Source organism: Chryseobacterium elymi (assembly GCF_003385495.1).
Lineage (GTDB): Bacteria > Bacteroidota > Bacteroidia > Flavobacteriales > Weeksellaceae > Chryseobacterium > Chryseobacterium elymi.
In genome coordinates this window covers 173,015-228,447 of the sequence record NZ_QNUH01000007.1, presented here as the reverse complement: position 1 = coordinate 228,447, position 55,433 = coordinate 173,015, and the positions used below count along the sequence as shown (strand labels likewise).

At 36.7% G+C, this 55,433-nt stretch carries 70 protein-coding genes (2 of these 70 running past the window's edge); 49 read left to right on the top strand and 21 right to left on the bottom strand.

The features are described 5' to 3' along the window. A protein-coding gene (locus DRF60_RS10750; protein WP_116012057.1) for a hypothetical protein crosses the window boundary here: on the bottom strand, positions 1-418 show its 5' end (the start). It extends 764 nt beyond the left edge of the window; only the first 418 of its 1,182 coding nucleotides appear in the window; it begins with the start codon at positions 416-418; its stop codon lies off the left edge, out of view. A 180-nt stretch (positions 419-598) separates the two neighbouring features. Between DRF60_RS10750 and DRF60_RS10745 the strand changes: the two genes are divergently transcribed. Continuing rightward, a complete protein-coding gene (locus DRF60_RS10745; protein WP_116012056.1) occupies positions 599-928 on the top strand; it encodes a hypothetical protein in 330 nt (109 codons plus the stop codon). A gap of 139 nt (positions 929-1,067) precedes the next feature. Here the strand turns inward: DRF60_RS10745 and DRF60_RS10740 are convergent, their stop codons facing one another. The 10 genes from DRF60_RS10740 to DRF60_RS10695 all read right to left on the bottom strand — a co-directional run bounded on the left by DRF60_RS10740 (position 1,068) and on the right by DRF60_RS10695 (position 9,143). Beyond that, positions 1,068-1,835, bottom strand: a complete 768-nt coding sequence (locus DRF60_RS10740; RefSeq protein WP_116012055.1) for a TrmH family RNA methyltransferase — start codon at positions 1,833-1,835, stop codon at positions 1,068-1,070. 26 nt (positions 1,836-1,861) lie between these two features. Further along, on the bottom strand, positions 1,862-2,647 hold the full coding sequence (locus DRF60_RS10735) for a CPBP family intramembrane glutamic endopeptidase (protein ID WP_116012054.1): 786 nt from the start codon (positions 2,645-2,647) through the stop codon (positions 1,862-1,864). Positions 2,648-2,737: 90 nt separating this feature from the next. Then, positions 2,738-3,586, bottom strand: coding sequence for a LytTR family DNA-binding domain-containing protein (locus tag DRF60_RS10730; protein ID WP_116012053.1), 849 nt, complete (start codon positions 3,584-3,586; stop codon positions 2,738-2,740). 17 nt (positions 3,587-3,603) lie between these two features. Continuing rightward, positions 3,604-4,029, bottom strand: a complete 426-nt coding sequence (locus tag DRF60_RS10725; RefSeq protein WP_116012052.1) for a hypothetical protein — start codon at positions 4,027-4,029, stop codon at positions 3,604-3,606. A gap of 4 nt (positions 4,030-4,033) precedes the next feature. Next, a complete protein-coding gene (gene rmuC, locus DRF60_RS10720; protein WP_394337452.1) occupies positions 4,034-5,536 on the bottom strand; it encodes a DNA recombination protein RmuC in 1,503 nt (500 codons plus the stop codon). Between the two features lie 73 nt (positions 5,537-5,609). Then, complete coding sequence (locus tag DRF60_RS10715) at positions 5,610-6,365, bottom strand: DUF5995 family protein (protein ID WP_116012051.1); 756 nt, start codon at positions 6,363-6,365, stop codon at positions 5,610-5,612. 133 nt (positions 6,366-6,498) lie between these two features. Further along, positions 6,499-6,735: a bacteriocin-like protein gene (locus DRF60_RS21000; protein ID WP_123902669.1), complete on the bottom strand. Its 237-nt coding sequence runs from the start codon at positions 6,733-6,735 to the stop codon at positions 6,499-6,501. Positions 6,736-6,862: 127 nt separating this feature from the next. After that, positions 6,863-7,333 carry a YciI family protein gene (locus tag DRF60_RS10705; protein WP_116012049.1) on the bottom strand — a complete coding sequence of 157 codons (471 nt, stop codon included), beginning with the start codon at positions 7,331-7,333 and terminating at the stop codon, positions 6,863-6,865. A 65-nt stretch (positions 7,334-7,398) separates the two neighbouring features. After that, positions 7,399-8,577, bottom strand: coding sequence for a nicotinate phosphoribosyltransferase (gene pncB / locus DRF60_RS10700; protein WP_116012048.1), 1,179 nt, complete (start codon positions 8,575-8,577; stop codon positions 7,399-7,401). Between the two features lie 89 nt (positions 8,578-8,666). Continuing rightward, complete coding sequence (locus DRF60_RS10695) at positions 8,667-9,143, bottom strand: Dps family protein (protein WP_116012047.1); 477 nt, start codon at positions 9,141-9,143, stop codon at positions 8,667-8,669. Between the two features lie 142 nt (positions 9,144-9,285). On the opposite strand from DRF60_RS10695, the gene DRF60_RS10690 reads away from it, so the two are divergent. The 9 genes from DRF60_RS10690 to DRF60_RS10650 all read left to right on the top strand — a co-directional run bounded on the left by DRF60_RS10690 (position 9,286) and on the right by DRF60_RS10650 (position 19,968). After that, positions 9,286-10,839 (top strand): hypothetical protein, encoded by a 1,554-nt coding sequence (locus DRF60_RS10690; protein WP_123902668.1) that lies wholly within the window; start codon positions 9,286-9,288, stop codon positions 10,837-10,839. A gap of 109 nt (positions 10,840-10,948) precedes the next feature. Then, positions 10,949-11,362: a 30S ribosomal protein S12 gene (gene rpsL, locus DRF60_RS10685; protein WP_002983146.1), complete on the top strand. Its 414-nt coding sequence runs from the start codon at positions 10,949-10,951 to the stop codon at positions 11,360-11,362. Between the two features lie 23 nt (positions 11,363-11,385). Continuing rightward, on the top strand, positions 11,386-11,862 hold the full coding sequence (rpsG, locus tag DRF60_RS10680) for a 30S ribosomal protein S7 (protein ID WP_007839548.1): 477 nt from the start codon (positions 11,386-11,388) through the stop codon (positions 11,860-11,862). Between the two features lie 6 nt (positions 11,863-11,868). Beyond that, positions 11,869-13,986: an elongation factor G gene (gene fusA / locus DRF60_RS10675; protein WP_116012045.1), complete on the top strand. Its 2,118-nt coding sequence runs from the start codon at positions 11,869-11,871 to the stop codon at positions 13,984-13,986. A gap of 17 nt (positions 13,987-14,003) precedes the next feature. Then, complete coding sequence (gene rpsJ, locus DRF60_RS10670) at positions 14,004-14,309, top strand: 30S ribosomal protein S10 (protein WP_002661363.1); 306 nt, start codon at positions 14,004-14,006, stop codon at positions 14,307-14,309. 450 nt (positions 14,310-14,759) lie between these two features. After that, positions 14,760-16,388, top strand: a complete 1,629-nt coding sequence (locus DRF60_RS10665; RefSeq protein ID WP_116012044.1) for an AraC family transcriptional regulator — start codon at positions 14,760-14,762, stop codon at positions 16,386-16,388. A 662-nt stretch (positions 16,389-17,050) separates the two neighbouring features. After that, positions 17,051-18,637, top strand: coding sequence for a tail fiber domain-containing protein (locus DRF60_RS10660; protein WP_123902667.1), 1,587 nt, complete (start codon positions 17,051-17,053; stop codon positions 18,635-18,637). 194 nt (positions 18,638-18,831) lie between these two features. Further along, positions 18,832-19,167 carry a helix-turn-helix domain-containing protein gene (locus DRF60_RS10655; RefSeq protein ID WP_116012042.1) on the top strand — a complete coding sequence of 112 codons (336 nt, stop codon included), beginning with the start codon at positions 18,832-18,834 and terminating at the stop codon, positions 19,165-19,167. Between the two features lie 300 nt (positions 19,168-19,467). Beyond that, the gene (locus DRF60_RS10650; protein ID WP_116012041.1) at positions 19,468-19,968 is read left to right on the top strand and encodes a low affinity iron permease family protein; all 501 of its coding nucleotides are present in this window, start codon (positions 19,468-19,470) and stop codon (positions 19,966-19,968) included. 30 nt (positions 19,969-19,998) lie between these two features. Here the strand turns inward: DRF60_RS10650 and DRF60_RS10645 are convergent, their stop codons facing one another. The 7 genes from DRF60_RS10645 to DRF60_RS10615 all read right to left on the bottom strand — a co-directional run bounded on the left by DRF60_RS10645 (position 19,999) and on the right by DRF60_RS10615 (position 29,181). Further along, positions 19,999-22,725 (bottom strand): hypothetical protein, encoded by a 2,727-nt coding sequence (locus DRF60_RS10645; protein ID WP_116012040.1) that lies wholly within the window; start codon positions 22,723-22,725, stop codon positions 19,999-20,001. 84 nt (positions 22,726-22,809) lie between these two features. Beyond that, the gene (locus DRF60_RS10640; protein WP_116012039.1) at positions 22,810-23,781 is read right to left on the bottom strand and encodes a hypothetical protein; all 972 of its coding nucleotides are present in this window, start codon (positions 23,779-23,781) and stop codon (positions 22,810-22,812) included. After that, entirely contained in the window at positions 23,778-24,197 is a 420-nt protein-coding gene (locus DRF60_RS10635) for a hypothetical protein (RefSeq protein WP_116012038.1), read from the bottom strand. Before DRF60_RS10635 ends, DRF60_RS10640 begins: the two co-directional genes overlap by 4 nt. Positions 24,198-24,507: 310 nt before the next feature. Continuing rightward, positions 24,508-25,308, bottom strand: a complete 801-nt coding sequence (locus tag DRF60_RS10630) for a hypothetical protein (RefSeq protein ID WP_116012037.1) — start codon at positions 25,306-25,308, stop codon at positions 24,508-24,510. 10 nt (positions 25,309-25,318) lie between these two features. Continuing rightward, on the bottom strand, positions 25,319-26,050 hold the full coding sequence (locus DRF60_RS10625) for an MIP/aquaporin family protein (protein ID WP_116012036.1): 732 nt from the start codon (positions 26,048-26,050) through the stop codon (positions 25,319-25,321). Between the two features lie 24 nt (positions 26,051-26,074). Beyond that, positions 26,075-27,571, bottom strand: a complete 1,497-nt coding sequence (gene glpK / locus DRF60_RS10620; RefSeq protein WP_116012035.1) for a glycerol kinase GlpK — start codon at positions 27,569-27,571, stop codon at positions 26,075-26,077. An 11-nt stretch (positions 27,572-27,582) separates the two neighbouring features. Then, on the bottom strand, positions 27,583-29,181 hold the full coding sequence (locus DRF60_RS10615; protein ID WP_116012034.1) for a glycerol-3-phosphate dehydrogenase/oxidase: 1,599 nt from the start codon (positions 29,179-29,181) through the stop codon (positions 27,583-27,585). A 117-nt stretch (positions 29,182-29,298) separates the two neighbouring features. Between DRF60_RS10615 and DRF60_RS10610 the strand changes: the two genes are divergently transcribed. From DRF60_RS10610 to rplQ, 29 genes are all read left to right on the top strand, one after another. Then, positions 29,299-30,063, top strand: a complete 765-nt coding sequence (locus tag DRF60_RS10610; RefSeq protein WP_116012033.1) for a DeoR/GlpR family DNA-binding transcription regulator — start codon at positions 29,299-29,301, stop codon at positions 30,061-30,063. A 246-nt stretch (positions 30,064-30,309) separates the two neighbouring features. Next, on the top strand, positions 30,310-30,936 hold the full coding sequence (gene rplC, locus DRF60_RS10605; protein ID WP_034678007.1) for a 50S ribosomal protein L3: 627 nt from the start codon (positions 30,310-30,312) through the stop codon (positions 30,934-30,936). After that, positions 30,927-31,556 (top strand): 50S ribosomal protein L4, encoded by a 630-nt coding sequence (gene rplD, locus DRF60_RS10600; protein ID WP_111957081.1) that lies wholly within the window; start codon positions 30,927-30,929, stop codon positions 31,554-31,556. The genes rplC and rplD overlap by 10 nt, the downstream gene beginning before the upstream one ends. Positions 31,557-31,559: 3 nt before the next feature. Further along, the gene (gene rplW / locus DRF60_RS10595) at positions 31,560-31,850 is read left to right on the top strand and encodes a 50S ribosomal protein L23 (RefSeq protein WP_034702844.1); all 291 of its coding nucleotides are present in this window, start codon (positions 31,560-31,562) and stop codon (positions 31,848-31,850) included. Between the two features lie 22 nt (positions 31,851-31,872). After that, positions 31,873-32,694 (top strand): 50S ribosomal protein L2, encoded by an 822-nt coding sequence (rplB, locus tag DRF60_RS10590; RefSeq protein WP_111957083.1) that lies wholly within the window; start codon positions 31,873-31,875, stop codon positions 32,692-32,694. Between the two features lie 2 nt (positions 32,695-32,696). Next, complete coding sequence (gene rpsS / locus DRF60_RS10585; protein WP_034702850.1) at positions 32,697-32,975, top strand: 30S ribosomal protein S19; 279 nt, start codon at positions 32,697-32,699, stop codon at positions 32,973-32,975. 2 nt (positions 32,976-32,977) lie between these two features. Then, complete coding sequence (gene rplV, locus DRF60_RS10580; protein ID WP_111957085.1) at positions 32,978-33,376, top strand: 50S ribosomal protein L22; 399 nt, start codon at positions 32,978-32,980, stop codon at positions 33,374-33,376. A gap of 7 nt (positions 33,377-33,383) precedes the next feature. Beyond that, positions 33,384-34,130, top strand: a complete 747-nt coding sequence (gene rpsC / locus DRF60_RS10575; protein ID WP_116012032.1) for a 30S ribosomal protein S3 — start codon at positions 33,384-33,386, stop codon at positions 34,128-34,130. Positions 34,131-34,228: 98 nt separating this feature from the next. After that, entirely contained in the window at positions 34,229-34,654 is a 426-nt protein-coding gene (rplP, locus tag DRF60_RS10570) for a 50S ribosomal protein L16 (RefSeq protein ID WP_034738777.1), read from the top strand. An 11-nt stretch (positions 34,655-34,665) separates the two neighbouring features. Continuing rightward, positions 34,666-34,854 carry a 50S ribosomal protein L29 gene (rpmC, locus tag DRF60_RS10565; RefSeq protein ID WP_034725985.1) on the top strand — a complete coding sequence of 63 codons (189 nt, stop codon included), beginning with the start codon at positions 34,666-34,668 and terminating at the stop codon, positions 34,852-34,854. 11 nt (positions 34,855-34,865) lie between these two features. Continuing rightward, positions 34,866-35,123, top strand: coding sequence for a 30S ribosomal protein S17 (gene rpsQ, locus DRF60_RS10560; protein WP_053073319.1), 258 nt, complete (start codon positions 34,866-34,868; stop codon positions 35,121-35,123). Between the two features lie 2 nt (positions 35,124-35,125). Further along, a complete protein-coding gene (rplN, locus tag DRF60_RS10555; RefSeq protein ID WP_007839504.1) occupies positions 35,126-35,494 on the top strand; it encodes a 50S ribosomal protein L14 in 369 nt (122 codons plus the stop codon). 22 nt (positions 35,495-35,516) lie between these two features. Beyond that, positions 35,517-35,843, top strand: coding sequence for a 50S ribosomal protein L24 (gene rplX, locus DRF60_RS10550; RefSeq protein ID WP_111957089.1), 327 nt, complete (start codon positions 35,517-35,519; stop codon positions 35,841-35,843). 13 nt (positions 35,844-35,856) lie between these two features. Beyond that, entirely contained in the window at positions 35,857-36,408 is a 552-nt protein-coding gene (rplE, locus tag DRF60_RS10545; protein WP_111957091.1) for a 50S ribosomal protein L5, read from the top strand. 3 nt (positions 36,409-36,411) lie between these two features. Then, positions 36,412-36,681 carry a 30S ribosomal protein S14 gene (gene rpsN / locus DRF60_RS10540; protein WP_047376574.1) on the top strand — a complete coding sequence of 90 codons (270 nt, stop codon included), beginning with the start codon at positions 36,412-36,414 and terminating at the stop codon, positions 36,679-36,681. Positions 36,682-36,825: 144 nt separating this feature from the next. Then, positions 36,826-37,224: a 30S ribosomal protein S8 gene (gene rpsH / locus DRF60_RS10535; protein WP_111957093.1), complete on the top strand. Its 399-nt coding sequence runs from the start codon at positions 36,826-36,828 to the stop codon at positions 37,222-37,224. Between the two features lie 17 nt (positions 37,225-37,241). Continuing rightward, the gene (gene rplF, locus DRF60_RS10530; protein ID WP_111957095.1) at positions 37,242-37,787 is read left to right on the top strand and encodes a 50S ribosomal protein L6; all 546 of its coding nucleotides are present in this window, start codon (positions 37,242-37,244) and stop codon (positions 37,785-37,787) included. Positions 37,788-37,802: 15 nt separating this feature from the next. Beyond that, positions 37,803-38,156 (top strand): 50S ribosomal protein L18, encoded by a 354-nt coding sequence (gene rplR, locus DRF60_RS10525; RefSeq protein WP_048504759.1) that lies wholly within the window; start codon positions 37,803-37,805, stop codon positions 38,154-38,156. 20 nt (positions 38,157-38,176) lie between these two features. Continuing rightward, positions 38,177-38,698 carry a 30S ribosomal protein S5 gene (gene rpsE / locus DRF60_RS10520; protein ID WP_034703137.1) on the top strand — a complete coding sequence of 174 codons (522 nt, stop codon included), beginning with the start codon at positions 38,177-38,179 and terminating at the stop codon, positions 38,696-38,698. 10 nt (positions 38,699-38,708) lie between these two features. Beyond that, positions 38,709-38,885: a 50S ribosomal protein L30 gene (gene rpmD, locus DRF60_RS10515; RefSeq protein ID WP_007839493.1), complete on the top strand. Its 177-nt coding sequence runs from the start codon at positions 38,709-38,711 to the stop codon at positions 38,883-38,885. Between the two features lie 21 nt (positions 38,886-38,906). Further along, positions 38,907-39,356 carry a 50S ribosomal protein L15 gene (rplO, locus tag DRF60_RS10510; RefSeq protein WP_111957099.1) on the top strand — a complete coding sequence of 150 codons (450 nt, stop codon included), beginning with the start codon at positions 38,907-38,909 and terminating at the stop codon, positions 39,354-39,356. 9 nt (positions 39,357-39,365) lie between these two features. Continuing rightward, a complete protein-coding gene (secY, locus tag DRF60_RS10505; RefSeq protein WP_116012031.1) occupies positions 39,366-40,745 on the top strand; it encodes a preprotein translocase subunit SecY in 1,380 nt (459 codons plus the stop codon). 3 nt (positions 40,746-40,748) lie between these two features. Continuing rightward, entirely contained in the window at positions 40,749-40,964 is a 216-nt protein-coding gene (gene infA, locus DRF60_RS10500; RefSeq protein ID WP_027381317.1) for a translation initiation factor IF-1, read from the top strand. Between the two features lie 109 nt (positions 40,965-41,073). Continuing rightward, the gene (rpmJ, locus tag DRF60_RS10495) at positions 41,074-41,190 is read left to right on the top strand and encodes a 50S ribosomal protein L36 (RefSeq protein ID WP_007839480.1); all 117 of its coding nucleotides are present in this window, start codon (positions 41,074-41,076) and stop codon (positions 41,188-41,190) included. 9 nt (positions 41,191-41,199) lie between these two features. Further along, entirely contained in the window at positions 41,200-41,577 is a 378-nt protein-coding gene (gene rpsM, locus DRF60_RS10490; protein WP_047491452.1) for a 30S ribosomal protein S13, read from the top strand. Between the two features lie 12 nt (positions 41,578-41,589). Continuing rightward, positions 41,590-41,979: a 30S ribosomal protein S11 gene (gene rpsK, locus DRF60_RS10485; protein WP_027387198.1), complete on the top strand. Its 390-nt coding sequence runs from the start codon at positions 41,590-41,592 to the stop codon at positions 41,977-41,979. A gap of 19 nt (positions 41,980-41,998) precedes the next feature. Beyond that, positions 41,999-42,607 carry a 30S ribosomal protein S4 gene (gene rpsD / locus DRF60_RS10480; RefSeq protein WP_111957101.1) on the top strand — a complete coding sequence of 203 codons (609 nt, stop codon included), beginning with the start codon at positions 41,999-42,001 and terminating at the stop codon, positions 42,605-42,607. Between the two features lie 33 nt (positions 42,608-42,640). Then, entirely contained in the window at positions 42,641-43,636 is a 996-nt protein-coding gene (locus DRF60_RS10475; RefSeq protein WP_034725969.1) for a DNA-directed RNA polymerase subunit alpha, read from the top strand. A gap of 6 nt (positions 43,637-43,642) precedes the next feature. Next, positions 43,643-44,155, top strand: a complete 513-nt coding sequence (rplQ, locus tag DRF60_RS10470; protein ID WP_116012030.1) for a 50S ribosomal protein L17 — start codon at positions 43,643-43,645, stop codon at positions 44,153-44,155. Between the two features lie 97 nt (positions 44,156-44,252). On the opposite strand, the gene DRF60_RS10465 is transcribed toward rplQ, so the two are convergent. Further along, positions 44,253-44,687 (bottom strand): hypothetical protein, encoded by a 435-nt coding sequence (locus DRF60_RS10465; RefSeq protein ID WP_116012029.1) that lies wholly within the window; start codon positions 44,685-44,687, stop codon positions 44,253-44,255. Positions 44,688-44,865: 178 nt separating this feature from the next. On the opposite strand from DRF60_RS10465, the gene DRF60_RS10460 reads away from it, so the two are divergent. The 8 genes from DRF60_RS10460 (at position 44,866) to DRF60_RS10425 (ending at position 52,442) form a co-directional block, all read left to right on the top strand. Further along, complete coding sequence (locus DRF60_RS10460) at positions 44,866-45,498, top strand: response regulator (RefSeq protein WP_116012028.1); 633 nt, start codon at positions 44,866-44,868, stop codon at positions 45,496-45,498. A 13-nt stretch (positions 45,499-45,511) separates the two neighbouring features. Then, a complete protein-coding gene (locus DRF60_RS10455) occupies positions 45,512-46,345 on the top strand; it encodes a hypothetical protein (protein WP_116012027.1) in 834 nt (277 codons plus the stop codon). A gap of 125 nt (positions 46,346-46,470) precedes the next feature. Further along, positions 46,471-46,968: a hypothetical protein gene (locus DRF60_RS10450; RefSeq protein ID WP_123902666.1), complete on the top strand. Its 498-nt coding sequence runs from the start codon at positions 46,471-46,473 to the stop codon at positions 46,966-46,968. After that, entirely contained in the window at positions 46,965-47,753 is a 789-nt protein-coding gene (locus DRF60_RS10445; RefSeq protein WP_116012025.1) for a sensor histidine kinase, read from the top strand. Before DRF60_RS10450 ends, DRF60_RS10445 begins: the two co-directional genes overlap by 4 nt. Before the next feature lie 125 nt (positions 47,754-47,878). Further along, complete coding sequence (locus tag DRF60_RS10440) at positions 47,879-48,361, top strand: hypothetical protein (protein ID WP_116012024.1); 483 nt, start codon at positions 47,879-47,881, stop codon at positions 48,359-48,361. 9 nt (positions 48,362-48,370) lie between these two features. Continuing rightward, positions 48,371-49,588 carry a hypothetical protein gene (locus DRF60_RS10435; RefSeq protein ID WP_123902665.1) on the top strand — a complete coding sequence of 406 codons (1,218 nt, stop codon included), beginning with the start codon at positions 48,371-48,373 and terminating at the stop codon, positions 49,586-49,588. 190 nt (positions 49,589-49,778) lie between these two features. Beyond that, positions 49,779-51,071 (top strand): phosphopyruvate hydratase, encoded by a 1,293-nt coding sequence (eno, locus tag DRF60_RS10430; RefSeq protein ID WP_116012084.1) that lies wholly within the window; start codon positions 49,779-49,781, stop codon positions 51,069-51,071. 84 nt (positions 51,072-51,155) lie between these two features. Next, a complete protein-coding gene (locus DRF60_RS10425; RefSeq protein ID WP_116012022.1) occupies positions 51,156-52,442 on the top strand; it encodes a citrate synthase in 1,287 nt (428 codons plus the stop codon). Between the two features lie 169 nt (positions 52,443-52,611). On the opposite strand, the gene DRF60_RS21120 is transcribed toward DRF60_RS10425, so the two are convergent. Beyond that, positions 52,612-52,773, bottom strand: coding sequence for a hypothetical protein (locus tag DRF60_RS21120; protein WP_157967949.1), 162 nt, complete (start codon positions 52,771-52,773; stop codon positions 52,612-52,614). 237 nt (positions 52,774-53,010) lie between these two features. Beyond that, positions 53,011-53,502, bottom strand: a complete 492-nt coding sequence (locus tag DRF60_RS10420) for a hypothetical protein (RefSeq protein ID WP_116012021.1) — start codon at positions 53,500-53,502, stop codon at positions 53,011-53,013. 292 nt (positions 53,503-53,794) lie between these two features. Here DRF60_RS10420 and DRF60_RS10415 point away from each other — a divergent pair, with 292 nt between their 5' ends. Both DRF60_RS10415 and ctlX read left to right on the top strand, forming a co-directional pair. Then, on the top strand, positions 53,795-54,709 hold the full coding sequence (locus DRF60_RS10415; RefSeq protein ID WP_116012020.1) for a dimethylarginine dimethylaminohydrolase family protein: 915 nt from the start codon (positions 53,795-53,797) through the stop codon (positions 54,707-54,709). 68 nt (positions 54,710-54,777) lie between these two features. Next, a protein-coding gene (gene ctlX, locus DRF60_RS10410) for a citrulline utilization hydrolase CtlX (RefSeq protein ID WP_116012083.1) crosses the window boundary here: on the top strand, positions 54,778-55,433 show its 5' portion. Its footprint extends 268 nt past the window's final position; the window shows 656 of its 924 coding nt (coding positions 1-656); its start codon is at positions 54,778-54,780; its stop codon lies off the right edge, out of view.

Below are 55,433 nucleotides of genomic sequence, written 5' to 3'. Positions count from 1 at the left end.
GATATTCTGTTTTTTGAGGTTGAACCTCAGTTTTAGGTAATTCAGGAGCAGAAGAGACCGTTTTTTCTAATTCTATAATTTCTTCTTGTTCAAGATCTTCATTTTCCTGAAGTAATTCTCCTGCAAAAAGATGCTGTTTCTTGAAGTCATACCATGAGTCGTATCCTGCATAAATACTCAATAAATTGAGCATGTCAATCCTAGGTAATTTGGTGACCGGCGAAGTTTTGAAATAGGTATAAAATGACTTTTCACTGATATTGCCTTTAGCTTTTTTGCGAAGGTCTTCCTGGAAATATATAATATCTATCCCTTTCCATTTTGAAATATCATCATGGGAAGAGTTGGATTCTTTTAAAAATTCAGTCTGAACATCTTTTTTTAGCTGTTCAAAATGTAATAGATCTAAATCTGTCAATTTTATTAAATAATTAAATTGTTGATTATCAGTATTGTTTTTTTGTAAAACTATTTTACAAAGGTATTACAATTATTTTTCATAAACAACTTTTGTATCTGCTCTACCTTTGTCTTGTTCAAATAACAGAACAGAAGAAATTTATAAAAACAATATTAACAAAATTAAATTTAATTAATTATGAAAAAGTCGTTATTCGTAGCTGCTATCGCTGCAATCTCTCTAGTTGCTTGTAAAAAAACTGATGCTACTTCTACTGAAGGTGCAACTGATTCTGCTGCTGCTAACGTAGCTGATTCTGCTGCTATAGTTACTGATTCTGCTGCTAAAGTAATTGATTCAGCTGCTAACGTTGCTGTTGACGCTACTAAAGATGCTGCTGCTGCTACAACTGCTGCTGGTGCTGATGCTGCTAAAGCTACAACTGAAGCTGCTGCTGACGCTGCTAAAGGTGCTGCTGATGCTGCTAAAGGTGCTGCTAAAGACGTTAAAGACGCTGTTAAGAAGTAATTCTAGCATAAGCTTAACAATAAAAGAACCGTTTCACCTAGTGAGACGGTTTTTTTATACCTTAAATCTTATACCTTAACCACGTTCACAGTAAGCCAAAGCAAAGCAATATCATTGGCTAAATAACAACGTCAGGATTTTATCCCTTCTTTTGTCTCAAAGATTCATAGCAGGTAATGGCTACTGCATTGCTCAGATTCAAAGAGTCAATACTTCCCGACATAGGAATCAGCGTATTTTTTCCTTTTCCAATCCAAAAATCACTTAATCCGGAATGTTCCGTTCCGAATAAAACGGCAGAACGCTGCCTGAAATCTCTTCTATAAAGATCTTCAGCGGTCTCATCCATAAAAGTCGTATAAATATTGAAACTGTTTTTTTGTAAGAATTCAAGCGTTTCTTCATTTTCAGCATCATAAATTTCCATACCAAAAAGGCAGCCGACGCTTGACCGGATTACATTTGGGTTATAAAAGTCAGCTTTTCCGTCCGCTACAATCAGAGCATCAATTCCGAAAGCTTCGCAGCTTCTCAGGATAGCACCAAGATTACCGGGCTTTTCTACTCCTTCCACAATGATGATGGTCGAATTTTCTTTGGGAATAAATGATGAAAGGATGTTATCTTTAGTTTTATAAATTCCAATAATTCCTTCGGAGCTTCCTCTGTAGGCTATTTTATCATATACTTTTTCACTTGTAAAGTGGATTTTACCTTCCGGGAGTTTTCCCTTAAAGATATTTTCACAGATAAAAAATTCGGCAGGCTCAAAATTATACTGTAAAGCCCTTTCATTTTCCTGTTGTCCTTCAACCACAAAAACTTTTGATTTTTTACGGAACCTGTTGTCAGCCAGAAGTTTGGTGACATTTTTTATTTTATCGTTTTGAAAACTTTCTATCAGCATGCTGCAAAATTATGTAAAATTTGTGATTACGTCTGCCTGGTTTTAATGAAAAGGTTTTTTCCAGTAATTTGAAATGGTATTTTATTCCTGCGTTTATTGTAGATAACCAGAGCTATGATGAGCAAAATGGATAAAACTTTAAATAAATTTCCATACATATTGCCTGAAACACTGTCTGAAACATTAAATATTTCCCAGTAGAGATTCATAAAAAGATGAAGAAAAATTGCTGTCCAAAGATTAAAATCAGTTTCAAAATAAACCCATGAAAAGAAGACTGAACCTAAAAAGGTAATGAGAAATATTTCAGTAAGCTCTGTGAAGCTGCTGCCCTGATATAAATGCACCTGGGCAAACAATAATGATCCGAATAAAGCAGAAGTAATAAATCCCAGCCTGGTAAATCTGTATAGAATCCCTATAAGAAATGCCCTGAAAATAAGTTCTTCAAAAAAGGGGGATGAAATGCTGTTAATGAATAGGGATTGAAAACTAATACTTTGTACCAGCTTAAAATAGATAAAATAGCCGGCTAGCATGGGAAGTGTGCCCATAAAAGCTATGGAAAAACCTTTTAGAATGGGTTTGTTGATTGAAAAAAGGGTGGTAATATTCTTCTCCGGGAATATGATTTTTAAAGTAATGATAAGTGGGAGCATTGTGATACAGTATGCTGCAACATGAGCGACAGCTTTACTTCCGGATAATCCTTTAATGAAAATTTGAATACTTTTAAAATAAAAAAGATCAACGAAATAGTAGACAGAAAACCCCAGAATAAAAAAAAAGAAGAAGGAAATAGTTTTGTTCATTGCTTATAATTTTGAACAAAAATGAAGATTACAGTAATGCTGGTCAAATGAAAGTGATGAATGACAAAAAAATGTGACGATCAGCAAATATCAGACTTTTAATGATCTTATTTTTGGAATAATCAACGAAATAAAGCTTCTTGAAACGGGGATTGCAAAGTCAATATCAGAAAGAAAAAGTCTGTAGCCCTGTGCATTTCCTTTAAGACTTTTGACCTGGCTTAAATTAACAATATAAGAACGGTGACATTTTTTTATAGAATCTGTCTGAACCTGATTCAAAAGGTTTGAGAGGCTTATTCTGACCACAAGTTTTCTCACCTGCCCATTTTCCGAAAAATAAATTGAACAGTAGTTTTCCATAGACTGTGCACAGATAAAGTTTTCTTCAGGAATCTGCAAATCTGTATTATTTGCAGAAATATCTAATGTTTTACTGAGTGTGGCAACAATTAGGCTATGATGATCTGCAAGCTGTTGGGAAACCTCTTCTGCGGTTTTTTCGTGGGTTCTTTTTAAATAGATATATCTCGACAATATATAAATAGTTGAAATTGGGATTCCCAGAGCCAGACAATACAGAAACATATAGAGATAGTTGCTAAAGCTCAGTGTAACATGACTTATGAACAAAGTATTGTAGAAATAGGATAGGATAGAGGCTGAAAAAAGAATACCTGCCACCTTCAGCAATTCGGAGCAGATGTTCCAGTCTCTGAAACGAATAATACTAAGTTCTGCAGCAAAAAAAACTGATCCAAAGATAACAGAATAGGGAAAAAGCAATAGGTATTTATATTGATGCCGGAAACTTTCTGTCCCAAAAGGTTGAAAAACAATCAGAAATATATAGATTAAAAGGCCGGCAGTAATCGATGAAAGCAGAATCTCTTTATATGAATCAGATTTGGGATATGGATAGGCTACAAAGGAAAACATACAATAATTTTTAGAGTTTAATTTTTCAAACCCGTCTGAGAATCCGGTCTGGAACGCAGGAGAAGCAAACTTCCGACAAACATGGTGGCACAGCTCGCCAGCCACAGGTAATATCCAGGTCCGTAGGAAGTAATAGCAGATTTATGTCCTGCTTCATTGACGGTTATTTCGGTTTCCGTAAAATAATAAAGTGCTGTACCTACAGAAAGCAAACCTAAAAAAGCTGCAATTTTAGGCTGTTTGACCAAAAGGAAAATCCACGAGAACAAAAGAATAGGATTCGCTAGCCATGAAGTTCCGTCTCCGGAAAGATCAGCCCACCCAAGCAGAAAAAGAGCCAAACCATACATTTCATTATCCTTTCCTGTAAACACCGCGGGCAAAGCCAAAGAAATTACGAATAGGAGAATACTGATTACTAAAATGATGTGACTTTTTTTCATGAGATTAATTTTCTGTTTCTAAAAAATTACCATTATCAATAAGACTTTGCGGTAAATCTTTTTTGTTTTTAATACCCAGAGATTTCAGTTTCTGAGTCTGGATAACAAGATTGTCATTTCCGGTATAAAGTTGTTTGTAAGCATCGTTGTATACGTTTTTAGCCTGGTCGAGATTTTTCCCGACTTTCTCAAGGTTTTCCACAAACCCAACGAATTTATCATACAGCTTTGCTCCGCGATCGGCAATTTCCATAGAGTTCCTGTTCTGGTACTCACGTTTCCATAGATCTGCAATAAGCTTTAAGGAAGTAATCAGGTTGCTCGGGTTCAGCAGAAGGATTCTTCTTTCATAAGCAAAGTTCCAAAGGTTCTGGTCCGCCTGCATGGCGGCAATATAAGCCGGTTCACTTGGAATAAACATCATAACGAAATCCAAAGATTTTCCATAATCATCATAAGCTTTCTGACTCAGCTGAAGAATATGATTTTTGATGGATCCCAAATGTTGGTTAAGCTTCATCGCATAAACATCCTGATCATTCTCATCTACCAATTCCGTAAAAGCAGTAAGAGATACTTTAGAATCAATAATCACATTTCTCTCATCCGGATATTTTACAACCGCATCAGGGCGCATTTTTTTGCCGGAGAATTCGGAGAACAATGCTTTATTATCTTCATCGCGAAGTTCATGCTCGAGGAAATATTCCCTTCCTTTTACAAGTCCGGATTTTTCAAGAATGCTTTCAAGGATCATTTCTCCCCAGTTTCCCTGGGTTTTGCTTTCTCCTTTTAAAGCTCTTGTCAGCTTTTTCGCGTCTTCTGATATCTGCTGATTCAGTTCAGCAAGCTCTTTTACTTTTTCTGCCAGAGAGAAACGCTCCTTATTTTCCTTTTCATAAGCTTCGTTTACCCTATTTTTAAGGTCAGTGATCTTTTCCTGAAAAGGTTCAAGAATGTTTTTTAAATTATTCTGATTTAAGGTGGTAAACTTTTCTGTTTTCTCCTCTAAAATTCTATTGGCAAGGTTTTCAAACTGCAGCTTTGATTCTTCCTGAATTTTAATGATCTCTTCCTTTTGATTATCAAGAGACTGCTGCAGGCTGTCGTTTTTAGCGGTAAGTTCTGAATTTTTAGCAAAAATATGCTGCTTCTCAGAGATAAGATTCTCTATTTGGGAAATTTGTTTTGAATTAAGCTGTTTCTGTTCTAAAAATTGGGAATTTAAAGAAGCATGTTCTGCCGAAATTTTTGCATATTCATTTTTCAGATCGTTTAAGAGATCGGCCTGCTGTTGGTTTAGTTCCTTTTCACTGTTTATATTTTGGCTCAGTTCCTGGACTTTCAGATTAAGATTTTCCAGGTCTGAATTGTTTTTGATATGCAGATTATTCAGCTCATCATAAGAACTTCTTGAAACCGTAGACGATTTTAAGGCAAAATACAAAATAACAGCTCCCAGAACTCCACCGGCAATACATCCGATAATTAAATAGGTCATCTCCATGTTTCAAAATTACAAAAAGAAAAATTGATTCTTTTTACGGAAACCCATCAAAATTTCATCATATGATTCTATATTAAATATTTTTCGTTCCGGATAATATTTCAATATTCTTCACCACATCAGTGCTCTCACATTTTTTCAATTCTTTAGTCAGAGCCGGAGTCAGTATTTTAGGATTTAGGATCTGAGAGGCCACTTTTGCTGCGGCATAATCTACAATATGGATGACAGGTTCTCTTAAGAAGTTGGGCGTGTTGGATGCAATAATTGCTGTGGCCCAGGAGGTTTCTCTTGCTTTGGAAATGGCGAAATCCAGAATGGCGTTATCTTTTCCGTTGGAAATTTTATCAATGAGATTGACAGGGTAACATATGGTATTCAAAGAGTCCTGGACCTGTTGATTGATCGACGCTATGACCGTATTGATGTTTTCAAAATCTTTTTTAAGCGGATTTATTTTGCGGTAGGGCATCACCGTAGCTGCAGAAATCCCTAGGTCCAGATTAATATGGGCATTCATTCCCAGGAAAATATGCTGTAAAATCAAAAGATTTTTATTTTTTGCGGCTTCGAAAGCTATGTACCATGATTGGGTGCATTTTTCCCCTTTGCTGTAATTTTTCCAGGCTTCCAAATATCTTTGCGCAAAAGCGATGTCGAGCAGGATCATTCTCGGATTGTCTTCAAATTTCTTCTGTTGAATTCCTTTTAACACCTGCGCGGTCATAATACGGTATGTGCATGCGAAATATCCGGCCGGGCTTTGGTTTTCTTTGCTCCAGATGATGATTTCATCCAGTTTTTTCAGTACTTCTTCAATGGTTTTCATGGCGCGGGTTTTGTTTATTTAAAGATAATAAAAAACCTCTAATCAGTGGTGTATTGCTTTGAAAACGAGTAGGGTGATCTTTTTAATGACGAAAAAGTGAGCCGGAAAGCTCACTTTATTTTTGTTGATCAGATTATGGAGTGATGGTGATCGGATCTGGAAAAGGCTCAAGAACCAATGGTTTGCATATTGCGGCTACTTCGCATCTTCCACCCATGCATATAAAATTCGTCATAGTGGTTGAACCGTCAGGACATCTGATCATGGCTTCACCAGGGCATCCTCCCGGGCATTGTGCCGGATATAAATACCCTCCGAATATTTCTTTCAGTTCTGTTCTCGATAGTTTGGATAGGTTCGTTTTTTTCATGGAATTAATTTTTTGATGGTTTTAATTTGTATATTTCTGAAAATGAAGCTCTAAGGTACTAAAAAAATAAATCACTATGAAGTTATATAATGATTTATTTTAAGTTGATATTTTTAAGGAAGATGTTTTATGGATTTTCCTTAGATATTTCCCCATGGTATTTTAAATACAAAGGCAGTGCAGCAGATCCATACCAAGGTAAGATTTCATAGCCGAAGATCCCGGCCTGTACGGCAGGGTCAGTTTTTACCCATTGTTCAGCTTCCTCTTTGGATTTTGTGTTGAAAATAAACATACCGCGATAGTTTTCTTTGTTTTGTTCCATAAAAGGTCCGGCCACCACAATTTTTCCTTCATCAGCCAGCTTTCCGATGTTTGTCATATGTCCCTTCATCAGTTCCCCCATCTTGGCTTTGTCATCAACTTTTGTAGTGCCGGTAGTGAGCATTACGATTGTGTAGGGTTTCATTCCGTATTTATCAGCACCGAGAGATGTTGCCAATTCCTGGTTGAATGTTGGTTTTTCTGTTTTCTTTTCCTGGGCAAAAGATAAAACTGCCACTAAAAGAGTGAGGGATAAATAAATTTTTAATTTCATAGCAATGGTTTATGATGAGTCTGTTATCTGAAATCTGACGTCTGATATCTAGAATTTAATCTAATCTAATCTTTTATTCTTAAAAATTCCTTAGCCAATTCAATCATTTTCGGATCACCGGTGTATTTTCCGTGTTCGTCGGAAAGTTTTACCGTTGGAATCCATTCCTTATTCGGTGCCTGTACTCCGATCAGTTTCATGACGATATTCATTGGTTTTAACCCGACGTCATTGGTAAGGTTGGTCCCGATCCCGAAAGAGACCCCGATCTTTCCTCTGCAGTAATTGGTGATTTCCTCTACCTTTTCAAGATTCAGAGCATCAGAGAAGATAATGTATTTAAATAAAGGATTGATTCCGTTATTAATGTAGTGGGCTATTGTTTTATCTGCAAATTCCAATGGATCACCGCTGTCATGACGAACGCCGTCAAACAGCTTGGCAAATTTCTTGTCAAACTGCTGGAAGAAAACGTCTGTGGTATACGTGTCTGAAAGGGCAACTCCAAGGTCGCCTCTGTAAACATCCACCCAATGCTCAAGGGCCATTTCATTGGCCATTTTGAATCCATATTCAGCGGCATGGAACATAAACCATTCATGCGCGTGGGTGCCAATCGGTTTCACTCCGTATTTCATGGCAAAATGAACATTAGAACTTCCGATAAAAGTTGATTCTTTACTATGTGTTAAAGCTTCCATTACCAGATTCTGTACCTTATAAGAATGTCTTCTTCTGGTTCCGAATTCTGCGAAATTTACCCCTAATCTCGCCAGTGAATCTGCTTTTTCCAGTGTTCTGTTCATAACGATCTCATTGGAATCTCTTTCCATATGATTCATTTCGTAATGAAGCTCGCTGATTAAAGCAAGAAGGGGAACTTCCCAAAGAATGGTTCTGTACCAAAGTCCTTCAACGGTTACGGAAAGCTCACTGCCTTCCTGGCGTATTTTTACTTCAGACGGATCATAATGATAACCTTCCAAGAAATCCAGATAGGGGAGGTCTATATATGGACAGGTTCTTGCCATGAATTTTTTTTCCTCCTTGGTCAGCTTTAATTCTGCCATTTTATTGACCGCTTCTTTTAAGGCAACATCAAAACCTTCCGGAAACTGATGCTTTCCCCTGTTGATGAATTCATATTTTACAATGGAGCTTGGAAATAATTTTACCACTGCATTTTGCATCGTTATTTTATAGAAATCGTTATCCAGAATAGAGTTTAATCGAACGTCGTGCATAATATGTGTAATTTTAACGCAAATATAGTTATTTAAAATAAAAATCGCCTAAATGTAAGACGATTTTTTTAATCAGTTGATTTTTTAGGTTACTTCCCTAAATAGGAATTGTACATCCATACTTCTTTTTCCTGTTCAGTAATGTAGTCGCTCATTTGGGAATTGGTTCCTTCATCTCCTGCAGCATCTGTAATGTCCAGAAGTTCTCTCTGCAGATCGATTACTACTTTGAAAGAATTCAGAATAAGCTCAACACTTTTGTTAGCATCTGTTACTTCCTTGCTTTCTTTAATGGTAGCTACTTTTAAATAGTCTGAGTAGTTGTGGGCTGGCGTGGCACCTAGTGTAAGGATTCGTTCTGCGATTTCGTCGATCTTCAATACAAGGCTGTTGTACAGTTCCTCAAACTTAGGATGGAGGGTGAAAAACTGATCTCCTTTGATATTCCAGTGTGAACCTCTTGTGTTTTGATAAAATATTGAATAATTGGCTAAAAGAATATTTAATTTTTCTGAAATATTCTTGCAGTCAGCTTCTTTCAGGCCGATAATGCTTGCATTTTTCATAGGTTTATTTTTTATACTAACAAATTTAGAAAATATTATGCCGAAAACACAGGTTTACGATTGATGATACTTATCTTTGATATTTTTATAATTGATCTTAAAAATGCAGTCATTCCGAAATATAGGACTAAGAAGTTTTTTTATGTCATTTGCTGTCTTTTTTACGGTGTGTTTATCATACTATATAAACTCGGTTTCAAAAACAGGAGGTCATTATGTTTATCTTTTGGATGATGCCTATATTCATTTAGCAGTGGCGAAAAATTTTGCGCTCCACAATGTCTGGGGAATTACAGAATATAAGTTTTCTTCCGCCTCTTCTTCGCCATTATTTACATTTATCATCAGTGTTTTAATTAAAGTGATTGGGAATAATGATCAGATTCCGCTGTATTTTAATGCTGTTTTCAGTGTCGGGATTATTTATTTTCTTACCCAATATTATGAAGACATTTTTAATGATGTAAAAAAAACATTTTTTTCGGTAACCTTCACGTTATTTTTTGCAGTTCTTCATTTACAACTGCTTGCCGGGATGGAACATATCTTTCAGGTGTTTCTTTTTGTGGTTAATATCTTTTGTTTTTTCCGGTGGAATAAAAATAAATGGGCACTTGTTGGTTTTTATAGTACCATTCTATTGATGGGACTTACGCGCTTTGAAAGTATGTTTTATTTTACAGTAATGGCTTTTGTTCTGATCTTACTTAAAAAATGGAAGGACGCAGTTGGAGTGCTGCTGGCTGGCTTTATCCCGATTCTTATTTTTTGTTATTTTAATAATCAGCAGTCTGGTTACTTTTTCCCCAATTCTGTGGTGGTAAAAGGAACAAAACTGAGTTTCGATTCACATTTTCTGATTCAGCTTAAAACCATTGTATTCGATAACTTTTTATTGAATATCAGCTTTTATAAAATAGGTCTGTTTCCTCTTTTATTGTGTACCATCTTTATAGGTAGAGATTTAAAAAGCAAAACGTTCCGGGAGGCTGTTGAGAATAATTTTTTTCTTATTATATTTTCTTTAACGACGATCTGTCATTCCATGTTTGCGGATTTTAAAGGCCTTTTTCGCTATGAGGCTTATCTTCTTGTAGGATTTTCAATGGCGCTTATACCAAAAGTTAAAGATCTTTTTTCGGATTTTAAAAAGTATGGCAGAACAGAAATTCTTATCAGTGTACTGATTGCCCTGAATGTTCTCCTTTTGATTTATAGAGGCTGGATCGCTCATAAAGTAATTGATAACGGAGGAAAAAATATTTATGAACAGCAGATACAGTCTGCGAGGTTTTTACATACTTATTATAACAACTCCAAAGTAGTGGCTAATGATATTGGAGCGATTAGCTATTATACCGATATTCAATTGTTGGATATTGTTGGATTAGGCTCTGAGGAAACCATTATCTTTAATGAGAATAGAAAAACTTTTGATGATAAGTTTGAAGATTTTCTTACCCGTTACTGTCTGAAAAACAAATACGATATAGCAGTAGTATATGATGGGTGGTTTCATGGGCATGTCCCGGGAAATTGGAAAAAAGCAGCCGTACTAAAGATTAAAAATAAGGTAACTGTTGCCAGGCTGGAGGTATCTATATATTCTATTAATAGAGATAATTTTCAGCTGCTACAACAAAATATCAGGAATTTTAACTGGGATAAAAATGTAACCGTCATATTGATGGATTAAACGTAACTAGCTGTTAATTAATTTTTAGTAAGAAATGTTATTTACACCTAAGTGTTTGTTAATTAAAAAAATATTCCTATTTTTGCACCCTAAAATAAAAAGCAATTAAATGCCTACTATTCAACAATTAGTAAGAAAAGGAAGAGCCACGCTTGCCAAGAAGAGCAAATCGGCTGCCCTTGATTCTTGTCCACAAAGACGAGGTGTATGTACGAGAGTATATACTACCACTCCTAAGAAACCTAACTCTGCACTTAGAAAAGTTGCAAGGGTAAGACTTTCTAACGGGAAAGAAGTCAACGCCTACATCCCGGGCGAAGGACATAATCTTCAAGAGCACTCGATAGTATTGGTAAGAGGCGGAAGGGTGAAAGACCTACCGGGAGTACGTTACCACATCGTAAGAGGTGCATTAGACACTGCAGGTGTAAATGGAAGAACACAGAGAAGATCGAAGTATGGAGCTAAGAGACCTAAGCCAGGTCAGGCAGCTGCTGCACCAGCAAAAGGAAAGAAAAAATAATCATTAAATAAGGTACAGAAGCAATGAGAAAGACAAAAGCGAAAAAAAGACCGTTGTTACCAGATCCGAAGTTTAATGATCAATTGGTAACTAGATTCGTAAACAACCTGATGCTTGACGGTAAAAAGTCAATCGCATTCAAAATTTTCTATGATGCATTAGATATCGTAGAAACTAAAAAAGGAGATAACGAAAAAACTGCACTTGAAATCTGGAAAGATGCACTTACTAATGTAATGCCTCACGTAGAAGTACGTTCTAGAAGAGTAGGTGGAGCTAACTTCCAAATCCCTATGCCAATCAGAGCTGATAGAAAAATTTCTATGGCAATGAAATGGTTAATCAAATATTCAAAAGCTAGAAATGATAAGTCTATGGCTTTGAAATTAGCTAATGAAGTAGTAGCTGCTTCCAGAGAAGAAGGTGCTGCTTACAAAAAGAAATCTGATACTCACAAAATGGCGGAAGCTAACAAGGCTTTCTCACACTTTAAATTCTAATTAGAAATGAGTAGAGATCTTAAATTTACAAGAAATATTGGTATTGCCGCACACATTGATGCTGGTAAAACTACCACTACAGAAAGGATTTTATTCTATACAGGAGTAAACCACAAAATTGGTGAAGTTCACGATGGTGCTTCTACAATGGACTGGATGGAGCAGGAAGCAGAAAGAGGTATTACTATTACTTCTGCTGCAACTACTTGTTCTTGGAACTTTCCAACTGATCAAGGGAAGCCTGTAGCTGAAACTAAACCTTACCACTTCAACATCATCGATACACCGGGACACGTTGACTTCACTGTAGAAGTAAACAGATCTTTGAGAGTATTGGATGGATTGGTATTCTTATTCTCTGCAGTAGATGGAGTAGAGCCTCAGTCTGAAACAAACTGGAGACTTGCTGACAACTACAAAGTAGCGAGAATGGGATTCGTAAACAAAATGGACAGACAGGGTGCTGACTTCTTGAACGTTGTAAAACAAGTAAAAGAAATGTTAGGATCTAATGCAGTTCCAATCGTTTTACCAATCGGTGCTGAAGAAGATTTCAAAGGTGTTGTAGACTTAATTAAAAACAGAGCGATCATCTGGGATGAAGCTGGACAAGGTGCTACTTTCGAGGTAGTTCCAATTCCTGACGACATGAAAGATGAAGTTCTTGAATACAGAGAGAAATTAGTAGAAGCTGTTGCTGACTACGATGAGACTTTGATGGAGAAATTCTTCGAAGATCCGGATTCAATCTCTGAAGACGAAATCAACGAAGCTCTAAGAAAAGCTACTATTGATTTATCTATTATCCCAATGACTTGTGGTTCTTCATTCAAAAATAAAGGAGTACAGTTTATGCTGGATGCAGTATGTAAATATTTGCCTTCACCATTGGATAAAGATGATATCAAAGGTACTGACCCTAGAACTGACGCTGAAATTACAAGAAAACCAGACGTAAACGAGCCTTTCTCGGCTCTAGCATTTAAGATTGCTACTGACCCGTTCGTGGGAAGATTAGCATTCTTCAGAGCATACTCTGGAAGACTAGATGCAGGTTCTTATATCTTGAACACCCGTTCAGGTGATAAAGAAAGAATCTCAAGAATCTATCAGATGCACGCTAACAAGCAAAATCCTGTAGAATATATTGAGGCAGGAGATATTGGTGCAGCGGTAGGTTTCAAATCTATCAAAACAGGTGATACAATGTGTGACGAGAAAAACCCAATCGTTCTAGAATCGATGGTTTTCCCTGATCCGGTAATTGGTATCGCTGTTGAGCCTAAAACTAAAGCTGACCAGGATAAAATGGGTAACGCTCTAGCTAAATTAGCTGAAGAAGATCCAACATTTACGGTTAGAACAGACGAGGCTTCAGGACAAACGATTATCTCTGGTATGGGTGAGCTTCACTTGGATATCATTGTAGATCGTATGAGAAGAGAGTTCAAAGTAGAAGTAAACCAAGGTCAGCCGCAGGTAGAATACAAAGAAAATCTTACAAAAGTTGCTCAGCACAGAGAAGTTTACAAAAAACAATCTGGTGGTAAAGGTAAATTTGCGGATATCGTATTCGAACTTGGACCAGCTGACGAAGGTAAAATAGGTTTAGAATTTATTAACGAGATCAAAGGTGGTAACGTTCCTAGAGAATTTGTTCCTGCTATTGAAAAAGGCTTTAAAGCTGCAATGAAAAACGGTCCTTTGGCTGGTTTCGAAGTTGAAGGTATTAAAGTAGTTCTTAAAGACGGATCTTTCCACGCAGTGGATTCTGATGCACTTTCTTTTGAAATGGCTGCTAAATTAGGATTTAAAGAAGCGGGACGTGCTGCTAAGCCAGTAATCATGGAGCCTATTATGAAACTGGAGGTTGTAACTCCGGAAGAATATATGGGTAATATCATTGGTGACCTTAACAAGAGAAGAGGTACCATCAGTGGTCAGGAAGAGAAAAACGGAGCTGTTGTAATCAAAGGTTCTGTTCCACTTTCTGAAATGTTTGGATATGTAACCACTCTAAGAACACTTTCATCAGGAAGAGCTACTTCTTCTATGGAATTAGAGAAATACCAGGCTACTCCACAAAACGTTGCTGAAGAAATCATTGCTAAAGCAAAAGGTTAATTTTTTAAACTAAAGAAATGTCACAAAGAATCAGAATAAAACTAAAATCTTACGATTACAACTTGGTAGACAAGTCTGCTGAGAAAATCGTAAAAACGGTAAAGGCTACTGGTGCTGTTGTAAACGGACCAATTCCATTGCCAACAAATAAGAGAATCTTCACGGTGTTGAGATCTCCACACGTAAACAAGAAAGCTAGAGAGCAGTTCCAATTATCAGCTCACAAGAGACTGATGGATATCTACTCTTCTTCTTCTAAAACTGTTGATGCTCTAATGAAATTAGAGTTACCAAGCGGGGTAGACGTTGAAATTAAAGTGTGATAATTAATTTGTCATGATTATATAATCCCTTTTCGAAAGAAAAGGGATTTTTTTAATTGATTAGCCAACTATACCCTCATCTTACAGGCTACATTATTCGGTATACTATTCTGAATGTATGAATAACCCCAATCCTTATCGGTTATCTCTTCATCTTGTAGATGACGAACCTTTCTTTTTTAAGTCCTTTTTTTACGCCAAACACCTTATTTTTTACGTCTACGACCTTATCTTTAGAGTTTAAAACCTTATTTTTAGGTCTATAGCCCCAATCTTTTAGGTTCAGAACCTAAACGTTGCACTTTCAACCTAAACGGAGGGTGTAGCAGATTAATTTTTTTTATTTTTAACACGAATTTTGCATTTTCGGATTGATAAAATATTAATTTCATAAAGACACTTGAATTTCCTTACACATTTATCATTACATTTGCATAAAACATAACAACAATGATGAAAAACAAGTACATGCATCGTACTTATAAAAGCAAGATTTTTCTTCTCTCTTTTCTGATGTTCTGTACAGTAATTATTTCAGGACAAAGTAGTTCTAAAATTTCTGAACAAAAAAAATTAAATGATTTATTTCACAAAGCGGAATTAATATCTAATAACCAACCAGATGAAGCTTTAAAAATTTGTTTCCAAATACAAAAGGAGGTTGGAGAACAATCTTCTAAAACTTCGGCTCATACTTTTAGCTTAATAGGACAAATTTATTCACAGAAAGGAGATCATGAGAAAGCAATTCAATATGGTAAGAAAGCGAAAGAAGAATTTCATGAGTTGAAAATGGGTGAATATGAAGCTGATGCACTAAGATTAATTGCCAGTGAATACAACTTTTTAGGATTAACAGACGAAGCCAATAAAAAAATTGATGAAGCTATAAATATTGCCAAAGAAAACCCAAAAGCGGAATTTTATAATGGATCTTTGGGTAATTTATATTCTGTAAAAGCATCTTTTTATAGTAAACAGGATTCAATGTTGAAGTATGATAAGCTATCACTGCTTCATTTCCAAAAGACAGAATTGAATGCAGAAAATTCTCGTTATTTAGTACAGGCTTATGTAAATTTAGCTACAGATTATTTGGTTTATGTAGAAAATCCGGATTTGAATAAACCAGATTCGGCAATTGTTCTTCTTACCAAAGCTTTGGAGGTAAATCAGAAACATGGAAATGAGAAAAGAATAGAAACGTACATTATCTTTAATAGAGCAAAGGCCTACTACTACAAAAAAGAATATGAGAAAGCTGAAAAGGACTATCTCCTGACTCTATCTTCTGCAAAAAAATTAGGAGAAAGCTATTTGATAAAAGACACTTATCTTAGATTGAAAGAAATGTATCAGGCAAAAGGCGACGAAGCCAACCAGCTTATTTTTCAGGAAAAGTATAATAGAATTAATGATAGTTTGGTTTCAATAGAGAAAAAATCTTTAAACAAAGAAGTAAAAGATATACAGGAAACTCAGCAAAAATCATTCTTTAAAACCAAAAGAAATTTAGTTATCATTATATCAGCAATCGTTCTTTTGCTCTTTATTTCAATTTTTATTACAGTCAAAAACCACAGAAAATCAAAAAAAGAATACGCCAATTACCAAAAAATCATCGAAAAATTACAAAACCAAGAATCGCCGATTTCTGTACCTGTTGTTTCTAATTCTGTCACTGAAAAAACAACATTTTCTGTTCCATCAGATAAAGAAGTCGAGATTTTGAAAAAACTTGATAAATTTGAAAAATCGGAAGGTTTCAAAAATAAAAACCTTTCTCTTTCTTCTATGGCAGAATTGCTCGGCACCAATACGGCCTACCTTTCTACGGTCATCAATGCCAGCAAAAATAAAAACTTCAACCAGTACATCAATGAGCTAAGGATTGATTATATCATTTACAAACTCAGAAACGATCCACAGTACCTGAAATACAAAATCAGTCATCTGGCAGAAGAATGCGGTTTCTCTTCCCACAATACTTTCACGATTGCTTTCTCCAATTTTGCAGGGGTTTCGCCTTCCAATTTTATAAAATTCCTCTCCCAAGAAAAGGTGACTTTTCCGAATTGATCTTTAAAATTCAAAAATATTATATGCCACCAATGCATTAATATTTTTTTCAAAATAACACGGCAGTAATCACTCGTACATTGATTTCCCGGTTCGCTTTGCTCGTGTTGTGGCAACACAAACATTATTTAGAGGTCACAAGATAATTACATGATTAAAATTTGTTTGTAGAACGAATATTCAGCCTTTTTGTCATTCCGTAGAAATCTAAACAATTTTATAGACCGTTTTGGAGAGATTCCTACGGAATGACAAACCGTTCTGCAAAACCTTACGTTTATGCTGCTTTTTAGATTGCTTCTCTTTTGCGGTAAAAATAAAATAATGCCACGAAATTGAAGATTAGAGAAGATCAATGCACTAATATTTTTGCAGGATACAAGTCAACAATTATTCTTTTGTATAGTTTTTCTTTTTTGATAATAATGCTTTTGTGGCTGAAAATCATAACCCTTTAAGGTTTTCCTTACGAAATATATTCTCTGCCAAAATTATCAATTTACAATTTAGAACCTATGATTATCAATAATATAGGTGTGCTAGTGGTATGTCGGAGTTATTAATTTCGGGAACACCTTTCTTTTTTTTGCCCCTCCTTTTTTTGACTTTTGTGCTTTGAAAAAAATTAGAAAATAGACAAACAAATGAAAAATGTGAATGTAATGAAAAAAGGATTTTATTTAGGGGCAGTTTTTGCCGCCAATTTTATTTTCGGGCAGATGGGAATTAATAACTCGGACCCCAAAGCAACTTTGGATGTAACCGCAAAAACAACAGACGGCACAAAACCTGAGGGGATCATCGCTCCAAGATTAACGGGAGAGGAAATCAAAGGAAAAGACGCAAAGTATCTCGCAGAACAAAAAGGAACCATCATCTATGCAACCAGCGCAAGTTCGGATGCAGGAATGGCTGGTAAAAAAACCATCAATATTGCAGCAGAAGGTTACTATTATTTTGACGGATTAATCTGGCAAAAATTCAATAGTGGAACAGCCGCTGCTGCCGGAACAGAACCTTGGTATGACGTAGCTACTAACACCGGAGCAACTGCCAATACTCAGAACATCTACCAGAGAGGCAGCGTAGGTATCGGGGATACAACTCCAGCTGGTGCACTTAGTGTAGGTAGTGATGATGGATCTTTTTCAGGGCAAGTTATTATTAACCCACAAAGTACAGCTGATGAAGGAGGTGAACTAATTTTAGCTGCTTCTCCAACTTCAACAAGAAGATGGGTGTTGGATCAGCACAAAGGAGCGGGTGGAGAAGTTTTGAGACTCTGGTCTCAGCATAAAACTACATTTAATGCAGATGGGACAGATTTTGTATTTAGAGATATGGGCACTACTACTCATCCCCAATTGGGTATCAATGTAGCAAATCCCGCTGATATGCTACACCTTCGTGCGCACATGCCAACTTCAGGAACACCCACTGTTGGTGGTATTCTCATAGATAATACCGTGACATCATCCTATACCAAAATGCAACAAGGCTATATAAATTTAAACAGGTACGAACCAACACTTGCCTCACAAGTTGGCGGATATATAGATTTTAGCGGAACAGATGGCCCCAACAATCGGGGTACGGTATTCCGTATTGCTAAAACCCATGTCGGAGGCGTTTTTAGAGCTTTAACAATGAATATAGAAGATTCGAACACTCCAATATACAATCTTCCTTTCTATCTCCACTATGACGGCCTAATTTCCATAGGAGGCGATACACGTAGACCGGATTTTGCTCTTACAGTAAACGGAGGAGGAATCGCAGCTATAGGATTTGGTGTAAGAAACGGCGGGGTTACCGGAGGCTGGACCGGAAACAAATTTAACATAGGCTGGAACGGAACACAATCAGGGCTGAATATTGATAATACCTTTCTTGGTTATTTTACACTTACGAGTGACTATCGTTTGAAAAGGAATGTAAACACCATCACTACCAATGCAATCGACCGCGTGATGCAGTTGCGTCCTGTAACCTACGAGTACAAAGATATTGCAAACGATATATTCAAAGCTGACAATAAGGTACACGAAGGTTTCATCGCTCACGAGTTACAAGCGGTAATACCTGCTGCCGTGAATGGTGATAAAGACGCACTTACCAGCGAAGGTAAAATACAGCCCCAAACATTGAACGCCATACCTGTTATTTCAGTTTTGACCAAAGCTATACAGGAACAGCAGACACAAATAGCAGAATTGAAACAGCGTATTGAGCAGCTGGAAAGACGCTAATTGGCGATTATCAATTATAATTTTCAGTTCTGGTGGTAATTAACCCGCACAAATTAATTGTAATAGAACCGCAAGAACAGAAAAGGTTTTACAATTAATTAAAATACCAAATATCACATGGATAATCTACATTATTTGGCATGCTCTATTTCTTCCTTAGAAAAATAAAAGTCTAAACAGGTTTATTAAAAAAAATGAGAATAATTGATACAAATACAAAGCCGGATTATAACCGTATTTATCAGGATATTCTGGATAGTAAATATCCTCATAAAAAAGAAGAATGCCGGACATTACTTGAAAAAAAAGAACTGTCTTTACTGGATATTATCCAGCTAAATGATACAATTTTTGGAACAAAAAATATGGAAACCGAGGCATTTAACCAACAGCACCGTTCTTATGACCGCCAAACGATTTTTGAAATACTGGATTATCAGAAAAAAAACAAACTGAGCAACAGCCAGTTGGCACGCCATTTCAAACTGAGTAGGAATACGGTCGCAAAATGGAAGAAGATGTACTTTTGATAGAAAGAGATTAATAGCAATATAAAATCGAATTCCCATAACGGAAATTTAGAAGAAGATGATTATTATTTTGATGAAAAAATATATAAAAGAAGATTTAAAATAGAGAAAACCAATGCTTAGTTAGATAGTTTCAAGTCACTGCTAATAGGTTTTGAAACATTGAATATATCATGGGTGAGTTTACATTATTTGGCTTTCTCTATTTTATTCCTTAAAAAACAAAAGTTTAAACATGCTTATAAACAGAAACTCCAATTTTAGTGGAGTTTTTGTCTATATTTAGGATAAAATATAAAAATGATAAATTCAGATAAAACTATTTTTGAGAAATTTTCAGATTGGGCAACCAGATTTACAGGAAGTTCATATGCATTTATCGGAGCCGTACTTGTCGTTGTGGTATGGGCAGCTTCAGGACCGGTTTTTGATTATTCTGAAACCTGGCAGCTGGTCATTAATACCGGAACTACCATTATTACATTCTTAATGGTCTTTTTGATTCAGAAAGCCCAAAACAAAGATTCCAAAGCCATACAAATCAAGCTTAATGAGCTTCTTGCGGCTAATGAAAAAGCCAGCAACAGAATTGTAGATATTGAAGACCTGACAGAAAAAGAACTGGACCAGCTTCACTGCTATTATGAAAAGTTAGCCGATTTTGCGGAAGAAGATAACGATATCCATACATCGCATTCCATAGATGCGGCCCTAAGAAATCAGAATTACAAACACGAATTCTTCAAGAAAAAACATGAAGAGTGGCTTCAAAAACAGCAAGAAAAAAAGGAATCATTATGATTCCTTTTTCTTTTTTGTATATGTTAAATATTATCTTTTCAGGAAATACCCGAAGTAGCTGCAGCTTCCTGCAAGTCCTTTCATGGTTTCCGAATCTGCATATTGGGACTTCAACTGTGCAAAATATGTTCTGTATTTCTGGTTTCTGATATTATCAAGTTCAGCCTGGTGCGCTTGTTCCTTTTCAGAATACTGAGGATCCGAGTAGCTTATTTTTGCTGCATTTTTTGCCTCATACTGATAATACTTTCCTTGCTCCGCGCTGGCCATCTGGAAAAGGACTCTTGCTCTCTGTTCTTTGTCTTTTGATAGTTTCAGGGTCTTTTGGTAATAATTGATCGCGAGGTCAAAATTATCCGGCTCCACATAAGTGGTATAAAGGAAGTTCTTATAATAATATTTATAAGGATTCTTTCTGTCCGTATTCCAGAAATCGTACTTTCCACCGTTGGTATTGTCAATGTCCATCACAAACAGCTGACGGTAATATCCTAAGCTGGAAGTGTTGTACAGTAGGTTTCCGATAAGCTGGCTGGCTTTCGCCGCCTTTTCATCTGTTCCGTTACCGATTTTTTTAAGCTGGATCAGCGCATCTGCCAGTTCCAGTTTATTCATGCTGGCTTTAATGAAAGGAAATGCAGAATAATCTTCGGCCTCCATACTTTCAGTTTCAGGACTTCCAAAACTTTCCCATACATTGTGTCCGAAAACAAGATTCGAAATATCCCTGAATCCATTATATTCGCCGGCTGCATACTGCTTCGGAGTAATTTTCTCACCTTTATCCGTCCAGTTGTAATTCATTCTTGGAATTCCAGCAAATCCCTGGGCTTTTTCATAATAAGATTTAGCCTTTTCAAAATCTGCCTGCTTCATGGCTCTGTCACCATAGATCATACTAAAGAAAGCATCTATATTGCCTACATTGTCCATATTCTTGGCGATGATCTGCTGTTCAAACTGAGTCTTATTCGGTTTTTTGTAAAAGTCTTCAACACTTTTTACCAGACTGGAATTCGGGTTATACTGAAGATCCGAAAGCTTATTGCTCATCAGGAACGATTTTCCGTCTTCTCCCTGCAGGAAATAGCGGTTGGCAAGAACATCTTTAAGGAAATCTGCCGTAGATGGAGTTTCTCCATAATAATCATAATCAGATACGGCAGTACTGTCTTTTTTCACTTCTTTCTTTACAAAATAATCAGCATAGTCTTTCATCAGGTGATCTTCGAATTCCGCATCGATCTTAGGATGCGAAACAATATCATTCAGAACCTTCATTCTTTTTATTTCCTCAAGATATTCCGGGTTTGTTGTTTTGATATCCTCCAGAATCTCCGAGCTTCCTTTGTAATCTTTTTTCAAAAACTTAAGATAAGCATCTGCGATCTGCCAGTATTCATCCTTAGATACTTTTTTAGTTTTCTCTGTGAATTTTTCCAGGTCGTCCAGGTAATCTTTCGTCTTTTCGTCATATCCGTAACCTGTTTTTGTATAGAAAGGAATTCTGTCCGGGTTGTTCAGCAGTTCATCATCGCTCTGATCATTCTTTTCTCCAGCCACGCTGTCAGACTTTGATCCTCCGAAAAGGTTTTTGAAGAATCTTACGATCTTCTGCCAGAACGAAAGCTTTTCTTCTTTTTTTACTTCAGCAGGCTCAGCCTTTGTATCCTTGAAAGTTGTGTCGTGGTCATCAGCATTTCCTTTCTGCATGTACACATTGTCGGAAGCATCCGAAGTATAATAATAGATTGGCAGATAACTTCTTTCCAGCTCGTTGATACTTCTTGCCGCCATTACTTTAAGGATCTCAGAATCCGGATTAATGTCATACATCTTTTCCATGATAGGAATGGGATTCGTAAAGCCTTCGTAGCCCAATAAGAAGTAAGCCATATTCTTTTCATCATTGGTACCCGCCCTCTTCATAATATTACTGAAAGAAGCCGTATCAGAAAGTTTCATCGAGACAAAAGCAGATTCCTTACGGTCTTTGCTGTTCATGAAAACCTGGAAGAAGTTCCAGTTCGCATCAGCGTTCATTTCCTTTCCTCTCTGGGCACCGGCAAGCTGGTCAAGGGCCATAAAATATACCGTACCTTTCTGCTTGATCGGTTCTATATACGTTTTGAAAGCCTCCAGCGCAGCATCATAGTTTCTGGTATAATGATTGAAACGTACCAGCTGATATCCGTAACGCTGCTTGATCTCCGGATTTCTTGCTGCATTGTATAAAGAAGTCAGTGCATTGACTGTTTTGGCATAATCAATGGATGTAGCATTTTGCTTTTTTGAAGGACCATAGCTGTAAAATGAGTCAGGACTTTCAACATAATTAATGCTCATATAAGGTTCCAGATACTTGGCTTCAATTAAATAATCGATGCCTTCTCTATACTTTTGGTAGAATCCTGTTCCCAGTTTCTGCAGCAAAGGATTTGTTGGTGCTCCGTTTTTCAAAGCATTAAGATCGCTCATGCTGATCTTGTATACCAGGTTTTCCGTTTCTGCGTAGTTCAGTTGGTTGTTGAAAAACTTTTTCCACGTTTCAATATTGTCGTCAGGAATCGGGTTGCCTTTGTAGTCTCCGTAAAACCTGTTAGAATAAGTGAGCAGGAAGGGCAGATAGGATTTATCCTTTATAATGCTTTGTGTAAAAAGATTGAAATATTCATAATCCGGGTCTGACCACGCGCAGGCGTCAGATTTGGTGTAAAACAGCGATAGAACCGCCATTGAAAGAATATACTTTTTCATATAGTTGATAGGTGTTTTTATTTTGTAATTCAGTTTCAACAGGTTTAAAGCTTCATGATCTGCTCAATCAGCAGAACCATAAATTTAAAAATTCCTGTTACTTACAAATTTACTATCTAATTGATAATAAATTATATTAAAATCATGTATTTTTTTCTCCAGAAAACGGGTAACATCCTGAAGCTGGTCATCTGATATTTCTTCAACCTTTATCCTGAATCCTTTACTTAGAAAGCTTCCGAAATAGAAACCGTCTCTGGTGATTTCAACTTCGTTATCCGAGATCTTTTTAAATCCGGGGTTTTCAAGGTCTTTTCTGGATAAAGCATTAATGAGCTTATGCTTTTCAAGATGATTGGTAACGATTCCCCAGGAGTAAATCGGCAGTGCAACTTCAATTTTTTTAACAGGATAATCTTCCAGTTTGGAAAGATAGCTTTTTAAAACCGTCACATCCAGAATAGAATTCTTATTGGAGTTTTCAAGCGGTGACGAAGTAGAGTAGCACATCAGATATACTTTCTCTACAGGCGGAATTCCGGTCTCACTTTTATCTTTTACCTGGTGAAGGCGTAGCGTACAAGTGATCTCTTTTCCGGAAACTCTTTTCAGTTCCTTTAGAAATTTAAAATAGTCATCTCTGGTTCCGGCCGTCCAGTCACAATCAATCTGAATTTCATTATTGATTTTTAAATTATAGTCATGGGCTTTTTTCTGAACCAGATCATGAATCTTTTTTGCAAGAAACCGAATCTCTTCCGCAGAAATATGATACATGGACTGGTTCGTGATAAAAACAGTCGGTACAATTTGCTTATCCGTCTGAAAACTCTTGTCTTTGGTGATTACAGCAACCGGCTGAAATTTACCAACGGACTTATCTATATCGAAAAACCGGGTATACAGATAAGGAACTGAAGCTTTGTCTAAAGCTTTTTTCTCTTCCTGATCCAGCTTAAGACGGGTCTTCCAGTAATAAAAAGTATAAGGATGGTTCTTTTTCCCACTACATGAAACAATGAGGAGAAGGAGAAGCAGGAACTTTAATGCTTTCATCGCTTATACAGTTCGCTTTCGCAGGTACAGATATCCTGTGTTCCGCTTTCCATGCTGGAGCAGCAGTCTTCAGATTTCTTAATGTTTCCTTCTTTATCCGTCAGGTAGATGTTATCCTTATCAAATTTCACATAAAAGTTTTCACCGTATGTTTTGAAATCTACCTTCATTACTTTTGGATTGTATTTTCCGGCATTTACTTCCTCGGTGGTTTCAGTGCTGTCCGCCTGATTTACCTGAACAAATCCGAAATAAACATCGCCGTTTTTCTTTACATCCAGATAATAGGAAGGTGTTCCCGATCCGCTGAACCCTTCAATGATATTAAAGCTTCTGTAGCCTACAAATGGTGCTTTTGTCTGCGCAAAGGATAAAATGCTGATGCACAGGATTACTAAGCTTAAAATCTTTTTCATATATTTTTTTTCAAAAGTAAAAATATTTAAGCAAAAATTAAACCGTAAAAACCCGGAGATTGGCTATTGGAGGTAATTATAGAGATTTTTAACCACAAAAGCCACAAAAAATTCTTGATGAATAAGATCACATAAAGAAAATCTGAGATTTTCGTAAAGCTTAAGTACTTATATTCACAAAGCTTGTTGATTAAAATAACTTAAGTGTTTAAATAACTTTTGTGACCATTGTGGTTAAATATTTAATCAGTTAAAAACAGAAAAACCACTCCAAATAGGAATGGTTTTTATCATTAATTTAAAAATTATATTAGAAAACAGTTGCTGCCAGCTGAATTCTTGCGTATTTATTGGAAGGATTCCACATCGCCATCATAGAAACCGGCAGACTGTAGTGTTCCGTAATTTTAATGGTCTTGCCTGCTTTTACTCCTACATTAACGATATCAAAACTGTTTTTGCCATTTCCATAAAGAAAATATCGGTCGTTCAGGGCAAATCCAGCACCCACAAAAGCATCCAGGTTAACTTTCTGTCCGGCAATGACCGGATAGCTTGCCTGAATGTAGGTAGAATACTTATTCTTTTTATAGCTCCCATCAGATTCCAAAACCACTTCGCCCGCATTGGCTCCTCCGTACAGCATGATATCCGCTTCAATATTCAATGGGAATGATGGTCCGAAAGTATAATTGGTCCTAAGGTCAATGATGTGCGCAGTTCTTCTCTGTGAATAACTGAAAATGTCGTCTGCAGCTACAGCAGTATTAATGTTTCTGGAGTTGTACAAATCCCACAATCCAATATAAAAACGGTTATGGGAATATTGGATGTAGTAGTTGATCTCCTTGTAATGGGTACCGTCTTTATCGTCAGCTAATGCCGAGGCTCCCCAAATACCAATCTTCCATCTCTTTTCAGAATCCAAAGCGTAAGAAAGATTTCCCATCACTACAGGTTTATCTGTGATAATCAATCCTCTCCACAAATGGTTGTTTTGAATATTGGCTGTAAAATCCAGCCTGCTGCTTTCTTTGGGTTCTTCGTTCTCCTGAGAGAATAGCTTTCCTGTGCCCAAAATAATCAGGCATGCAATTTTTAAAATTTTCATCGGGTATTTTTTAATGTATTATTCCAAAAAGAACGGCAGCAATAACAGCGCCCAGGATGGGTCCGGCAACCGGGATCCATGCGTATCCCCAGTCACTGCTGCCTTTTACTGGAAGTACAGCATGCATAATCCTTGGTGCTAAATCTCTTGCAGGATTGATGGCATAACCGGTTGTTCCACCCAGTGATAAGCCAATGGCCCAAACCACTAAGGTAACTGGAAGGGCTCCTACAGAACCGAGTCCTACTTTAGCGGTCGGATCTGCATTCAGAGAAATGCTCGGGTCCGAAAAATGAAAGATGACAAATACCAGAACAAACGTTCCGATGATCTCGCTGACTAAATTGGAAAATGTGTTCCTGATTGCAGGTCCTGTACTGAAACAGGCAAGTTTAGCGCCTTCATCTTCCGTAATGGCAAAATGGTCTTTGTTGAAAAGCCAGACCAGGAAAGCACCAAGCATTCCACCGAGCATCTGTGCAGCAATATAAGAAGGAACCAGGTCCCACGAGAATTTTCCGGCAACAGCCAGCCCGATCGTTACAGCTGGATTCAGGTGGGCCCCACTTGCGGGACCTGCAACGGTGACACCTACAAAAACTGCCAGTGCCCAGGCTGTCGTAATGACGATCCATCCTGAATTATTTCCTTTAGTATCCTTTAAGACAACATTGGCTACAACGCCGTTGCCTAATAATATAAGAAGCATTGTTCCTATAAGTTCTGCGGTAAATGGAGTCATGAGTAGTTTTTTAACGTTAAGGATTTAATCTTCGATCCAGCTTTGGGAACGTTTTACAGCTTTGTTCCAGAAATGAATCATGTTATCTGCTTTTTCTTTATCCACTTTTGGATGGAAATCCTCGTCTACAACCCATTGAGATTGTATTTCATTAATATCCTTCCAATATCCTACTGCTAAACCTGCAAGATAGGCTGCTCCTAAAGCTGTGGTCTCAAGTGTTTTTGGTCTTGTGATCTTAAAACCGAAAAGGTCAGACTGTATCTGCATCAGAAGATCACTGGCAGAAGCTCCTCCGTCTACTCTAAGTTCAAGACTTGGTCTTCCTGAGTCTGCTTCCATGGATTTTACAATATCGTAAACCTGAAATGCTATTCCTTCTAAAGTGGCTCTTGCGATATGTCCGTTGGTTGTTCCCCGGGTTACCCCTACAATAGTTCCTCTGGCATACTGGTCCCAGTACGGTGCTCCTAATCCGGTAAGTGCAGGCACAAAGTAAACACCTCCGTTATCTTCAACACTTGCTGCCAGATCATTCACTTCTTCTGCGGAACGGATAAGTTTCAGCCCGTCTCTCAGCCACTGTATCGCTGCTCCGCCTACAAATACACTTCCTTCAAGGGCATAATTTACTTCTCCATTGATCTTCCATGCCACTGTTGTTAACAGGTTGTTTTTAGAAGAAACAGCTTCTGTTCCTGTATTCATTAATAGGAAGCATCCTGTTCCATACGTATTCTTTACCATTCCGGGAGTAATACACATCTGTCCGAATAAGGCGGCCTGCTGGTCTCCCGCAATCCCTGCAATTGGTATTTTTGTAGAAAATAAAGTGGTTGCAGTTTCTCCATAGATCTCACTGCTCTGTTTTACTTCAGGAAGAACAGATTTTGGAATATCAAACAGATCCAGAAGATCCTGATCCCATTCTAGAGTATGAATATTCAGAAGCATGGTTCTGCTGGCATTGGAAACATCGGTGATGAACATTTTTCCGCGCGTAAGCTTCCAGATAAGCCATGTGTCAACGGTTCCGAAACATAATTTTCCTTCTGCTGCTTTTTCCCTTGCTCCTTCTACGTGATCCAGGATCCATTTTAGTTTGGTTGCTGAAAAATAGGCATCCAGGACAAGTCCGGTTTTCTCTTTGATGATTTCGGCATGCCCTTGCTCTTTTAATTCATCACAATACTTAGAAGTTCTTCTGTCCTGCCAGACAATAGCATTGTAAATAGGTTCACCGGTTTCTTTATCCCAGACAACGGTTGTTTCACGTTGGTTGGTGATCCCGATGGCAGCTACTTCCAGCCCGGAAATGCCTGCCTTGGCGATAACTTCTGCGGCAACGGATATCTGGGATGACCATATTTCGTTCGGATCATGCTCTACCCATCCCGGAGTAGGGTAAATTTGTTCAAAATTTTTCTGGGAGATATATTCGATAGCTCCGCTGTGATTGAATAAGATGGCTCTAGAAGAAGTTGTACCCTGGTCTAAAGCGAGAATCAATTTTTCCTTCATACTGCAAAGTTTTAATTATGAGTAATAGTTTTGGGAGAGTAAGGGGCTAATAAATACCCTTGTGCTAATTCAATAAATTCTTTTTCCTGTTCAGTGGCCCATTCCTGGGAATATCCTTTTTCTTTGGCAATAAGCTGTGCAATAGTATGTGCACTGTCGATCGCAGCTCTTGCATCTAAAAATAAAAGACGGACTCTTCTGGCGAGAATATCTTCTATAGTTTCTGCCATTTCGTGTCTTATGGCCCAGACTGCTTCTGCAATAGTAAAAGCATGGTCAGGATGGATTTTTTGAGAATATTGAGGATCACTGCTCTGCAATGATTTTATGGCTGGAATATCGGATCCGTAAACATACAGATGACTGGTGCGGTCTACGAGTTCTGCTTTCATATTACCATGAATAGACATATTTTCTGTTTGAGAAGGGCCTGCGTTTAAATGAAGGATCTCTACAGCTTTATCAATAGTATCTTCCGCCATTTTACGGTAAGTGGTCCATTTTCCGCCGATGATGGAAACCAATCCTGTATCGGAAGCAATGACTTTGTGGCTGCGGGAAACTTCCTTGGTGCTTTTGCCTCCTTCTTTTGGAGCGGCAAGAGGCCTTAATCCGGCGAACATCGATTTTACATCTTCTCTGGTTGGCTTCTTCGCTAAATATTGTCTGGCTGTATTTAAAACGAAATTAATTTCGGATTCTAACGCGTGCGGCTCAAAGCTTGGGCTTTCCAGAAGGGTATCTGTAGTTCCTACCAATGCTCTGTCGTGCCATGGGACAACAAAAAGAACTCTGCCGTCTGATGTTTTTGGAATCATAATCGCATCGTCACTTTTCAGGAAAGATTTATCCAATACTAAATGGATACCTTGGCTTGGAACTACAAATTTACCATGCTTAGGATTGTTCATATTCAGAATGTCATTAGTGAATACCCCTGTTGCATTAATAACTGCTTTCGCACGAAGTTCGTACTGCTGGTTGGTAAACTGATCTTCTGCTTTAACTCCGTTTATTTTTCCGGAATCATTTTTCAGAAGACCGGTTACTTTCATATAATTAACGGCACTTCCTCCTTTTTCGATCAGAGTCTGGGTTAAATTGATTGCTAATCTTGCATCATCAAACTGCCCGTCTTGATATACCACGCCACTTGCAAGGTTATGCTGTTCAATGGTTGGTAATTTTTCAACCGTTTTGGATTTGCTGATGTATTTTGTTTTTCCAAGACTAAGCTTTCCGGCAAGGAAATCATAAATAGATAATCCTATTTTATAATAAATACCTCCCCACCATGTATAATTGGGAATAATAAATGACTGGTTTTTTACTACGTGTGCTGCGTTTTGGGCCAGAAGTCCTCTTTCTTTCAGAGCTTCTTTTACAAGTCCTATATCTCCCTGTGCAAGATATCTTACGCCACCATGTACCAGTTTGGTGCTTCGGCTGGATGTTGCTTTGGCAAAATCATGGGATTCAAGGAGTAGAGTTTTAAATCCTCTGCTGGTTGCATCCAATGCTGAACCCAGGCCGCTTGCTCCACCTCCAATGATGATGAAGTCCCATTCCTGAACACTGGATAATTTATTAATTTCTTCGTTTCGTTTCATAAATGCTTCGTTTATGTTTCGTTTTCAAATGTATAAATTAAAAATGAAACTAAAAAGAAAATAAATGAAATTTTATCGGTCTCGAAAAAAAATGGTATTTTTGATGAAAGAATCAGAATGGAAAAGTTAATACCAAGGCACAATGATATACTAAAGGAACTGGATGAAAAGGGGCATGTTCTTGTACAGGATCTGTGTGAGAAGTTCAATGTTTCGTCGGTTACGGTCCGAAAGGATCTGAATTATCTCGAAAGCCTGGGATTGCTTTTCCGAAACCATGGTGGGGCAAGTAAGCATGTAAGATATGCTTATGAAAGAAATGTAGACGAAAAGGAAAACATCAATGTAGAAGCTAAGCAGAATATTGCGAAAGCAGCTTTAAAGCTTATCCAGGAGAATGACTGTATTATTTTAGCTTCAGGGACTACGATGCATTATTTAGCAAGAATGCTGGTGAACTTTGGACCTCTTACGGTTTTAACCTCCTCTTTAAGGGTGGCTATTGAGCTATGTAATAATCCTAATATTAATATAATACAATTGGGTGGCGAAGTCCGAAAAAGTTCGACTTCCATTGTAGGTTCCATTTCTGAAGGAATTCTCAAGCAGTTTTCCTGTAATAAACTTTTTCTGGGAGTGGATGGGATTGACATTGATTTTGGAATTAGTACTTCAAATGCTGCAGAAGCCCATCTGAATCAGCTTATGATAGAATGCTCCGAAAAAGTGGTCATTCTTGGTGATTCTTCAAAACTGAATAAAAAAGGGTTTGGCAAAATTGCTCCTCTGGATAAAGTTGATTATCTGATTACAGATAACGGTATTTGTGCCGAAGATAAAGTGGCATTAGAAGAAATAGGGGTTACGGTTATTGTAAAATAAGCTTCTTTTAAATTATTTAAAAAAATCCAAAATAATTTCACTGAAAATCCATCCGGATTTTTTCAAAATTACCTAATTGATTAAAAATCAAAATATTTTACTCTAAATATTTGTCAGTTATAAAAATATTCATAAATTTGCACACTCCATTTTAGGGGCGTAGTATGCCTATATCAAAAGTAGAAATTACTTCAGACCTCCTAAAAATGTGGAAATTAGAAAGATAAATTTTATTTAATATAAACAATGTCAGGTATTATTGGTAAAAAAATCGGTATGACGTCTTTGTTTAACGAAGAAGGAAAGAATATTCCTTGTACAGTTATTCAGGCTGGTCCATGCTCGGTTTTACAGGTCAGAACCATAGAAAAGGACGGCTACAAGTCAGTTCAGTTAGGTTTCGATGACAAGAGTGAAAAGAACGTAGGTAAAGCGTTAGCTGGCCATTTCAAAAAGGCTGGTTCTGCTCCAAAAGCTAAGTTGGTAGAATTCTACAGAGAATTCGTAGACGAAGTAAAAGTAGGAGAAGAAGTAAAAGTTGATTTATTCTCTGAAGGAGAGTATGTTGACGTAACAGGAACTTCAAAAGGTAAAGGTTTCCAGGGTGTTGTTAAAAGACATGGCTTTGGAGGTGTAATGCAAGCTACTCATGGTCAGCACAACAGACTTAGAGCTCCAGGTTCTATCGGTGCTGGATCGGATCCTTCAAGAGTATTCAAAGGAATGAGAATGGCGGGTAGAATGGGAGGTAAGCAGGTAACTGTACAAAACCTTCAAGTATTAAAAGTGGATCAAGAACAAAATCTTTTAGTAGTAAAAGGTGCTGTTCCGGGAGCTAAAAATTCTTATGTAATTATCAGAAAATGGAACTAGTAGTATTAAATACATCAGGAAAAGAGACCGGAAGAAAAGTAACTCTAGACGAATCAGTATTCGGAATTGAGCCAAATCAGCACGCGGTTTACTTAGAAGTTAAACAGTACCTTGCAGCACAGAGACAAGGGACTCATAAATCAAAGGAAAGAAGCGAAATTACTGCTTCTACTAAAAAACTTAAGAAGCAAAAAGGATCTGGTTCTGCTAGATATGGTGATATCAAATCTCCAACTTTCAGAGGTGGAGGTAGAGTATTCGGACCAAAACCAAGAGACTACAGATTCAAATTGAACAAAGCTCTTAAGAGATTAGCTAAAAAATCTGTTTTATCTCAGAAAATGAGAGACAATAGCATCAGAGTAATGGAAGATATGAGCTTAAACGCTCCTAAAACTAAAGATTTCATCACGATCCTAAATGCATTGGCATTGAACGATAAGAAGTCTCTATTTGTTCTTCCTGAAGCTAACAAGAATGTGTATTTATCTTCAAGAAACTTACCTAAAACTAAAGTAATGAACTTCAACGAAATTAGTTCATATGACTTAATGAATGCAGGTGAGATCGTATTCTTAGAAGGTGCAGTTGAAAAATTCCAGGAAAATTTAAAGAAATAAATCATGTCACTTATTATTAAACCAGTTATCTCAGAAAAGGCTAATTACCTTACAGATTTAAGAGGTTCTTATTCTTTCTTAGTAGACCCTAAGGCTAATAAGATCCAGATTAAAAAAGCTGTTGAAGCAGCTTACGGTGTAAAAGTAGCAGACGTTAACACAATGATTTATGCTCCGAAGGTTTCTTCAAAATACACTAAAAAAGGTCTTCAAGTAGGAAAGACAAACAAATTGAAAAAGGCGGTAATCAAGCTTGTTGAAGGTGAAGTTATCGATATTTTTGCTGTAAATTAATTATTAATTATAAATAATAGTAATGTCTGTTAGAAAATTAAAACCTATCACCCCAGGACAGAGATTCAGAATTGTAAACAATTTTGAGGAAATTACTACCAACAAACCAGAGAAATCTCTAACAGTTGGTATTAGTAAGTCAGGTGGACGTAACCAAACTGGTAAAATGACCATGCGTTACACCGGAGGTGGACACAAAAAGAAATACAGAATTATCGACTTCAAAAGAAACAAGCATGATGTTGAAGCAACGGTAAAAACTGTAGAATATGATCCAAACAGAACTGCATTTATCGCTTTATTAGAGTACGCAGATGGAGAGAAGAGATACATCATCGCTCCAAACGGTATCAAAGTAGATCAGAAAGTAGTTTCAGGAGAAAGCGTTGAACCAAACGTAGGTAACGCAATGAAATTGAAAAATATTCCATTGGGTACTGTAATTTCTTGTGTTGAAATGAAGCCTGGACAAGGTGCTATTTTAGCAAGAAGTGCTGGTTCTTCAGCTCAATTAACTTCAAGAGACGGAAAATATGCAATCATCAAATTGCCTTCAGGAGAATCCAGAATGATCCTTACTGAATGTTATGCAATGATTGGATCTGTTTCTAACTCTGATCATCAGTTAACTGTTTCAGGTAAGGCTGGTAGAAGCAGATGGTTAGGTAGAAGACCTAGAACTAGACCGGTAGTAATGAACCCTGTAGATCACCCAATGGGAGGTGGTGAAGGACGTTCTTCTGGAGGTCACCCAAGATCTAGAAACGGTATGCCGGCTAAAGGTTACAAAACCAGAAAGAAAAACAAAGCGTCTAACCGTCATATCATATCTAAAAGAAAATAATTATGGCAAGATCACTTAAAAAAGGACCATTCATTCATCATACTTTAGATAAGAAGGTTCAGACAAACATAGAGTCTGGTAAGAAGACAGTTATTAAAACTTGGTCTAGAGCATCGATGATCTCTCCAGACTTCGTAGGACAAACTATTGCAGTACACAACGGGAAATCTTTTATCCCTGTTTATGTTACAGAAAACATGGTAGGTCACAAGTTAGGCGAATTTTCTCCAACAAGATCTTTCAGAGGTCATGGTGGTAACAAAAATAAAGGAAGCAGATAATCATGGGATCAAGAAAACAAGATAGTTCAATCGCAAGAAAAGAAGCTAACAAAGACGTTGTAAAAGCTTCATTAAATGACTGCCCATCATCTCCAAGAAAAATGAGATTAGTTGCTGATATCATTAGAGGAGAGCAGGTAGATAAAGCTCTTTATATCCTAAAATATTCTAAAAAAGAAGCCTCTAACAAATTAGAGAAATTACTTCTTTCTGCTATGGCAAACTGGCAGACTAAAAATGAAGGTGCTGATATTGAAGAAGCAAACCTTATCATTAAAGAAATCTTCGTGGATAGTGCAAGACAATTGAAGAGACTAAGACCAGCTCCGCAAGGTAGAGGGTATAGAATCAGAAAAAGATCTAACCACGTTACATTAATCTTAGGTAATAAAGAAAATTAATCAAGGTATGGGACAGAAGACAAATCCAATTGGTAACAGATTAGGTATCATCAGAGGATGGGATTCTAACTGGTTTGGCGGAAACGATTATGGAGACAGAATCGCGGAAGACTACAAAATCAGAAGATACCTTGAGGCTAGATTATCTAAAGGTGGTATTTCAAAAATTTATATTGAAAGAACACTAAAATTAGTAACAGTGACGATCACTACTGCTAGACCGGGACTTATCATCGGTAAAGGAGGTCAGGAAGTTGATAAATTGAAAGAAGAATTGAAGAAACTTACAGGTAAGGATATTCAAATCAACATTTTCGAAATCAAAAGACCTGAACTTGACGCAGTATTAGTGGCTGACAGCATCTCTAAGCAGATTGAAAACAGAATTTCTTACAGAAGAGCTGTTAAAATGGCAATGGCTAGTACAATGAGAATGGGTGCTGAAGGTATCAAAGTTCAAATCTCTGGTAGATTGAACGGTGCTGAAATGGCAAGAAGCGAATCTTTCAAAGAAGGAAGAATTCCTTTGTCTACTTTCAGAGCTGATATCGATTATCACTGGGCTGAAGCTCACACTACTTACGGTAGATTAGGAGTGAAAGTTTGGATCATGAAAGGGGAAGTTTACGGTAAAAGAGAACTTTCTCCATTAGTGGGACAACAGAAAAAAGGAGGTCCTTCAGGAGGCGGAAACAGAGGAGACAGAGACAACAGAAGACCTAGAAAAAATAACAATAATAACAATAATAATTAAAAATTTTAGGTTAGAAATTTTGAATTTTAAATTACCGTTACTTTTTTAAAATATAAAAAATCTAAAATCTAAAATCTAAAATCTAAAATTTAGAAATTATGTTACAACCAAAAAGAACCAAATTCCGTAGAGTTCACAAGATGAAGATGAAGGGGATTGCTCAAAGAGGTAATCAACTGGCTTACGGAACATTTGGAATCAAAGCTATAGAAGGTGCTTGGATCACTGCAAGACAAATCGAAGCTGCTCGTATCGCTGCGACAAGATATATGAAGAGAGAAGGTCAGCTATGGATCAAAATCTTCCCGGATAAGCCTATTACTAAAAAACCAGCCGAAGTTCGTATGGGTAAAGGTAAAGGTGCTGTGGAATATTGGGTAGCTGTAGTAAAACCAGGTAAAATTATGTTCGAAATCGGAGGAGTATCTTACGAAATCGCTAAGGAAGCTTTAAGACTTGCTGCACAGAAATTACCGGTAGTTACTAAATTCGTAGTTGCTAACGATTTTGTTAAACCTCTATAATCTTTGATACAATGAAACAAGCTGATATTAAAAATTTAAGCGCGGGTGATATTCAAGCAAAACTTGCTGAATTGAAAACTCAATATTCAAAACTGAAATTGGCTCACAAGATCAGTCCAATTGAAAACCCGATTCAAATCAGAGATTTGAGAAGATCGATCGCTAGACTAAACACTGAGTTAACCACTAAACAACAATAAGATTTTCATACATTATGGAAAGAAACTTAAGAAAAGAAAGAATCGGAATAGTTTCCAGCAATAAAATGGAAAAGACCATTGTTGTAAGTGAGACTACGAGAGTGAAACACCCGATGTACGGTAAATTCGTTTTGAAAACGAAAAAATATACTGCACACGACGAAAACAACGAATGCACAGAAGGTGATACAGTTCTTATCCAGGAAACTAGACCTTTGAGCAAGAGCAAGAGATGGAGATTAGTAAGAATCATTGAAAAAGCTAAGTAATAATGTTACAAACAGAATCAAGATTAAAAGTTGCTGATAACACAGGTGCAAAAGAAGTACTAGTTATCAGAGTTCTGGGAGGAACCAGAAGAAGATATGCTTCAGTTGGTGATAAAATCGTTGTTACTATCAAGGATTCTACACCATCAGGAAACGCTAAAAAAGGTCAGGTATCTAAAGCTGTAGTAGTAAGAACTAAAAAAGCAGTTAGAAGAAAAGATGGTTCATACATCAAATTCGAAGACAATGCTTGTGTATTACTAAACGCAGCAGGAGAAATGAGAGGAACACGTGTTTTCGGACCGGTTGCTCGTGAGTTGAGAGACAAAGAATATATGAAAATCATTTCATTAGCTCCTGAAGTACTTTAATTTTAAAAATTTTTAAAAGAAAATGTCAAAGTTAAAAATAAAAAGAGGAGATAACGTAATCATTACTACTGGTAAGAAAGATATCAAAGGTAAGACTGGTGAAGTTATTGAAGTGATCAAAAAAGAAGGAAAAGACCCTAGAGTAATCGTTGCAGGACTTAACATCGTTAAAAAACACGTTAAGCCTTCAGCTTCTAACCCTCAAGGTGGAATCACTGAAAAGGAAGCTTCTATCCATATCTCAAACGTAGCTCTAGTTGGTAAAGACGGAAAAGCTATCAAAATCGGGTATAAAATCGATGGAGATAAGAAAGTAAGAATCGATAGAAAAACGGGTGAAACTTTATAATTTGAATTAACACATGGAATTTATAGCAAGACCCAAAAATATATACAGAGAGAAAATTGTTCCTGCAATGATGGAAGAATTTGGGTACAAATCTGTAATGCAGGTACCTAAATTAGAAAAAATCATCCTATCTCAAGGATTAGGTGATGCCACTGCAGACAAGAAAATCATTGATTATGCTGTAGAAGAATTAACAATGATTACTGGCCAGAAAGCAGTAGGTACTATCTCTAAGAAAGATGAAGCAGCTTTCAAATTGAGAAAAGGTATGCCTGTAGGTGCTAAAGTAACATTGAGAGCTCATAAAATGTATGAATTCTTAGACAGACTTACTTCTTCTGCTTTACCACGTATCAGAGATTTCTCTGGTATCAAGGCAGACGGGTTCGATGGTAGAGGTAACTACAACTTAGGTATTACTGAGCAGATTATCTTCCCTGAAATCGTAATTGACAAAGTGAAAAAAATCCAGGGGATGGACATCACTTTCGTAACAACTGCGAAAACAGATAAAGAAGCGAAAGCTTTATTAACTCACTTCGGTTTACCATTTAAAAAGAACTAAGAAATGGCTAAAGAATCAATGAAAGCGCGTGAGCGCAAAAGAGAAGCACTAGTTGCTAAATACGCTGACAAAAGAAAAGCTTTAAAAGAAGCTGGTGATTATGAAGGACTTCAGAAATTGCCTAAAAATGCTTCTCCTGTAAGATTGCACAACAGATGTAAGCTAACAGGTAGACCTAGAGGATACATGAGAACGTTTGGTATTTCCAGAGTAACTTTCAGAGAAATGGCAAACAACGGTCTTATCCCGGGAGTAAGAAAAGCCAGTTGGTAATAATTACTAATTAATCGGGACAATTAAGTTGTCTGGATACTAAAGAATAAAAATATCAGACCCAAGATTTTCTGAAGTCTGATATTTTAATCTTCAAGTCCTTTCAATACTGATTGTCTTTAACCAATAATTTAAAATAGAAAAATGGTAACAGATCCAATTTCAGATTTCCTAACAAGAGTAAGGAACGCACAAAGCGCAGGCCACAAAGTGGTGGAAATTCCTGCATCGAAAATCAAAAAGGAGATTACTAAGATCTTATTTGACCAAGGGTATATCTTAAACTACAAGTTTGAAGATAACGCTGTTCAAGGAGTGATCAAAATCGCTTTAAAGTATGACAAGCAAACTAACAAACCGGCTATTAAGTCTATTCAGAGAGCTTCTAGACCAGGTTTAAGACAGTACAAAGGTTCTACTGAACTTCCAAGAGTACTGAACGGTTTGGGTATAGCTGTTATCTCTACTTCTAAAGGAGTAATGACTGACAAGAAAGCTAGAGAAGAAAAAGTAGGCGGTGAAGTAATCTGCTATGTTTATTAATTTTTAATCAGAGGAAAATGTCAAGAATTGGTAAAGCAATTATAACAATTCCAGCTGGAGTTACTGTCACTGAAAATAACGGTGTTGTAACAGTTAAAGGTCCTAAAGGAGAACTTTCTCAGGAGCTTACAGCAGGAATTACTTTAGAACAGAAAGATGGTGAACTTAACGTTAACAGACCATCTGAATCTAAACAACACAAAGCACTTCACGGTCTATACAGAGCGTTGATCAACAACATGATCACTGGTGTTAATACAGGTTTCGAAAAGAAACTGGAACTAGTAGGGGTAGGATACAGAGCTTCACACACAGGTCAAAAACTTGAGTTAGCTTTAGGATTCTCTCACGGTATCGTATTAGAACTTCCAAGCGAAGTAAAAGTAGATACATTGACTGAAAAAGGTAAAAACCCAATTATTACTTTAGCGTCTCATGACAACCAACTTCTAGGAATGGTAGCTGCAAAGATCCGTTCTTTCAGAAAGCCTGAACCTTACAAAGGAAAAGGTGTAAGATTCCTTGGAGAAATTGTTAGACGTAAAGCTGGTAAATCTGCTTAATAAATTATAAGTATTATGGCATTAAGTAAATTAGAAAAAAGAATAAGAATCAAAAGAAGAGTAAGAGGAAAAATCTCTGGATCTTCTGAATTGCCAAGATTATCTGTATATAAAAGTAATAAGGAAATTTACGCTCAGTTAATCGATGATAAAAATGGTACAACTTTAGTTTCCGCTTCTTCAAGAGAGAAAGGTGTTGACGCTAATGGTACTAAGACTGAAGTTTCTGTTGCTGTTGGTAAAGCTATCGCTGCCAAAGCTATCGCTGCAGGAATCGAAAGTATTGTATTTGACAGAAACGGTTTCGTTTACCACGGAAGAGTGAAAGCTCTTGCTGATGGAGCGAGAGAAGGAGGACTTAAATTCTAATCATAAAAATTTCGGAAAATATGTTAGGACTAGATAATATAGAAAGAGTAAAACCGGGAGGATTAGAATTAAAAGATCGTCTCGTAGCTGTTAACAGAGTAACAAAAGTAACCAAAGGAGGTAGAGCTTTCGGATTTTCTGCTATCGTTGTAGTAGGTAATGAAGACGGAGTGATCGGTCACGGTCTTGGAAAATCTAAAGAAGTAGCTTCTGCAATTGCTAAAGCTGTTGAAGATGCTAAGAAAAACCTTGTGAAAGTTCCTGTAATGAACCACACAATTCCTCACCAGACTACTGCCAGATACGGTGGTGCAGATATCTTTTTAAGACCTGCTTCTCACGGTACAGGACTTATCGCCGGTGGTGCAGTAAGAGCAGTGCTTGAGTCTGCTGGTATTCACGATATCCTTTCAAAATCTAAAGGATCTTCTAACCCTCACAACGTGGTGAAAGCTACTTTCAAAGCGTTATTGGATATCAGAAGACCTGAAGAGATCGCTAGAATGAGAGGAGTTTCTCTAAGTAAAGTGTTTAACGGTTAATATTAGAACAATGGCAACAATCAAAGTAAAGCAAGTAAGAAGCGCTATTGGAAGAACAAAAACCCAAAAGAGAACGCTTGAAGCATTAGGATTTAAGAAACTTCACCAAGTTGTAGAACACGAAGCTACTCCTTCTATCTTAGGAATGATAGCTGCAGTTAGTCATTTACTTGAAGTTCAAAAATAATTTTTAACAAAAGAAATTAAAATGAATTTAAATAACATAAAACCTGCTGCAGGATCTACTTTCAATTCAAAAAGAATTGGTAGAGGTCAGGGTACAGGAAAAGGAGGTACTGCTACGAAAGGTCATAAAGGTCAGAAAGCTAGAGCTGGTTATTCTCAGAAAATCGGTTTCGAAGGTGGACAGATGCCTTTACAAAGGAGATTACCTAAATTCGGTTTCAAAAATGTAAACAGAAAAGAGTTTAGAGGAGTAAACCTTGATACTATCCAAATTTTAATCGAAAACAAATCCATCACTGGAGATATCACGAAAGAAGTTTTAGTAGAAAACGGTTTAGTTTCTAAAAACGAATTAGTGAAAATTATGGGTAGAGGAGAATTGAAATCTGCGGTTTCAATCTCTGCTGACAAGTTCACTAAATCTGCTGAAGAGCTTATTGCTAAAGCAGGTGGAAAAGCAATTACCTTATAATACTTACTAATGAAAGAATTTATACAAACCCTTAAAAATATTTGGAGCCTAAAGGAATTAAGAGATAAAATTCTCTTTACGTTAGGTATTATCCTTGTGTATAGATTCGCATCTTTTATCTCACTTCCCGCAATTAACCTTGCAGAAGTGGGAGATCTCTTAGAGCATTATAAAAATCAAGGCGGTAACAAGCAAGGAGCAGGTCTCCTTGGCTTGCTTTCGTCGTTTACGGGGGGAGCTTTCAGCCACGCTTCCGTAATGGCGTTGGGAATCATGCCTTATATTTCTGCTTCTATTATTGTTCAGTTGATGGGGATGGCTATTCCTTATCTTCAGAAACTTCAGAAGGATGGAGAGTCTGGTAGAAATACATTGAATCAAATTACTAGATGGTTAACTATTGGTGTTTGTCTTGTACAGGCCCCTTCTTATTTAACTTCTATTACTCAATTATTCTTACCGTATGCTCAGTTCCAGTCTGCATATTATGTAGAGCCAAATTCCATCATGTTCTGGTTACCAAGTATTGTAATCTTGGTTGCCGGTTCAGTGTTCGCAATGTGGTTAGGTGAGAAAATCACCGACAAAGGTATCGGAAACGGTATTTCCATCCTTATTATGGTGGGAATCCTTTCAAGATTACCTGAAGCATTCGTACAGGAAATGGCCGTGCAGAACGGAAAAGGAGGAATGGGATCTATTATGATCCTTATAGAAGTAATATTCTGGATGCTGGTAGTTCTTTTAGCAGTAGTATTATCTGTTGCTGTCAGAAAAATTCCAATTCAGTATGTAAGCAGAGCTCAAGCAAGAGGAGGTGTAAACAGAAATCTTATGCAGGGAGCAAGACAGTGGATCCCATTGAAAGTAAATGCTGCTGGTGTAATGCCGATTATCTTTGCTCAGGCATTGATGTTCGTACCAGGATTATTAACTAAATTTGATGAGTCCAATACTTTTCTTGCGGGTTTCAAGAATGTTTTTAGCTGGCAGTACAACGTATTGTTCGCGCTATTAATTATTATCTTCTCATTCTTCTATACTGCAATTACAATTCCGGTAAACCAAATGGCTGATGATTTGAAGAGAAATGGAGGTTTAGTACCGAAAGTAAGACCCGGTAAAGAAACAGCTGATTATTTAGATGATATTTTATCAAAAATTACCTTGCCAGGTGCAATATTTTTATCTATCTTTGCAGTCCTTCCAGCAATAGTGCATGGAAGCTTTGTTCAGACAGATGCGTTCGCCCTATTTTTCGGGGGAACATCACTATTGATTATGGTTGGAGTTATTTTAGATACCGTTCAACAGATTAATACCTATCTGCTGAATCATCACTATGATGGCTTAATGCAGTCTAAATTATCAAGAACGACTGGATATTAATTTATGGCGAAACAAAAACATATTGAACAAGATGGCGTTATCACGGAAGCACTTTCGAACGCCCAGTTCCGTGTAGAGCTGGAGAATGGGCATATACTTATCGCTCATATTTCCGGTAAAATGAGAATGCATTATATTAAACTTTTACCTGGAGACAAGGTAAAACTAGAAATGTCTCCCTATGATTTATCGAAAGGGAGAATCACATTTAGATATTAAAACAAATGCCAAATGGAATGCATGTTCCATTTGGCTCTTGTTGAAAAATAATACTATCAAAATGAAATCGTAAGATTCCGTTTGCCAGTAAAAAAAATAAATATTTCAAATGAAAGTTAGAGCATCAATTAAAAAAAGAAGCGCTGATTGCAAGATTGTACGCAGAAAAGGTGTACTATTCGTAATCAACAAGAAGAACCCAAAATTTAAACAAAGACAAGGCTAACATTAAATTATGGCGAGAATTGCAGGTATTGATTTACCAAAAAACAAAAGAGGTGTTATCGGTTTAACTTACATCTACGGAGTTGGAAGAAGTACTTCTTCCGAAATCCTTAAAGCTGCCGGTATCAGCGAAGACAAGAAAGTCAACGAATGGAATGACGATGAATTGGCTGCAATCAGAACATATATCTCTGACAACGTAAAAGTAGAAGGAGAATTAAGATCTGAAGTGCAATTGAACATCAAGAGATTGATGGACATAGGATGCCAACGAGGAATACGTCACAGACTAGGACTACCTTTAAGAGGCCAGAGAACGAAAAACAACTCTAGAACCCGTAAAGGAAAGAGAAAAACTGTTGCTAACAAGAAAAAGGCAAGTAAATAATCGTTAGGAATTATGGCAAAACAAACTAAAGTAGTTAAAAAAAGAAAAGTAAAAGTTGAAGCTATTGGTGAAGCACACATTCAGGCTTCTTTCAATAACATCATCATTTCTTTAACAAATAAAAGCGGAGAAGTTATCTCTTGGGCTTCTGCCGGTAAAATGGGTTTCAGAGGTTCTAAAAAGAATACTCCATTTGCTGCTCAAATGGCGGCTGAAAATTGCTCTAATGTTGCTCACGAAGCTGGATTAAGAAGAGTAAAGGTGTATGTGAAAGGTCCTGGTGCAGGTAGAGAATCTGCAATCAGAACAATCCACAATTCAGGTATTGAAGTTAGCGAAATCATTGATGTGACTCCTATGCCGCACAATGGATGTAGACCACCGAAAAGAAGAAGAGTTTAATTTTTAGAATTTACCCATTATGGCAAGATATATTGGACCTAAAACTAAGATTGCTAGAAAGTTTGGTGCTGCAATCTACGGAGATGACAAAAACTTCGAAAGAAGAAAAAACCAACCGCCAGGACAACACGGTCCTAACAAAAGAAGAGGTGCTAAAAAATCTGAATATGCAATTCAGCTGGCTGAAAAGCAAAAAGCTAAATATACTTACGGTATTTTAGAAAAGCAGTTTGCTAACTTATTTGAAAAAGCACACAGAAGTAAAGGTGTAACAGGTGAAGTTCTATTACAGCTTTGTGAATCAAGATTGGATAACGTAGTATTCAGATTAGGTTTTGCTAAAACAAGATCTGCTGCTAGACAGTTAACTTCTCACAGACACATCACTGTGAATGGGGAGATCCTTAACATTCCTTCTTATTTAGTAAAAGCAGGTGATGTGATCGCTGTAAGAGAGAAATCTAAATCTCTTGAGGTTGTTACTGATTCATTAGCTTCTAAAGCTAATTATGAGTGGTTACAATTCAACGATGAGAAGAAAGAAGGTACTTTCGTTTCTGCTCCTGAAAGAATCCAGATTCCGGAGGACATCAAGGAACAGCTTATCGTCGAACTTTACTCTAAATAATTTTTTAATCAAATTTTTGCTCAACCCAATAATATGGCAATTTTACAATTCATAAAACCCGATAAAGTAATTTTACTTAACTCTGATGAATTTAAAGGTCAATTCGAATTCAGACCATTAGAACCAGGTTTCGGGCTTACAATCGGTAATGCTTTGAGAAGAGTGTTGCTTTCTTCTCTGGAAGGATATGCTATTTCATCTATCAAAATAGAAGGTGTAGAGCACGAATTTTCAACTATTCCAGGAGTAATCGAAGACGTTACCGAAATTATTCTTAACCTTAAGCAGGTAAGATTAAAAGCTTCAGCAGAAGGCCAGGCCAACGAGCAGGTAATTGCTAAAGTTTCAGGTCAAACAGTTATTACTGCTGGTGATTTAGGGAAGTCTATCAACGGATTTGAGGTGCTGAACCCGGATCTTTTGATCTGCAACCTAAACAGTGATGTAACTTTCGAAATTACTTTCAATATAGAAAAAGGAAGAGGGTATGTTCCTTCAGAACAGAATAAGTCAAACAATGCACCGGTAGGTACTATTGCTATTGACTCTATTTTCACGCCAATTAAGAAAGTACAATACAGCATTGAAAATTATCGTGTAGAGCAAAAAACAGACTACGAAAAACTTGTATTAGATATAGAAACTGATGGTTCCATCAGTCCTCAAAATGCTTTAACTGAAGCTTCTAAGATATTAATTTATCACTTCATGTTGTTCTCTGATGAGAGAATAACTCTTGAAACAGAAGCTGTAAAAGCATCTATCCAATATGATGAAGAAACACTTCATACAAGACAATTACTTAAGTCTAAATTAGCAGATATGGATCTTTCTGTAAGAGCCCTTAACTGTCTGAAAGCTGCTGAAGTAGAAACTCTTGGAGAACTGGTTTCTTACAGTAAGTCTGATTTGATGAAATTCAGAAATTTTGGTAAAAAATCTTTGACAGAACTAGAAGAATTAGTGCATTCAAAAGGTCTTAACTTCGGTTTCGACGTTGCAAAATATAAGTTAGACGCTGATAAATAATTAATAATGAGACACGGTAAAAAATTCAATCACTTAGGAAGAACAGCTTCTCATAGAAGTGCTTTACTTTCTAATATGGCTTGTTCTCTAATTGAGCATAAAAGAATCAACACTACTGTAGCTAAAGCTAAGGCTTTAAGAGTATATGTTGAACCTCTATTAACAAAGGCAAAAGAAGATACTACACACAATAGAAGAATTGTTTTTTCATATCTTCAAAGTAAAGAAGCGGTTGCTGAACTTTTCAGATCAGTAGCTCCTAAAATCGCAGAAAGAAACGGCGGGTATACAAGAATCATCAAGACTGGTTTCAGACAAGGTGATGCTGCTGACATGGCTCTTATCGAGCTGGTTGATTTCAACGAACTTTACAATCCTAATGCTGAGGAGAAAAAAGCTACAAGAAGAAGCAGAAGATCTGCAACTGCAAAAAAAGCTGAAGCTCCAAAAGCAGAAGAGAAAGTTGAAGAGCCTAAGGCTGAAGCAGCTGACTCTGCAGAAGAGAAAACTGAAGAATAATATTCATTCAGATATAAATAGAAAACCATCCGGACTCCGGATGGTTTTTTTATTTTATGAAATTTGATAGTGCATATCCCGAAACCCGGATTGCAATTTAGATCTTCGTTCTTTTCAGTTCAATAATATTATTGCCCTGCTCAAGGTGGAGGCTGTCTCCTTTTACCCTGACTGTCATATCATCTTTTTTATAGATGGTTTCAGCGTCTTTGGTTTCCGTTTTAGGTAACGTGAATGTTTTTTTATTGCTGGTAATAGCTACGGTATTTTCTTTCGGATCATTTTTGAAAACTACTTTTACCAATGTTCCATCTGTTGCTTTATAAACAAAATCGGTTTTCTCCGTTTTCTGGCCATTCACTTCCATTGTTGAGGAACTTTCGGTTACAGAATCAATTTTTCCGTTATTGTCTCTGACCACAGTTTCCGAGCTGTCGATCTTGATCACACTTTTGTTTCCGCTTTCATTTTTTTTGCAGCTGGTTAATAATAATGCCATAGCTGCAGTTGATATTAAAAGGCTTTTTCTCATGATATTTATTTTTTAATGGATAGAGTATTAATTGTTTTTCTATTGTAACAGAAATTTAAGTAAATTTAGTAGAAACAAAAAACAAACCAATAACCCTGAACTCAAGTCTCAAAATTACACAAAAGTGTAATTGATTCCGCCTTGTTTTCTTACGAAATTTGTCTTAAACAAAAAAACAATGAGTATTTCCATCGCCATAGTAGAAGACGAAAAGAACTACAACAATGCGTTGAAGAAAGTCATCAATTACCAGGATGACATGAAGGTGGTCGCCCAGTTCTTTGACGGGAATGACGCCCTGAAAAATCTCCCGGATATTGCTCCGGATGTGGTGATGATGGATATCCAGCTGCAGGATATGCTCGGCATTGAAATCATCGAAAAGCTCAGAAAAGAAATGCCTGAAACGCAGTTCATCATGTGTACCAGTTTTGAAGATGATGAGAAGATTTTCAATTCTTTAAAAGTCGGTGCGATGGGCTATCTCATCAAAGGAGAAAGCATGGATAAAATCTTATCCTCTATCCGCGATGTCTACAATGGTGGTGCACCTATGAGCCTTTCTATTGCCCGAAGAGTTTTGAGCCACTTCGAAAAGAAACTTCCCGAAACTAAAGAACTTGATGATCTCACCGAGCGTGAAAAAGAAATTCTTGAGCTTCTTTCACAGGGACTGTTGTACAAAGAAATCGCTGACCAGAAGTTCATCAGCATTGATACCGTAAAAAAACACGTAGGAAGCATCTACCGAAAGCTGCATGTCAGTAATAAGGTGGAAGCAATAAATAAATTTAACCATTTTAAAAACTAAAAAACTAAAAGCTATGGAAACATTAGAAGAAGATTTCAATTGCTCAGTGGAAGCATTTATCATTTCTTTAGAAAAATCTGGAGGAATAGAAGATTTAATTAATAACGAACCTCTAACAGAAAACGAGGTTCGTGCGAAAAAGTATATTATGAGTAATAATATGCTGTATACTGTTACAGATCCTATAAAAGACGCTAAATTTACTATGGACAGAGCGAATTTTATTAGTCTTTTACCAAGAATACAGTCTCCATTATCTGTTAACTTTAATATTTTTGAAACGCTTGTTACAGATCATTTAGGCGCAGGCTATGTCGATATGAAAATATCTTTTATGGAACTACCTTCATTAGAAATCACTAAAATTTTGGAAGCAGCACCACAGGAAAGCGAAGCTTTAGCAAGCCGTGAAGGGCATCTGTATGCAGTAGTTTCTTTTATAGCTGATGCTTCGTCTGATCTGCTGGGTGCCACATATGCTGTGTTTAATTTGCAGCAGGCTTATCATATCACCTCAGCTGATTTGTGGATCTATTGTCAGAATTTTCAAGGTAGTGCTTTGGGAAGCAGAATTAGAAATGCTTCTACGAACAATTATGTTCCATGCTGCCAAAAATATGATCTCCGTAAGGTGAAAAAGTATACCGACAGAATAAGACAATATCTAGGAGGCTGTAAAGAAAAGACTGTAGAAAATATTGATTTTGAATTGTGTTTTGGAGAGAGAAAACATGTTACACGTGGAACGATACAATCTTTTTATTTGGCTTCAATACCTTCAGATAACTCCAAGGCGCAGTTGACAGCCCATTTTCCTTACTATGATCAGGGCAGCCTGGAACCATAAAAATGTTGATAACTATTTACTATATTATCTCTTTTATTGTTTTAATAAAAGCAGCCATAGTTTTGGGGAGAAAAAAGTTTTCTTCCCAAGACTATTTCTTTTTTTTCCTGCTTATTAATTTTGGAGTGGATTTTTTTTCGGAACTGAATATTATTAGTTCCAAATCCATCCAGTATAATTATTTGAATTTATTCAATATTCTTTACCTTATCCGTTTTTATTATTTGAATGTGAAAAGCAGAAAAATGGTTATCGGAATGATTACCATTACTTTGATTGGAATACTTTTTAATCCCGGACTATTTTATTTAGATAAATATAGCTTAAGTTTTGCCATTCTTTATTGCATTACCAATATAATACAGGTGCTCTATTGGTATGGTTATAAATTAAACAATATCAACGAATCTAAAATTACAGATGATCCGGTTTTCTGGATATCATCTTCTATACTTTTATGGAGCTGTTTTTTTATTTTTAGAACTACACCGATGTATCTGCTGAATGAAATAGATAAACCATTTCTGCATTTACTGAAACAGCTGCTGAATGTAATTAATATCATCAGCAGCATATTATTTTATATAGCTTTACACAAATACAACATGATGAATAAAAAATGAAATCTTTACCATCCGAAATAAAACTTATTTTTTTAATTGCATTGCTTTTGGTGATACTTTTGGCTGCTTTTACAATTTTTGTAGTCTTAATGTACAATAGAAAGCAACTTTTATATTTTAAAGAACAACAGCTCAAAGAAGCAGAATACCAAAACCAGCTCCTCCAGAAAGAGCTCGAAAAACAAAAATCAATAGAACAGGAACGCGAACGCATCTCGCACGACATGCATGACGACCTTGGAGCCGGCATTTCAGCACTAAAACTCCAGGCCGAGTTCTTAAAACAGAAAGCCGATAATGATGATCTGCAAAATGATATAGACGAACTTCTGAAAACCTCGGAAGAAATGAACCTTTCCATGCGCGAAATGCTGTGGAGCCTAAACTCGGGAAACGATACCCTGGGAAGTTTTATAGATTATGCCATACAATATACCGCGAACTTTCTGAAAAGAACAAAAATAGAATTCTGGTCAGAAAGCGAAGATATTATAGCAGAAACCCCAATTTCTACGGAACTGAGACGGAACATGTTTTTATGCTTAAAAGAATCTCTGAATAATGCTTACAAACACAGCCAGTCTAGTCAGTTGAAGCTTTCATTTACTCAGAAAGATAAAGAATTTGTAATGAGAGTTTCAGATAATGGAATAGGAGTCAATAGTGAAAAACCGGAAGGAAATGGCCTCCGGAACATGAAGCGGCGTATGCAGGAGCAGAACGGCGAATGTCATATTTTATCTGAAGGGTCAGGAACGGAAGTTGTTTTCCGGATTTTACTATAGAAAAAGAAAATATTATAGAGCCAGCATCACTTTTCAGTGGTGCTTTTTTGTTTCTATAATCACCCTTTTGTGTAATTGACATGCTTCTTTTTAAAGCTGAAATTTGAATCATAAAACTAATAGCCATGAAAACTAAAAAAGATCAATTAGCAAGAATTATAAATACACAGGCCCAACTGCTCAATTTCAAAATTATGGAACTGCAGATGAGTAGTGCTTTATCTGCTGCACAGGAGAACGACAGCAGATATGTTGCCGCTAAAAATTTAAGACTTCCCTCTGATGAATCTCTGGTCACTGTCTCAATTTATTTTGGAGGAGAGGGACAAGGTGGAACTTCGACTTTTAAAATATTGAGAACCAATCAGCCTAGTAAATCTATTAAAGTATCAACAGATAATATTTTAATAGGAACGTGTAATGAACTGATCGGGAATGTCCTGAGCATAGAATCCATGATACAGGATCTAAGCACAGATAGTGATAAAACGATTCTGACTGTAAAGATCAGACAAAATGGAACAATTATTTATAATGACACGCACACTTCTGAAGTGAAGAATCAAGGGGGAGTTTCATCATATACACATCATATTACCTTCTATTAAAAAAACATCATGAAAACACTAAAATTGAGTTTTGTATTAATACTTTTGGTATTTTATCATTTTTGTTCCGCACAGGAAGAAAAAGGAATTGATCTGGATGTATTAAGAGCTCAGGCATCTCCGGGAGCTAACCTTTTAGGAATTGCCAATTCTGATATTGAAAAGCCTACAGATCTGAAAAGCATTATGGTTTCCTTAAGAGAAGGGACAAGTAATTTTTCCAGTCTGCCTACTTCATTTGCGATTGACCTGGCCCCCTTTAAACTGGGTGGGAAATACCAGGATTTAAGAACCGATTCCAACTTTTTTACCACTTTTAAACAAACATTTGTTACATCCCTTGCTTTTAAAGGGATAGCAGAAGATGAAGAAAAGAATATTGAAGAAAAATCGAGGCTGGGATTTGGGATAAAGTTCTCTATTAAAAGAGGGAAGTATAGTGATGAGACGATAAAGGAACTGGATAAAATTCATTCGGTTCATCAATTCATCGAAGAGCAAAGAATTATTAGGCGTGAAACCAGTGAAACTCTAATAGAGCTTGATAGGACCAATAAATCTCTTTTGCAAAAGCAAAGACTTTTGGAAGATACTGGTAAAAAAGACAGCCCGGAATATAAATATTTAGAAAAACAGATTGAAGAAATCAGGATCAAGACTGAGAACTATTTAAAAATACCTGATACCAAAGAAGAAGAGGAGACGAAAATACAGGAAATTACAAAAATAGCTCAGGGTATAAAGCTGGAGCGCTATGGTTATTTTCTGGATATGTCAATGGGAACGGTTCTGGATTTTAGAAATAATAAATTTAATAATACACAGATTACCAAAGTGGGAGCATGGCTTACCGGCGGCTATAACTGGGAGAAGCATCCTTCAACCCTGATTTTCATGGCAAGATATTTATACAATCCTGAAACGCCGTTAGCAAACCCTGAACTGAAAAAGGAAAATCTGCATACTTTAGATATGGGGTCCAGACTTGTATTTAAACTGTTTGATGAAAAATTTCTTTTGAGTGGAGAATGTATCTACAGAAGTATCTTAAATAAATCCGATTTTGAATCATCCTGGAAATACCTCCTTAATTTTGAATACGAACTGGCGAAAAACCAAAGACTCACTTTCTTGTTCGGAAGGAATTTTGAGGGAGAATATGAGAAAAAAGGAAATCTCATCATTGCACTCAATTTATTGGTGGGATTAGGTAAATTTAAATTGTAACACAGACAGGTAATTAAATATATTTCCAGATTCTCCAAATTATAAAAAACTTTGGAGAATTTTTGAATTATTACCAAATATTAAAGCCCACTTTTTTCATCAGGTTAGTTTTTTCATTAAATTTGTGATCAAGTATAATTTTAATAATAAACAACTTGAAGCTTTTGCGGATGGTTTAAAACTAAACAATATGAGTGCAATTTCTTTCATAGAAGCGAGACAAATTTTGGATTCCAGAGGTAATCCTACCATTGAAGTAGATGTATTTACAGAAAGCGGGGCCATGGGGCGTGCTGCCGTACCTTCAGGAGCATCTACAGGTGAACATGAAGCAGTGGAATTACGTGACGGTGGTTCAGATTATATGGGTAAAGGAGTCCTGAAAGCTGTTGAAAATGTAAAAGAAGTAATTGCAGAAAACTTAATAGGACAACCGGTTTTTGAGCAAAACTTTATAGATCAGATCATGATTGATCTTGATGGAACTCCAAACAAGGGAAATCTTGGGGCTAATGCAATCTTAGGAGTTTCTTTAGCTGTAGCCAAAGCTGCTGCCGCTGAGTTGAGAATGCCTTTATACAAATATGTAGGCGGTGTTAACGCCAACACTCTTCCTGTTCCTATGATGAACGTAATCAATGGAGGTTCACACTCTGATGCACCTATCGCATTCCAGGAATTTATGGTGATGCCGGTAAAAGCTGATTCTTTCTCTCACGCATTGAGAAAAGGAACTGAAATTTTCCATAACCTTAAATCTATCCTTCATTCAAGAGGTTTATCTACAGCAGTAGGTGATGAAGGTGGTTTTGCACCTACTTTCAAAGGAACTGAAGATGCTTTGGATACATTGCTTCAGGCTATTGAAAAAGCAGGCTATAAGCCGGGTGACGACATTATGTTAGCGCTTGACTGTGCTGCGTCAGAATTCTACAAAGACGGAATCTACGATTACAGAAAATTCCAGACTCCGGATGCCGCTCAGTTCTCCAGCAGCGAGCAGGTTTCTTACCTTGCTGAATTAGCAGCTAAATACCCAATCATCTCTATCGAAGACGGGATGCAGGAAAACGACTGGGAAGGATGGAAAATGCTTACTGATAAAATTGGAGACAGAGTACAATTGGTAGGTGACGATTTATTCGTAACCAATGTAGAAAGATTATCAAGAGGAGTAAAAGAAGGAATTGCTAACTCAATTCTTGTAAAAGTAAACCAGATTGGTTCTCTTTCCGAAACAATGGATGCGGTACAAATGGCTCAGAATAACAAGTTTACTTCAGTAATGTCTCACAGATCCGGAGAAACTGAAGATGCTACGATTGCAGATCTGGCAGTAGCAATGAACTGCGGACAGATCAAAACAGGATCGGCTTCAAGATCAGACAGAATGGCGAAATATAACCAGCTGTTGAGAATCGAAGAGGCTTTAGGTGAAACAGCAATTTTCCCAGGATTAGAGGCTTTTAAAATCAAAAGATAATTGAATTTATAAATAACGGCAAGCGATAATTTTTGTTTGCCGTATTTTATGGAAAGTGGTATATTTAAAAAAAATAAATAAATAATGTCAGACAACAAAGTAATATTGAATTACGACGGTAATTCATATGAATATCCTATCGTGGATAGTACTATCGGAGACAGAGGGATTGATATTTCAAAATTAAGAGACCAGACAGGTTTAATCACTCTGGATTTAGGTTACAAAAATACAGGAGCTACTATTAGCGACATCACTTACTTAGACGGAGATAAAGGAGAATTATTCTACAGAGGTTATCCAATCGAGCAGATTGCTGAGAAATCAAACTTCACAGAAGTAATGTATCTTTTATTGCATGGAGAATTACCTACTAAGGATCAATTTACTTCTTTCGACAATAATATTAAAAAATATAACTTTATAGCAGATGAAATGAAAAAGATCATTGATGTTTTTCCTCGTTCTGCTCACCCTATGGGAGTTTTATCTTCTTTGACTTCCGCTTTAACCGCTTTCAATCCAAAAGCCGTTAACGTAAACTCCAAAGAAGAAATGGACCACGCTGCAGAATTGATGATTGCTAAATTCTCTCACCTTTGCGCTTGGACCTACAGAAAAACTCAGGGTCTTCCGCTTAACCACGGAGATAATAGCCTGAGCTATGTAGAAAACTTCTACAAAATGGCATTCAGATTACCTAACGAGGAATTTGAAGTAAATCCGGTAATTGTTGATGCGCTTGATAAATTACTAATCCTTCACGCTGACCACGAGCAAAACTGCTCAACTTCTACAGTAAGAATGGTAGGTTCTGCTCATACAGGTCTTTTCGCTTCTATTTCTGCAGGAGTTTCCGCACTTTGGGGGCCTCTTCACGGAGGTGCTAACCAAGCGGTGATTGAAATGCTTGAGCTGATCGACAAAGATGGAGGGGATGTTAATAAATGGGTAGCGAAAGCAAAAGATAAAAATGACAACTTCCGTCTAATGGGCTTTGGACACAGAGTGTATAAAAACTTTGATCCAAGAGCGAAGATCATTAAAAAAGCTGCTGACGATATCCTTAATGCATTAGGTATTCAGGATAAAGCTCTTGACATTGCAATGCAGTTAGAAAAAGTAGCTCTTGAAGATGAGTACTTCGTAGAAAGAAAGCTATATCCAAATGTAGATTTCTATTCAGGTATTATCTACAGAGCGCTAGGAATTCCTACAGAAATGTTCACGGTAATGTTTGCTCTGGGACGACTTCCGGGATGGATTTCTCAGTGGAAAGAAATGAGAATGAAAGGAGACCCTATCGGAAGACCAAGACAGGTTTATCAGGGTGCTCATAAAAGAGACTATATCGATATTACAAACAGATAATTTCTGTTTCTATTATAAAAACAATCCCAAAGCTTGCTTTGGGATTGTTTTATTTAAATCATTTTAGAAATTAAATCTATTAGTTCTGCCTAAATACCTTAAGCTGTAGAAAGCAGATGATATCTAAAAAAGAAAACCTGCTTGACATAAGCAGGTTTATTGTTTCTGATTATGGGCAAACACAGTTACCACACGTCCAAATCGTACAGTTTCCGTTGTCATCCCACTCGCAGCAGTATCTAGGTCTGTTTATCCCTCCTCCTGTGATTAATTTCTGCTCGTTTCTTCCTAATTTTTGTGCATTTTTAAGCACTGGATTTTTCTTGTTCATGATTTTGATTTTTTGATGTTAATAGTAAAGTTTAATTTTATAATTCAGCTGAAATTATATCACTAATATAGGAATTTATTTTTAATTCTAGTCAAATATTATGTTTGTATGTAGATGGAAAATAGGAGGTTGTAGATAAATTCCGGAATTTTTTTTGTTGGAAATGTTAAAAGAAATAAACCCTGCTTGTAAAAACAGAGTTTATTTCTTGATGATGAGATCAAGCTAGAGACTCATTTAAAATGTCTGAAGAGTGATCTGGTAGGTCATATGCGATCCTGAGCTGATTGCCTTAAGTCGTATTCTGGCTCCTATTATCGTCTGATCTATTTCATTCCCACTATTGGCAGATATGATCTGCGCAGTGTTGAAGGTATGCACCCTTGAAATAAGATACCCATTCTGATAAGCCGTCCATACCACTTTTAAATGAAAAAGCTCATATGTCTGGAATGCACTTGAAGTAGGAGGCAAAAGATAAGCAGTCGTGCTTCCGTTGGCAATATGTTTGCTTTCAAGAACAGGAGTAGTTTGGGTATAGCTGTTTGGAGGAGAAATAATGTAAGTGTGTCGATCATAATCGGCCTCTACTTTTATAGAGTGTGGCGGGAAGCTGTTAAGACTTGCTTCCCCGATATATTTGACACTAAAAGAGCTTTGTGCAAATAAACAGGTTACGGATACCACTGTCAATAAAACAGTTAATAAAAAGGTAAGGTTTTTCTTCATAATAATAAGATTTAAAATTAATTAATACTGCTAATGTAGTGGTCACCAGAAAGTAAAACCAGTTATATTAAGTAAGCGCGTACACTTTAGCAATAAGCGCGTGCAGCCAAATTATAAGTGAGTATCACATGGTGGTATTTTCTGTATTTCTTGTATTATGTGGATAAAATAACTGTAAATAAAACCTTCCTTAGAGTAACCGGAATATCGGATAAAATTATATGGATAAAGCAATTCAAAAGTTTTCCAGATAAAGACCTTTACTTATATTTGTAGTATTGCATAAATCTTTATGAGACTAAATATTAAAAACGAAACGGGCAGGCTGAAATCAGTTGTTCTAGGACAGCCTAATTCAATGGGAGCTGTTCCCACACTGGAGGAGAGCTATGACGCCAAGTCATATTACTCCATTGAACATAATATATATCCTAAAGAAGAGGATATTATCAATGAAATGAATGCTTTTGAAGCCATATTGAAGAAGTATGATGTAGAAGTTCTTCGCCCAAGCATTATCAAAGATTATAATCAGGTTTTCGCAAGAGATGTGGCTTTTGTGATTGACGATAAAATGATCATCTCAAACGTGATCGCCGACAGAGCTGACGAGCAGGATGCTTATAAGAAAGTTTTTGAAAAAGTAGCGTGGAGGAAGATCATCAATCTTCCGGAAACAGCACATATTGAAGGTGGTGATGTCATTGTATGGAATGATTTTCTTTTTATAGGAACATGCTTTAGCGAAGATTACAGAAACTATAAAACAGCGAGAACCAACGAATACGCTATTGAAATTCTAAAAGAATATTTTCCGAAGAAAAGAATTATCGACCTGGAATTAAAGAAAAATGATAAAGTTCCCTTTGAAGGCATTCTGCACCTTGACTGTACATTCAATCCGGTAGGAAAGGATAAATGCCTCATCTATAAAAACGGATTCGTGGATGAAAGTGATTACCGCCTGATCATCGATATCTTTGGGGAAGAGAACTGCTTCCACCTTAATGATGAAGAAATGTTTGAAATGTTCCCGAATATTTTTTCTATTTCTCCCGAAGTTATTGTATCAGATAAAACATTTACAAGAATGAACGATCACCTGAGAAACGAGTGGGGAATGACTATAGAAGAAATCCCTTACAGGGAGATCTCCAAAATGGGTGGACTGCTGAGATGTTCTACAATGCCGCTGGTGAGAGAGTAGATTACTGTGAAGATGAGATGATAGGTAATTCTGAATCGTTTAATCTTTTAATTTTTAAATTTAAAACAATGCAAACAACAGATACAGTATTAATGATAGAGCCGATTGCATTCGGTTACAATCCGGAAACCGCAGAAAACAATTACTTTCAGGTAGAACAGAAAGGGGCTGATATTCAGTCTAAAGCTTTGGCAGAATTCAACACTTTTGTTGGAAAACTGAGAAGCAAACGGGTGAATGTGATTACTATAAAAGATACATTGGATCCACATACTCCCGATTCTATTTTCCCGAATAACTGGGTAAGCTTTCATAAAGATGGGAAAGTTGTTCTATATCCGATGTTCGCTTCAAACAGAAGAGTGGAAAGGAGGGAAGATATTATTGAAAGTATCAAAAATCAAGGCTTTGAAGTTGCTGAAATAGACGACTGGTCATTGCCTGAAACTCAGGGTCACTTCCTGGAGGGGACAGGAAGCATGATCTTTGATCACGATAATAAGATAGCTTATGGCTCGGTTTCTCTAAGACTTGACGAAAATTTATTCAGAGAATTTTGTGAAAAGTATGGATTTACACCTGTCGTTTTTCATTCCTACCAGACTGTAGGCACAGAGAGGCTTCCAATTTACCATACCAATGTTATGATGTGTGTGGCAGATAAATTTGTAGTAATATGTCTTGACTGCATCGATAATGAGCTGGAAAGAGAAAAAGTGATTGA

Coding starts and splice junctions, on each gene's coding strand:
- DRF60_RS10630 (WP_116012037.1), bottom strand. CDS start 25,308: ATGAAAATTTTAAAAATTGCATGCCTGATTATTTTGGGCACAGGAAAG.
- DRF60_RS10730 (WP_116012053.1), bottom strand. CDS start 3,586: ATGTTTTCCTTTGTAGCCTATCCATATCCCAAATCTGATTCATATAAA.
- rpsM (WP_047491452.1), top strand. CDS start 41,200: ATGGCGAGAATTGCAGGTATTGATTTACCAAAAAACAAAAGAGGTGTT.
- DRF60_RS10445 (WP_116012025.1), top strand. CDS start 46,965: ATGAAATCTTTACCATCCGAAATAAAACTTATTTTTTTAATTGCATTG.
- rplN (WP_007839504.1), top strand. CDS start 35,126: ATGTTACAAACAGAATCAAGATTAAAAGTTGCTGATAACACAGGTGCA.
- DRF60_RS10455 (WP_116012027.1), top strand. CDS start 45,512: ATGGAAACATTAGAAGAAGATTTCAATTGCTCAGTGGAAGCATTTATC.
- DRF60_RS21120 (WP_157967949.1), bottom strand. CDS start 52,773: ATGAACAAGAAAAATCCAGTGCTTAAAAATGCACAAAAATTAGGAAGA.
- rmuC (WP_394337452.1), bottom strand. CDS start 5,536: ATGGAGATGACCTATTTAATTATCGGATGTATTGCCGGTGGAGTTCTG.
- rpsL (WP_002983146.1), top strand. CDS start 10,949: ATGCCTACTATTCAACAATTAGTAAGAAAAGGAAGAGCCACGCTTGCC.
- DRF60_RS10460 (WP_116012028.1), top strand. CDS start 44,866: ATGAGTATTTCCATCGCCATAGTAGAAGACGAAAAGAACTACAACAAT.
- rplP (WP_034738777.1), top strand. CDS start 34,229: ATGTTACAACCAAAAAGAACCAAATTCCGTAGAGTTCACAAGATGAAG.
- DRF60_RS10475 (WP_034725969.1), top strand. CDS start 42,641: ATGGCAATTTTACAATTCATAAAACCCGATAAAGTAATTTTACTTAAC.
- DRF60_RS10725 (WP_116012052.1), bottom strand. CDS start 4,029: ATGAAAAAAAGTCACATCATTTTAGTAATCAGTATTCTCCTATTCGTA.
- DRF60_RS10640 (WP_116012039.1), bottom strand. CDS start 23,781: ATGAAAGCATTAAAGTTCCTGCTTCTCCTTCTCCTCATTGTTTCATGT.
- rpsN (WP_047376574.1), top strand. CDS start 36,412: ATGGCTAAAGAATCAATGAAAGCGCGTGAGCGCAAAAGAGAAGCACTA.
- rpsH (WP_111957093.1), top strand. CDS start 36,826: ATGGTAACAGATCCAATTTCAGATTTCCTAACAAGAGTAAGGAACGCA.
- infA (WP_027381317.1), top strand. CDS start 40,749: ATGGCGAAACAAAAACATATTGAACAAGATGGCGTTATCACGGAAGCA.
- rpmC (WP_034725985.1), top strand. CDS start 34,666: ATGAAACAAGCTGATATTAAAAATTTAAGCGCGGGTGATATTCAAGCA.
- DRF60_RS10740 (WP_116012055.1), bottom strand. CDS start 1,835: ATGCTGATAGAAAGTTTTCAAAACGATAAAATAAAAAATGTCACCAAA.
- rpsC (WP_116012032.1), top strand. CDS start 33,384: ATGGGACAGAAGACAAATCCAATTGGTAACAGATTAGGTATCATCAGA.
- rplF (WP_111957095.1), top strand. CDS start 37,242: ATGTCAAGAATTGGTAAAGCAATTATAACAATTCCAGCTGGAGTTACT.
- rpmD (WP_007839493.1), top strand. CDS start 38,709: ATGGCAACAATCAAAGTAAAGCAAGTAAGAAGCGCTATTGGAAGAACA.
- rpsE (WP_034703137.1), top strand. CDS start 38,177: ATGTTAGGACTAGATAATATAGAAAGAGTAAAACCGGGAGGATTAGAA.
- DRF60_RS10660 (WP_123902667.1), top strand. CDS start 17,051: ATGAAAAAAGGATTTTATTTAGGGGCAGTTTTTGCCGCCAATTTTATT.
- DRF60_RS10650 (WP_116012041.1), top strand. CDS start 19,468: ATGATAAATTCAGATAAAACTATTTTTGAGAAATTTTCAGATTGGGCA.
- DRF60_RS10715 (WP_116012051.1), bottom strand. CDS start 6,365: ATGAAAACCATTGAAGAAGTACTGAAAAAACTGGATGAAATCATCATC.
- DRF60_RS10440 (WP_116012024.1), top strand. CDS start 47,879: ATGAAAACTAAAAAAGATCAATTAGCAAGAATTATAAATACACAGGCC.
- DRF60_RS10610 (WP_116012033.1), top strand. CDS start 29,299: ATGGAAAAGTTAATACCAAGGCACAATGATATACTAAAGGAACTGGAT.
- DRF60_RS10615 (WP_116012034.1), bottom strand. CDS start 29,181: ATGAAACGAAACGAAGAAATTAATAAATTATCCAGTGTTCAGGAATGG.
- rplR (WP_048504759.1), top strand. CDS start 37,803: ATGGCATTAAGTAAATTAGAAAAAAGAATAAGAATCAAAAGAAGAGTA.
- fusA (WP_116012045.1), top strand. CDS start 11,869: ATGAGTAGAGATCTTAAATTTACAAGAAATATTGGTATTGCCGCACAC.
- DRF60_RS10645 (WP_116012040.1), bottom strand. CDS start 22,725: ATGAAAAAGTATATTCTTTCAATGGCGGTTCTATCGCTGTTTTACACC.
- glpK (WP_116012035.1), bottom strand. CDS start 27,571: ATGAAGGAAAAATTGATTCTCGCTTTAGACCAGGGTACAACTTCTTCT.
- rpsK (WP_027387198.1), top strand. CDS start 41,590: ATGGCAAAACAAACTAAAGTAGTTAAAAAAAGAAAAGTAAAAGTTGAA.
- DRF60_RS10665 (WP_116012044.1), top strand. CDS start 14,760: ATGATGAAAAACAAGTACATGCATCGTACTTATAAAAGCAAGATTTTT.
- rplE (WP_111957091.1), top strand. CDS start 35,857: ATGGAATTTATAGCAAGACCCAAAAATATATACAGAGAGAAAATTGTT.
- rplC (WP_034678007.1), top strand. CDS start 30,310: ATGTCAGGTATTATTGGTAAAAAAATCGGTATGACGTCTTTGTTTAAC.
- rpsJ (WP_002661363.1), top strand. CDS start 14,004: ATGTCACAAAGAATCAGAATAAAACTAAAATCTTACGATTACAACTTG.
- DRF60_RS10415 (WP_116012020.1), top strand. CDS start 53,795: ATGAGACTAAATATTAAAAACGAAACGGGCAGGCTGAAATCAGTTGTT.
- pncB (WP_116012048.1), bottom strand. CDS start 8,577: ATGCACGACGTTCGATTAAACTCTATTCTGGATAACGATTTCTATAAA.
- DRF60_RS21000 (WP_123902669.1), bottom strand. CDS start 6,735: ATGAAAAAAACGAACCTATCCAAACTATCGAGAACAGAACTGAAAGAA.
- rplD (WP_111957081.1), top strand. CDS start 30,927: ATGGAACTAGTAGTATTAAATACATCAGGAAAAGAGACCGGAAGAAAA.
- rplB (WP_111957083.1), top strand. CDS start 31,873: ATGTCTGTTAGAAAATTAAAACCTATCACCCCAGGACAGAGATTCAGA.
- eno (WP_116012084.1), top strand. CDS start 49,779: ATGAGTGCAATTTCTTTCATAGAAGCGAGACAAATTTTGGATTCCAGA.
- rpsS (WP_034702850.1), top strand. CDS start 32,697: ATGGCAAGATCACTTAAAAAAGGACCATTCATTCATCATACTTTAGAT.
- rplX (WP_111957089.1), top strand. CDS start 35,517: ATGTCAAAGTTAAAAATAAAAAGAGGAGATAACGTAATCATTACTACT.
- DRF60_RS10690 (WP_123902668.1), top strand. CDS start 9,286: ATGTCATTTGCTGTCTTTTTTACGGTGTGTTTATCATACTATATAAAC.
- rpmJ (WP_007839480.1), top strand. CDS start 41,074: ATGAAAGTTAGAGCATCAATTAAAAAAAGAAGCGCTGATTGCAAGATT.
- rplQ (WP_116012030.1), top strand. CDS start 43,643: ATGAGACACGGTAAAAAATTCAATCACTTAGGAAGAACAGCTTCTCAT.
- rpsD (WP_111957101.1), top strand. CDS start 41,999: ATGGCAAGATATATTGGACCTAAAACTAAGATTGCTAGAAAGTTTGGT.
- rplW (WP_034702844.1), top strand. CDS start 31,560: ATGTCACTTATTATTAAACCAGTTATCTCAGAAAAGGCTAATTACCTT.
- DRF60_RS10625 (WP_116012036.1), bottom strand. CDS start 26,050: ATGACTCCATTTACCGCAGAACTTATAGGAACAATGCTTCTTATATTA.
- DRF60_RS10705 (WP_116012049.1), bottom strand. CDS start 7,333: ATGAAATTAAAAATTTATTTATCCCTCACTCTTTTAGTGGCAGTTTTA.
- DRF60_RS10655 (WP_116012042.1), top strand. CDS start 18,832: ATGAGAATAATTGATACAAATACAAAGCCGGATTATAACCGTATTTAT.
- rpsG (WP_007839548.1), top strand. CDS start 11,386: ATGAGAAAGACAAAAGCGAAAAAAAGACCGTTGTTACCAGATCCGAAG.
- DRF60_RS10420 (WP_116012021.1), bottom strand. CDS start 53,502: ATGAAGAAAAACCTTACCTTTTTATTAACTGTTTTATTGACAGTGGTA.
- DRF60_RS10635 (WP_116012038.1), bottom strand. CDS start 24,197: ATGAAAAAGATTTTAAGCTTAGTAATCCTGTGCATCAGCATTTTATCC.
- DRF60_RS10425 (WP_116012022.1), top strand. CDS start 51,156: ATGTCAGACAACAAAGTAATATTGAATTACGACGGTAATTCATATGAA.
- DRF60_RS10435 (WP_123902665.1), top strand. CDS start 48,371: ATGAAAACACTAAAATTGAGTTTTGTATTAATACTTTTGGTATTTTAT.
- DRF60_RS10695 (WP_116012047.1), bottom strand. CDS start 9,143: ATGAAAAATGCAAGCATTATCGGCCTGAAAGAAGCTGACTGCAAGAAT.
- secY (WP_116012031.1), top strand. CDS start 39,366: ATGAAAGAATTTATACAAACCCTTAAAAATATTTGGAGCCTAAAGGAA.
- rplV (WP_111957085.1), top strand. CDS start 32,978: ATGGGATCAAGAAAACAAGATAGTTCAATCGCAAGAAAAGAAGCTAAC.
- DRF60_RS10745 (WP_116012056.1), top strand. CDS start 599: ATGAAAAAGTCGTTATTCGTAGCTGCTATCGCTGCAATCTCTCTAGTT.
- DRF60_RS10735 (WP_116012054.1), bottom strand. CDS start 2,647: ATGAACAAAACTATTTCCTTCTTCTTTTTTTTTATTCTGGGGTTTTCT.
- DRF60_RS10465 (WP_116012029.1), bottom strand. CDS start 44,687: ATGAGAAAAAGCCTTTTAATATCAACTGCAGCTATGGCATTATTATTA.
- rplO (WP_111957099.1), top strand. CDS start 38,907: ATGAATTTAAATAACATAAAACCTGCTGCAGGATCTACTTTCAATTCA.